At 37.6% G+C, this 57,671-nt stretch carries 45 protein-coding genes (2 of these 45 running past the window's edge); 32 read left to right on the forward strand and 13 right to left on the reverse strand.

Annotation, left to right across the window (positions count from 1 at the left end; genetic code table 11):
• Positions 1 to 456, reverse strand: partial view of an alpha/beta fold hydrolase gene (locus tag AB8M93_RS02785; protein ID WP_373056106.1) — the 5' portion only. It extends 429 nt beyond the left edge of the window; the window shows 456 of its 885 coding nt (coding positions 1–456); it begins with the start codon at positions 454 to 456; its stop codon lies off the left edge, out of view.
• A gap of 142 nt (positions 457 to 598) precedes the next feature.
• On the opposite strand from AB8M93_RS02785, the gene AB8M93_RS02790 reads away from it, so the two are divergent.
• Positions 599 to 1,153: a hypothetical protein gene (locus AB8M93_RS02790; RefSeq protein ID WP_373056107.1), complete on the forward strand. Its 555-nt coding sequence runs from the start codon at positions 599 to 601 to the stop codon at positions 1,151 to 1,153.
• A 59-nt stretch (positions 1,154 to 1,212) separates the two neighbouring features.
• On the opposite strand, the gene AB8M93_RS02795 is transcribed toward AB8M93_RS02790, so the two are convergent.
• The 4 genes from AB8M93_RS02795 to uvrA all read right to left on the reverse strand — a co-directional run bounded on the left by AB8M93_RS02795 (position 1,213) and on the right by uvrA (position 10,250).
• Complete coding sequence (locus AB8M93_RS02795; protein ID WP_373056108.1) at positions 1,213 to 3,615, reverse strand: alpha-ketoacid dehydrogenase subunit alpha/beta; 2,403 nt, start codon at positions 3,613 to 3,615, stop codon at positions 1,213 to 1,215.
• A gap of 204 nt (positions 3,616 to 3,819) precedes the next feature.
• The gene (locus tag AB8M93_RS02800; RefSeq protein WP_373056109.1) at positions 3,820 to 6,633 is read right to left on the reverse strand and encodes a gluzincin family metallopeptidase; all 2,814 of its coding nucleotides are present in this window, start codon (positions 6,631 to 6,633) and stop codon (positions 3,820 to 3,822) included.
• Positions 6,634 to 6,712: 79 nt separating this feature from the next.
• Entirely contained in the window at positions 6,713 to 7,402 is a 690-nt protein-coding gene (locus AB8M93_RS02805; protein WP_373056110.1) for an LOG family protein, read from the reverse strand.
• A gap of 16 nt (positions 7,403 to 7,418) precedes the next feature.
• Positions 7,419 to 10,250, reverse strand: coding sequence for an excinuclease ABC subunit UvrA (gene uvrA, locus AB8M93_RS02810; protein ID WP_373056111.1), 2,832 nt, complete (start codon positions 10,248 to 10,250; stop codon positions 7,419 to 7,421).
• A 328-nt stretch (positions 10,251 to 10,578) separates the two neighbouring features.
• Here uvrA and AB8M93_RS02815 point away from each other — a divergent pair, with 328 nt between their 5' ends.
• The 6 genes from AB8M93_RS02815 (at position 10,579) to AB8M93_RS02840 (ending at position 20,736) form a co-directional block, all read left to right on the forward strand.
• Positions 10,579 to 12,102: a hypothetical protein gene (locus AB8M93_RS02815; RefSeq protein ID WP_373056112.1), complete on the forward strand. Its 1,524-nt coding sequence runs from the start codon at positions 10,579 to 10,581 to the stop codon at positions 12,100 to 12,102.
• A 600-nt stretch (positions 12,103 to 12,702) separates the two neighbouring features.
• On the forward strand, positions 12,703 to 13,716 hold the full coding sequence (locus tag AB8M93_RS02820) for a LuxR C-terminal-related transcriptional regulator (protein ID WP_373056113.1): 1,014 nt from the start codon (positions 12,703 to 12,705) through the stop codon (positions 13,714 to 13,716).
• A gap of 222 nt (positions 13,717 to 13,938) precedes the next feature.
• Positions 13,939 to 15,750, forward strand: a complete 1,812-nt coding sequence (locus AB8M93_RS02825) for a hypothetical protein (RefSeq protein ID WP_373056114.1) — start codon at positions 13,939 to 13,941, stop codon at positions 15,748 to 15,750.
• A gap of 150 nt (positions 15,751 to 15,900) precedes the next feature.
• Positions 15,901 to 17,409 carry a hypothetical protein gene (locus tag AB8M93_RS02830; RefSeq protein ID WP_373056115.1) on the forward strand — a complete coding sequence of 503 codons (1,509 nt, stop codon included), beginning with the start codon at positions 15,901 to 15,903 and terminating at the stop codon, positions 17,407 to 17,409.
• Positions 17,410 to 17,536: 127 nt separating this feature from the next.
• The gene (locus tag AB8M93_RS02835; protein ID WP_373056116.1) at positions 17,537 to 19,084 is read left to right on the forward strand and encodes a hypothetical protein; all 1,548 of its coding nucleotides are present in this window, start codon (positions 17,537 to 17,539) and stop codon (positions 19,082 to 19,084) included.
• Between the two features lie 599 nt (positions 19,085 to 19,683).
• Positions 19,684 to 20,736 carry a M12 family metallopeptidase gene (locus AB8M93_RS02840; RefSeq protein WP_373056117.1) on the forward strand — a complete coding sequence of 351 codons (1,053 nt, stop codon included), beginning with the start codon at positions 19,684 to 19,686 and terminating at the stop codon, positions 20,734 to 20,736.
• Positions 20,737 to 20,939: 203 nt separating this feature from the next.
• On the opposite strand, the gene AB8M93_RS02845 is transcribed toward AB8M93_RS02840, so the two are convergent.
• On the reverse strand, positions 20,940 to 21,530 hold the full coding sequence (locus tag AB8M93_RS02845; RefSeq protein ID WP_373056118.1) for an acyl carrier protein phosphodiesterase: 591 nt from the start codon (positions 21,528 to 21,530) through the stop codon (positions 20,940 to 20,942).
• Positions 21,531 to 21,647: 117 nt separating this feature from the next.
• Between AB8M93_RS02845 and glmM the strand changes: the two genes are divergently transcribed.
• On the forward strand, positions 21,648 to 23,033 hold the full coding sequence (gene glmM, locus AB8M93_RS02850; RefSeq protein WP_373056119.1) for a phosphoglucosamine mutase: 1,386 nt from the start codon (positions 21,648 to 21,650) through the stop codon (positions 23,031 to 23,033).
• 8 nt (positions 23,034 to 23,041) lie between these two features.
• On the opposite strand, the gene AB8M93_RS02855 is transcribed toward glmM, so the two are convergent.
• On the reverse strand, positions 23,042 to 23,947 hold the full coding sequence (locus AB8M93_RS02855; RefSeq protein ID WP_373056120.1) for a lysophospholipid acyltransferase family protein: 906 nt from the start codon (positions 23,945 to 23,947) through the stop codon (positions 23,042 to 23,044).
• 52 nt (positions 23,948 to 23,999) lie between these two features.
• Here AB8M93_RS02855 and AB8M93_RS02860 point away from each other — a divergent pair, with 52 nt between their 5' ends.
• Positions 24,000 to 24,647, forward strand: a complete 648-nt coding sequence (locus AB8M93_RS02860) for a rhomboid family intramembrane serine protease (RefSeq protein WP_373056121.1) — start codon at positions 24,000 to 24,002, stop codon at positions 24,645 to 24,647.
• Between the two features lie 51 nt (positions 24,648 to 24,698).
• The gene (locus AB8M93_RS02865; RefSeq protein ID WP_373056122.1) at positions 24,699 to 25,370 is read left to right on the forward strand and encodes an SIMPL domain-containing protein; all 672 of its coding nucleotides are present in this window, start codon (positions 24,699 to 24,701) and stop codon (positions 25,368 to 25,370) included.
• Positions 25,371 to 25,439: 69 nt separating this feature from the next.
• Here the strand turns inward: AB8M93_RS02865 and AB8M93_RS02870 are convergent, their stop codons facing one another.
• The gene (locus AB8M93_RS02870) at positions 25,440 to 26,555 is read right to left on the reverse strand and encodes a redoxin domain-containing protein (protein ID WP_373056123.1); all 1,116 of its coding nucleotides are present in this window, start codon (positions 26,553 to 26,555) and stop codon (positions 25,440 to 25,442) included.
• Between the two features lie 147 nt (positions 26,556 to 26,702).
• On the opposite strand from AB8M93_RS02870, the gene AB8M93_RS02875 reads away from it, so the two are divergent.
• On the forward strand, positions 26,703 to 29,069 hold the full coding sequence (locus tag AB8M93_RS02875; protein WP_373056124.1) for a GAF domain-containing protein: 2,367 nt from the start codon (positions 26,703 to 26,705) through the stop codon (positions 29,067 to 29,069).
• Here AB8M93_RS02875 and AB8M93_RS02880 read toward each other — a convergent pair.
• Complete coding sequence (locus AB8M93_RS02880) at positions 29,061 to 30,245, reverse strand: Pycsar system effector family protein (RefSeq protein ID WP_373056125.1); 1,185 nt, start codon at positions 30,243 to 30,245, stop codon at positions 29,061 to 29,063. The genes AB8M93_RS02875 and AB8M93_RS02880 overlap by 9 nt on opposite strands.
• A 54-nt stretch (positions 30,246 to 30,299) precedes the next feature.
• On the opposite strand from AB8M93_RS02880, the gene AB8M93_RS02885 reads away from it, so the two are divergent.
• Positions 30,300 to 34,013 (forward strand): metallophosphoesterase, encoded by a 3,714-nt coding sequence (locus tag AB8M93_RS02885; RefSeq protein ID WP_373056126.1) that lies wholly within the window; start codon positions 30,300 to 30,302, stop codon positions 34,011 to 34,013.
• A 365-nt stretch (positions 34,014 to 34,378) separates the two neighbouring features.
• Here the strand turns inward: AB8M93_RS02885 and AB8M93_RS02890 are convergent, their stop codons facing one another.
• The 4 genes from AB8M93_RS02890 to AB8M93_RS02905 form a co-directional block, all read right to left on the reverse strand.
• Positions 34,379 to 35,269 carry a mechanosensitive ion channel family protein gene (locus AB8M93_RS02890; protein ID WP_373056127.1) on the reverse strand — a complete coding sequence of 297 codons (891 nt, stop codon included), beginning with the start codon at positions 35,267 to 35,269 and terminating at the stop codon, positions 34,379 to 34,381.
• A 16-nt stretch (positions 35,270 to 35,285) separates the two neighbouring features.
• Complete coding sequence (locus AB8M93_RS02895; RefSeq protein ID WP_373056128.1) at positions 35,286 to 35,777, reverse strand: Dps family protein; 492 nt, start codon at positions 35,775 to 35,777, stop codon at positions 35,286 to 35,288.
• Positions 35,778 to 35,855: 78 nt separating this feature from the next.
• Positions 35,856 to 36,176, reverse strand: coding sequence for a phosphoribosylpyrophosphate synthetase (locus tag AB8M93_RS02900; protein WP_373056129.1), 321 nt, complete (start codon positions 36,174 to 36,176; stop codon positions 35,856 to 35,858).
• Between the two features lie 89 nt (positions 36,177 to 36,265).
• Positions 36,266 to 36,409: a hypothetical protein gene (locus AB8M93_RS02905; protein ID WP_373056130.1), complete on the reverse strand. Its 144-nt coding sequence runs from the start codon at positions 36,407 to 36,409 to the stop codon at positions 36,266 to 36,268.
• Positions 36,410 to 36,599: 190 nt separating this feature from the next.
• On the opposite strand from AB8M93_RS02905, the gene AB8M93_RS02910 reads away from it, so the two are divergent.
• From AB8M93_RS02910 to AB8M93_RS03005, 20 genes are all read left to right on the forward strand, one after another.
• Positions 36,600 to 37,607: a LacI family DNA-binding transcriptional regulator gene (locus AB8M93_RS02910; protein ID WP_373056131.1), complete on the forward strand. Its 1,008-nt coding sequence runs from the start codon at positions 36,600 to 36,602 to the stop codon at positions 37,605 to 37,607.
• Positions 37,608 to 37,720: 113 nt separating this feature from the next.
• Positions 37,721 to 38,719, forward strand: coding sequence for an SDR family oxidoreductase (locus AB8M93_RS02915; RefSeq protein ID WP_373056132.1), 999 nt, complete (start codon positions 37,721 to 37,723; stop codon positions 38,717 to 38,719).
• Positions 38,720 to 38,752: 33 nt separating this feature from the next.
• On the forward strand, positions 38,753 to 40,036 hold the full coding sequence (locus AB8M93_RS02920) for a nucleotide sugar dehydrogenase (RefSeq protein WP_373056133.1): 1,284 nt from the start codon (positions 38,753 to 38,755) through the stop codon (positions 40,034 to 40,036).
• A gap of 21 nt (positions 40,037 to 40,057) precedes the next feature.
• Complete coding sequence (locus AB8M93_RS02925; RefSeq protein ID WP_373056134.1) at positions 40,058 to 41,452, forward strand: nucleotide sugar dehydrogenase; 1,395 nt, start codon at positions 40,058 to 40,060, stop codon at positions 41,450 to 41,452.
• A gap of 102 nt (positions 41,453 to 41,554) precedes the next feature.
• Positions 41,555 to 42,589, forward strand: coding sequence for an NAD-dependent epimerase (locus tag AB8M93_RS02930; protein WP_373056135.1), 1,035 nt, complete (start codon positions 41,555 to 41,557; stop codon positions 42,587 to 42,589).
• Positions 42,586 to 43,737 carry a glycosyltransferase family 4 protein gene (locus tag AB8M93_RS02935; protein ID WP_373056136.1) on the forward strand — a complete coding sequence of 384 codons (1,152 nt, stop codon included), beginning with the start codon at positions 42,586 to 42,588 and terminating at the stop codon, positions 43,735 to 43,737. The genes AB8M93_RS02930 and AB8M93_RS02935 overlap by 4 nt, the downstream gene beginning before the upstream one ends.
• A gap of 57 nt (positions 43,738 to 43,794) precedes the next feature.
• The gene (locus AB8M93_RS02940) at positions 43,795 to 45,183 is read left to right on the forward strand and encodes a capsular polysaccharide export protein, LipB/KpsS family (protein ID WP_373056137.1); all 1,389 of its coding nucleotides are present in this window, start codon (positions 43,795 to 43,797) and stop codon (positions 45,181 to 45,183) included.
• Position 45,184: 1 nt separating this feature from the next.
• Positions 45,185 to 46,195, forward strand: a complete 1,011-nt coding sequence (pseB, locus tag AB8M93_RS02945; RefSeq protein ID WP_373056138.1) for a UDP-N-acetylglucosamine 4,6-dehydratase (inverting) — start codon at positions 45,185 to 45,187, stop codon at positions 46,193 to 46,195.
• 3 nt (positions 46,196 to 46,198) lie between these two features.
• Positions 46,199 to 47,410, forward strand: a complete 1,212-nt coding sequence (gene pseC, locus AB8M93_RS02950) for a UDP-4-amino-4,6-dideoxy-N-acetyl-beta-L-altrosamine transaminase (protein ID WP_373056139.1) — start codon at positions 46,199 to 46,201, stop codon at positions 47,408 to 47,410.
• The gene (gene pseF / locus AB8M93_RS02955) at positions 47,403 to 48,098 is read left to right on the forward strand and encodes a pseudaminic acid cytidylyltransferase (RefSeq protein ID WP_373056140.1); all 696 of its coding nucleotides are present in this window, start codon (positions 47,403 to 47,405) and stop codon (positions 48,096 to 48,098) included. The genes pseC and pseF overlap by 8 nt, the downstream gene beginning before the upstream one ends.
• Entirely contained in the window at positions 48,073 to 48,630 is a 558-nt protein-coding gene (locus tag AB8M93_RS02960; protein WP_373056141.1) for a GNAT family N-acetyltransferase, read from the forward strand. The genes pseF and AB8M93_RS02960 overlap by 26 nt, the downstream gene beginning before the upstream one ends.
• Positions 48,631 to 48,767: 137 nt before the next feature.
• Complete coding sequence (locus AB8M93_RS02965) at positions 48,768 to 49,532, forward strand: AAC(3) family N-acetyltransferase (protein WP_373056142.1); 765 nt, start codon at positions 48,768 to 48,770, stop codon at positions 49,530 to 49,532.
• Positions 49,522 to 50,817 (forward strand): DUF4910 domain-containing protein, encoded by a 1,296-nt coding sequence (locus tag AB8M93_RS02970; RefSeq protein WP_373056143.1) that lies wholly within the window; start codon positions 49,522 to 49,524, stop codon positions 50,815 to 50,817. The genes AB8M93_RS02965 and AB8M93_RS02970 overlap by 11 nt, the downstream gene beginning before the upstream one ends.
• 170 nt (positions 50,818 to 50,987) lie before the next feature.
• Positions 50,988 to 51,575: a GNAT family N-acetyltransferase gene (locus AB8M93_RS02975; protein ID WP_373056144.1), complete on the forward strand. Its 588-nt coding sequence runs from the start codon at positions 50,988 to 50,990 to the stop codon at positions 51,573 to 51,575.
• A complete protein-coding gene (locus AB8M93_RS02980) occupies positions 51,572 to 52,042 on the forward strand; it encodes a GNAT family N-acetyltransferase (protein WP_373056145.1) in 471 nt (156 codons plus the stop codon). Before AB8M93_RS02975 ends, AB8M93_RS02980 begins: the two co-directional genes overlap by 4 nt.
• A complete protein-coding gene (gene pseI, locus AB8M93_RS02985; RefSeq protein WP_373056146.1) occupies positions 52,026 to 53,051 on the forward strand; it encodes a pseudaminic acid synthase in 1,026 nt (341 codons plus the stop codon). The genes AB8M93_RS02980 and pseI overlap by 17 nt, the downstream gene beginning before the upstream one ends.
• Positions 53,052 to 53,115: 64 nt before the next feature.
• On the forward strand, positions 53,116 to 54,582 hold the full coding sequence (locus AB8M93_RS02990; RefSeq protein ID WP_373056147.1) for a lipopolysaccharide biosynthesis protein: 1,467 nt from the start codon (positions 53,116 to 53,118) through the stop codon (positions 54,580 to 54,582).
• Positions 54,583 to 54,768: 186 nt separating this feature from the next.
• Positions 54,769 to 55,557, forward strand: a complete 789-nt coding sequence (locus AB8M93_RS02995) for a polysaccharide deacetylase family protein (RefSeq protein ID WP_373056148.1) — start codon at positions 54,769 to 54,771, stop codon at positions 55,555 to 55,557.
• A 128-nt stretch (positions 55,558 to 55,685) separates the two neighbouring features.
• Complete coding sequence (locus AB8M93_RS03000; protein WP_373056149.1) at positions 55,686 to 56,582, forward strand: GNAT family N-acetyltransferase; 897 nt, start codon at positions 55,686 to 55,688, stop codon at positions 56,580 to 56,582.
• 214 nt (positions 56,583 to 56,796) lie between these two features.
• Positions 56,797 to 57,671: the 5' portion of a glycosyltransferase gene (locus AB8M93_RS03005; RefSeq protein ID WP_373056150.1), read on the forward strand. Its footprint extends 208 nt past the window's final position; the window shows 875 of its 1,083 coding nt (coding positions 1–875); its start codon is at positions 56,797 to 56,799; its stop codon lies off the right edge, out of view.

The raw sequence follows: 57,671 nt of genomic DNA on the forward strand, positions 1-57,671 counted from the left end.
GCGCATAGGCAGAGGTTTTTTAAAATTTACCACGTCCACCCAGGTATTAAGGATGCTAAGGGAAAGCACTTTTTCCATATTTTTTGCTGCCATCGCAAAACCTACGGGGCCGCCAATATCATGTACTACAAGATGAAATTTGGTAATTTGGAGTTCCTGTACTGCTTTGGAAAGAAAAGCTGCAAAGCTTTCAAAATTGTATTCAAAATTTTCAGGCCGGGCAGAAAGTCCCAGGCCAGGCAGGTCTATGGAAACCGCCCGATAATTTTTTTCAGCAAGGGATTTAAGGACTTTTCGGTATAAAAAAGAAGAAGTGGGAACACCATGAACACAAACTACCGCTTCGCCTTTACCAAAATCCAAAGCAAAGGTGCGTATTCCTTCAACTTCAAAATATTTGCCGGACAGCTCGTGCTCCTTAACAACTTCTTCTACAGTTTTCTGATCCTTAGCCATTACTTTTATTTTTAACTATTTGATAAAGGGGATGTTGTATTTGCTGTTAAAGATACTTTGTACAACTTTCCACGCAACCATCTTCTTAAAGCTACATCTTATAAAAACAAATAATCCTCACATATTAATTAATATTAATAATATGAAAAAAATTACCCTTTTTTCGGGCATCCTGGCCTGCATTTTTCTTTTTGCATGTTCCGAGCCTGATGTCCAGGCAACGAATATCTCTGGCGAAAGCGGGATTACCTACAAAAATAGTAAAAGTTCATGGCAGGGATTAAAGACAGCTAAGGGAGAAAATTACCGGTACAGGATTGAGTTTACTTCGTGGACAGGCTATAGCCAGGAAACCGAAATAACTGTTATAAAAGGAGAAATTGAGAAAAGGGAATTTCACGCCTTCCAACAGAATTTTACAGATGAGCAGTTGGTATATGAAGAGCTGGAAAGTTATGTGGAAACGGGGGAAGAACTGGGTACCCATGAAAAAGGAGCGGCTTTGCGGACTATAGATGAACTCTATGAAACCTGTATTTCTGAACTTTTAGTAGTGAATCAGTCTTCAAATACACTTTATTTTGATACGGATGAAAATGGCATTATCTCGGAATGCGGATATGTTCCTAAGGGATGTGTGGATGATTGCTTTGCAGGTTTTAAATTAAAGAAATTCAACTGGATAACGTCCTTATAATGCAAAAGCCCTGAATTGCTGTTTCAGGGCTTTTTTTTATTTTAAATATATAAACTGGATCACCTTAGTTTTGGAAATTTCCCGGGATTGCTTTCATGCATAATAGCATATACTTTTTCAAAGATATCTTCTGCAGAAGGTTTGGAGAAATAATCGCCGTCTGACCCGTAAGCAGGGCGATGTTCCTTTGCCGTTAACGTTTGGGGTTTACTATCCAGGTATCTGTAGGCATTCTGCTCTTCCAGCACTTTTTGTAAAATGTAAGCTGAAGCGCTTCCGGGCACATCTTCATCTATCACCAGTAAACGGTTGGTTTTCTCAACACTATTTACAATATCATGATTTAAATCGAAGGGCAGTAGCGACTGTACATCAATAACTTCAGGATTAATGCCAAATTTTTCCAGCTCTTTGGCAGTTTGTTCAACAATGCGCAGTGTGGAACCGTAAGAAACCAGGGTAATATCTTCTCCTTCTTTAACCGTTTCTGTAACGCCCACAGGTGTTTTAAATTCTCCCAGATTAACCGGTAGTTTTTCTTTTAACCTGTAGCCGTTCAGGCATTCAATAACCAGCGCCGGAGTATCCATATCAAGCAGGGTATTATAAAAACCTGCTGCTTTGGTCATATTTCGGGGTACAAGAATGTACATTCCCCTTAGCAGGTTGAGCAATCCACCTAATTGGGAACCACTATGCCATATCCCCTCCAGCCTATGGCCACGCGTTCTTACAATTAGCGGAGCCTTTTGTTTCCCTTTGGTGCGGTAATGGAGTGTTGCAAGATCATCACTCATGGTTTGCAGTGCATACATCACATAATCCAGGTACTGGATTTCTGCAATTGGGCGCAGGCCGCGCATTGCCATTCCAATACCCTGGCCAAGAATTGTGGCTTCCCTTATTCCGGTATCGGCTACACGCAGTTCCCCGAATTTTGCCTGCAAGCCTTCCAATCCCTGGTTTACATCCCCAATTTCTCCCGTATCTTCGCCAAAGATGAGGGTTTCAGGACGCCTAGAGAAAATCGCATCAAAATTGTCTCTAAGAATGATTCTAGCATCCACTTCAGGAGCATCAGGGGCATACTCTGGAGCAGTCTCCTGTGAACCTGCATTATTTTGCTGATAAAGATGACTGCTATATTCCTGGCTGGTTCCTTCAGCATAATTTTCCAGCCACTTTAAAAGCTCCTGTTTTTCTGGTGATTCTTCTCCTAAAAGATACCGCAGTGCTTTTCTTGCGGTAGAAATAACATCCTTCTTAAGTGCTTCTCTGGTAGAAGCCAGTTCATTTTTAAGTTTTATTATGAAATTCTTATTTGAACTTTTCCCTGCAGCTTTGGTAAGAAGCTTTATCAGTTCTTTCTGTTTTTCACGGGTAGGCTGAAGGTATTTGTTCCAGGCCTCTTTTTTTCCTTCTCTAACTTCTTTTTTAATATTCTTTTCCAGTTGTTCGAGTTCTTCTGAAGAGGCAAAATTATTTTCGATAATCCATTCTCTGAATTTCGCATTACAGTCGTACTCCCGTTCCCATTCCAGCCGTTCTTCATTTTTATAACGTTCATGAGAACCGGAAGTGGAATGCCCCTGGGGCTGAGTAAGCTCCACTACATGAATTAAGACTGGACAATGCTCCCTACGCGCAATCTTAGCGGCATTCTCGTAAGCTTCCACAAGGGCTACATAATCCCATCCGTTTACCACAATTATCTCTATTCCTTTTTGATCTTCATTTCGTTGAAAACCTTTAAGGATTTCAGAAATACTTTCCTTGGTGGTTTGATGGCGGGCATGTACAGAGATTCCATATTCATCATCCCAAACGCTCATTACCAGCGGGACCTGCATTACACCGGCAGCATTCATGGTTTCCCAAAAGTGGCCTTCACTTGTACTGGCATTGCCTATGGTTCCCCAGGCAATTTCATTTCCATTATCTGAAAATTTTTCGGAATCAATTCCTTCTACCTTTCTATAGATTTTAGAGGCCTGGGCCAGGCCAAGTAATCGCGGCATTTGGCCTGCTGTGGGGGAAATATCTGCACTGGAATTTTTCTGCTGCATCAAATTTTTCCAGGAGCCGTCTTCATTAAGATTATGGGTTGTAAAATGTCCGCCCATCTGCCTTCCTGCAGACATAGGTTCATTTTCCAGATTGGTATCGGCATAAAGTCCTGCAAAAAACTGTTGGATTGTAAGTTCATTTATGGCCATCATGAAGGTTTGATCACGATAGTAGCCCGACCTAAAATCACCATTTTTAAAGGCTTTAGCCATGGCTAACTGCGGCAGCTCTTTTCCATCTCCAAAAATTCCAAATTTAGCTTTCCCGGTGAGCACTTCCCTTCTTCCAAGGATACTGCATTCCCTGCTGGTAACAGCTATTTTGTAATCCTTAAGGACTTCTGCCTTAAAATCTTCAAAGGATATGGAATCTTTTGTTTGTGTTTCGCTGTGCATGAACTTGTTTTTGAATAATTACAAATGTAGCGAAAACAATGATTATATACAATTCATAAATTCTCCATAATTTTATGTTTTCTGTATCTGAAACGCATAAATATTAATTAAAAAAAAATTAACTTCTATGTAACTTGAATATTATTGAGAATTATTCAATAGTCATAAAAAAGTAGAAGGAGAGAAAAAAGAAGACATTACGGTTTAGTACCACCTCCTGGTAAAAAGCTTTATGAGGGTGTTGATATCCAGGGAAACGATAAACCGGATTTTCTGATCATAATTGGGTTGGGCAATTTCCCATCCCAAATTTGAATATATAGGAAAGAAAACTTCAAAATAATCTGCAACAAGACTTACTCTTATTCCGGAGTCGTACATAAATTGCGGTTGTGTGAATTTGTTTTTTATCAATCCAACATCGCCGTAAGCATATATCCAGTTCCAGATATTGGTACTTCCGTTTAGGGTGGTGATCCATTGGTTGGCAAATGCGGGTTTCAATTGAGATTTAAAACCGCCTTCTGCCACAATAATTTGCTGGCTGAAAAGTCCGCTGCCCTGGCTTCTTCCGTAGTAATTGTAATCGAAAAGGTAATCTGTAGGGCGGTCTAAAGCAAAACTGAAATAATCTGTTTTCTGAACATCGTTATAAAGAAAAGTTCCCGCAAAGAGGCGAAGGTTTACCTGCCTGTTATTCTTGAATAATTTACGATATTCCAGGCTAAGTGAAATTTTACTGAATTTCTCTGCCAACTGGTAATCTACAGAACCGGAATAATAATTAACAATATTGGGATTCCGGTAAGTGTATTTCACGTTGAAAACATTATAATCTGGCTGGTCTACGGGATCGAGAGGATTTACATCACGCTGTACTCCAACATTTCTAATTGTGAGATACTGCCTTTCATTGCTTCTCAGGTATTCATTCCTGAAGGCGAAAACCATAAAAGGAGTGTATTTTTCGTAAAACAGGTTATAGCCATAGGAGAAGCGGGTACCGCCTATACCGTAACTTACTGCGTATAGCTTTTGATTATCATACTGGGTGGTATAAGACACAGAAGCTGATCCTACCACTGTCTCACTTTTGAACGCATATTTGGGAGAGATCTTGAAACTTAAATTTTTATCGAGAAAGGTTTTATTGTAGAGTTTGGGGCCAATCGAAACGCCGTCATACAAGTTAAAATCAAATTCAGGCATAAAGAACAACTGGCTGTATCTGGGATCTTCAACATCCTGCAACAACCTGAATTGTATGGGCTTATCCAGTAATTTGGTCACTCCTTCATAATTGTTCCTCTGGTTTACCTCCGGGATTTTTTGTTCATAATTAAGGGCTAGCCGCTTTATATCCTTCCGCGGAATTTTCACCTCTTTTGATTTATTAAATCCGTCTACCCAGGTTTTGTAGACAATTTCCTCATCATTAAGCCCATAAAGCGATACGGGCATACTGGTATTGCGTTTATCTTTTACAGTGACCACCAGGGAGTCGCCCTCGCGCCTTACCTTCCCAATGGTGAAATCAATCTTCTTGTTGGTGTTTACATAGTCTTCAAAAAACCAGCTAATGTCCTTAGAAGCGTTTTGCTGCAGGATATTTTTAAAGATCTCCTGTGTGGTAGGCTGTAATTTATATTTTTGATAAAATGCATGAATAGATTTTTCTACAGCATCACTGCCTAAATAGTCTTCTACATATTCCAGTCCTATTCCCGCTTTGTAAGCATTTGCAATATTTTTATTAAACTTTATAAGGGAATCCTGTCTTGTATTTAAAGCCTGGTCCAGGTTCATCCTGGCCATATTCATGTACATTAACTGATATTGATCGTTAAATTCAAGATCTGCAGCATGAAACCACCTAATTCCAAAGACGTCGCTAAGGCTGCCAATAAGCTTCATTTTAGGATAATACGTATCTACATAATCCATCATAAGTGAAACAAGAATGGCATCTTTAACCCATTGATCCCTTCGCGGATCCAGGAGCAGAGTATTCTGTAAATAATTATAGGTAATGGTTTTGAATTGTTTCAGGTCATACTGAAAACCATCTGGGAAGGGGCGAATAAATCCAGGTAACTGGTTGAGCCCGTAAATAGGGCTATTTTGGTAATCTTCCCGGGTAACAAAAATATTATTATGAGGGTATTCTCCCAGTTGGGTGTCCAGGTACTTGAGAATTCGCTTAAGGATAATGGCCTTTATTTCCGGTTGAAGATCGTCATCCTCCAAATCTGTAATCACTTCATGAGAATAGGCATAAAGATCTTCGAATACAAAAGATTTGGTAAGGTAGAGTTTAGATTCTACCCGGTCTTCTCCCACCATTCGAACGAATTTCCTGCCATTTTCAGAAGAAATATCCAGCGTATTTAAACCGGAAGCAGCATAATAGGAGGAAGGGATTTCCAGGTTGAGTTCTATACTGGCCGGAGGAGTATAATCCAACCCAAGGTTTTGATGGCTATATAGGCGCCAGCCATCTTCCTTATAAACTGCAGGGGTGATATACCAATAGCGCATTTTATAATTCCCCTGGGAGTCTTTGCCATATCTTGTAAAGCGGTCTGAAGGCACTTTGATGGCATACTCCAGATGTATGGGAAAAGTTTCACCGGGGGCAATTTTTTTCTTCGGACTTACCTTTATAATATCAATTCTTTCCGGTATCCTCATCCAACCAATAGAATCTCCTTCCTTATTCAAAATCTTATCGATGACCGTACCGCCACGTTCCTCTGCACTGGCAAAATGAAATTTACGTACAAATTCTTCAGAAAAACGCATGCCCAGATAACTGCTTTTACTGCTGAAGGCGTTTATCCAGTCATTAAGATAAATTTCAGACAAGGTATCCCTGCTTTCATTCTTGTAAAAAATCTCCTGAGTGATATAAATACTGTCTGTTTCCTCATCCAGCCGGGCCTCTACAGAAATGCTATTTTGCCCGTAACCAAAAGCGGTAATGGCAAGGAAAAGGCAGGAAAAGAGATGTTTTTTCAAGTTAATAATGCAGGTTTAAATAAGGTGTATTGAGGGCTAAAGATAGTTAATGTTTAATAAGAGCGACCATAATTCTAAACTAGAAATTAGGGCTAAGATTGTATTCCGCATAAAATTTATCCAGCACTTCAATTACTTCATCTGGTGTATCTACTACCTGAACAAGGTCTATATCTGCAACGCTTATATTTTTAAAGCTGTCACAAAGGGTGGTTTTGATCCATTCCACCAGTCCGCTCCAAAAATCGGAGCCTACAAGAATAATGGGAAACTTATCTATTTTATGTGTTTGTATAAGGGTAATTGCCTCAAAAAGTTCATCTAAAGTTCCAAATCCCCCGGGCATTACCACGAAACCCTGGGAATATTTAACAAACATTACTTTACGAACAAAAAAGTAATCAAAATCCAGGCTTTTATCGCTATCTATATAGGGATTGTCGTGTTGCTCAAAAGGAAGTTCAATATTAAGTCCTACAGAAGTTCCTCCGGCAAGATGGGCACCTTTATTTCCTGCTTCCATAATTCCGGGGCCACCACCGGTTATAACTCCATAACCATGGTCCACAATTTTGGCTGCAATCTTCTCAGTAAGTTTATAATATTTCTGATCTGGTTTTGTTCTGGCAGATCCAAAAATAGAAACACAGGGGCCAATCTGGCTTAATTTTTCATAGCCATTTACAAATTCACCCATTATCTTAAATATGGCCCAGGAATCATTGGTTTTAATTTCGTTCCAGGCTTTGTTTCCTTGTCTAGGTCTCATTATATGTTTTATAATTTTAATGTAATTCCTTTTTCAGGAATTTAGCAGTATAACTTTTCTTATGTTTAGCAACTTCTTCCGGGGTACCCGTCGTAACAACTTCCCCACCATTTTTACCGCCTTCGTAACCAATGTCTATAATATGATCTGCCATTTTTATCACATCCATATTATGTTCAATAATAAGGACGGTATTTCCCTTGTTGGTAAGCTTATTCAGGACCTCCATTAGCACCCTAATATCTTCAAAATGAAGCCCTGTGGTAGGCTCGTCAAGAATGTAAAAAGTATTACCGGTATCGCGCTTGGAAAGTTCTGTAGCCAGTTTAATCCTTTGCGCCTCACCTCCAGAAAGGGTGGTGCTTTGCTGCCCAAGAGTGATATAACCTAAGCCTACATCCTGAATAGTTTTTAGTTTTCGGTAAATTTTCGGGATGGGTTCAAAAAATTGCGTGGCTTCATTAATGGTCATTTCCAGCACATCAGCAATAGATTTGCCTTTATACCTTATTTCCAGCGTCTCCCGGTTAAAACGTTTTCCCTGGCAGGTTTCACATTCCACATAAACGTCTGGAAGGAAATTCATTTCTATTACCCGTAACCCCCCGCCTTTGCAGGTTTCACAGCGTCCGCCTTTGACATTAAAACTAAAGCGTCCCGGTTTATAGCCGCGAATTTGTGCTTCAGGAGTTTTGGTAAAAAGGCTCCTAATTTCTGAAAAGACCCCGGTGTAAGTGGCGGGGTTAGAACGCGGGGTACGCCCAATAGGGGATTGATTAATGTCTATTACTTTATCTATATGCTCCAGGCCCTTAATGCTTTTGTAAGGTTTGGGAACCTTTACGCCGTTAAAGTAATGGGCGTTCATAATAGGATAAAGCGTCTCATTAATAAGGGTAGATTTACCACTTCCGGAAACACCGGTAACCGCAATCATTTTTCCCAAAGGAATTTGAACCGAAATATTTTTTAGATTATTTCCGGTTGCACCTTTCAACTCAATAGTTTTGCCATTGCCTTTCCGCCGTTTTTCGGGAACTGCGATTTCTTTTTGGCCATTTAAATATAAGGCGGTAAGTGTTTTATGTTTTTTTAATTCTGAAGGAGGGCCTTCACTTATAATTTCTCCTCCATGTTTGCCTGCTTTTGGCCCAATATCTATCACATGGTCTGCCCGCTCTATCATATCTTTATCATGCTCAACAACTATAACCGTATTGCCAATATCCCTTAGGGAAACCAGGGAATTAATAAGTTTTTCATTATCCCGCTGATGTAGTCCTATGCTTGGCTCATCAAGAATATAAAGCACCCCAACAAGCTGGGAACCAATCTGAGTGGCTAATCTTATTCTTTGCGCTTCTCCTCCGGAAAGGGATTTGGAGCCGCGGTTAAGGGATAGATAAGTGAGGCCAACATCAGTCAAAAATTGTAAACGCGTCTTTATTTCTTTTATCACCTCTGTGGCGATAAGTTTTTGTTTATCTGAAAGGTAATTTTCCAGGTCTTCAAACCAAACGGCAAGGTCTGCAATATCCTTTTGGGCAAGCGCTGCAATATTCTGATCGTTAATTTTAAAGTATAAGGATTCTTTTTTAAGCCTGCCTCCTTCACACTCAGGGCAAATAATCTTATCCATATATTCCTTGGCCCAGCGGCGCAGGGAAGTGGAATCGTTATTATTATAGGTGTTTTCAATAAAAGTCGCCACCCCTTCAAAATCAATTTTATATTCCCGGGTAATGCCGAGGGCTCTGGATTCTTTTGAAAATTTTTCTTTTCCGCCGTAAAGGATCATTTGCATGGCCTCATCGGGTATACTGGAAACAGGATCTGTAAGTTTAAAGTCAAATCGTTCTGCTATTAACTCCAGTTGAGAGAAAACCCAGTTTTTCTTTTGAGGCCCATGAGGGGCAAGACCGCCGTTTTTAATAGACTTGCTCTCATCTGGAATAATTTTCCCTATGTTCACTTTGTGTAAGGTGCCAATCCCATTACAGCTGGGACAGGCCCCTTTTGGGGAATTAAAGCTAAAGGTATTGGGCTCTGGATTTGGATAAGAAATTCCGGTGGTAGGGCACATAAGATTCCTGCTGAAGTACCTTAATTCCCCGGTTTCATGATCCAGGATCATTAGCGTATCATCTCCATGATACATGGCTGTTCTTATACTTTCATCCAGACGTTTTTGTCCATCGGTTTGGTTATTTATCTGCAGCCTGTCAATAACAATTTCAATATCATGGGTTTTGTACCGGTCCAGCTTCATGCCTTTCACAATATCTCTTACTTCACCATCTACCCTAACTTTTACGAAACCCTGTTTGGAAATTTGTTCAAAAAGCTCCCGGTAATGGCCTTTTCTGGACCTGATGACGGGTGCCAGAATGTTTACCCTATTCCCGTTAAATTTTTTAATAATGAGGTTTTTGATCTGGGAATCGGTATAACTTACCATTTTTTCCCCAGTATTGTAACTGTAGGCATCTGCAGCCCGCGCAAAAAGGAGCCTTAGAAAATCGTAAATTTCAGTAATAGTACCCACGGTACTCCGCGGATTCTTGCTGGTGGTTTTTTGCTCTATGGCAATAACAGGGGAAAGGCCTTCAATTTTGTCTACATCTGGCCGCTCAAGGCCACCAAGGAACTGCCTGGCATAAGCTGAAAAAGTTTCAATATATCTTCTCTGTCCTTCAGCATAAATAGTATCAAAAGCAAGGGATGACTTTCCTGAACCTGATAAACCAGTAATCACAACTAATTTTTCCCGGGGGATGCTAACATCAATATTCTTTAAATTGTGGACTCTCGCCCCCAATACTTCTATTTTTTCTTCGCTTTGCGCCATAAATTTCATCAAGGGGGCAAAGGTACTTAAAGTGTTGCTAATTAAAAAGGAAGGTTTATTCCCTGAACGTTAATTTAGAACTAAAATCCTCTTCCGGAAAAGCCTGTTTGGTAAATAGATGATAACCAATAGAATTTACGGGATTTCCCCTATACGCCAGTTCTTTAATAACATCTAATTTTATTGAGGAACAGGAGCATAATCTTAGCTTACATTTCTATGCTGTGTTTCCAAGATTTGGCCCCCTTTTTACTTCAATGGATGCTGTCTTCTTATGGCTGAACCCTGGCCGGATATGGTCCGGGCCTAACATAAATTTCTTTTACTTATGAAATACCTGAAGAACCTCCGATTCCTTACCCTATTACTTGCTGTACTATTAACCGGCTGCAGTAAGGAAGATAATGAAACGGTAGAGGAAATCTCTGGTAAGGCCGCCATTTCATTTAAAACCCTTTTACAAAATGTTTCTAGCAACAGGTTAAGAAGCAGGCAGGTCATTTCAGGTGTTCCCGAATGCTCTTCAGGTGAGCCAGCAACTGCAGTAGTGGTTCTTTCTCTTGATGGGGTTAATATGGATCCTGTAAGTGTTAACATCCTTTCAGATGATTTAGACGGAGACGGGAATGAAGACTATTACTCAGATTATTCAGGAGAATTGGAACTGGATCCCGGAGTCTACATGTTAGAGGAGTTTATAGTGTATGATGCCCAGGGAGAAATTCTATGGGTAGCACCAAGAACAGGAGAAAACACAGGTGGCTTTGAAGAGTTTATAGAACATCCTCTTCCAATAAACATAGACCTTACGGAGGGAGTTAAAAAATATATAGAGGTGGAGGTAATATGTTATGACGAACGCATGGGGAACAATTATGGATATACATTTTTTGAACTTGTGCCAGACAGGGTATACGATCTTTGTTTTTTTGCGCAATATTGCTTCAACAATGTAGTGTATGCGGCAAATTATAACCTGGAATTATATTATGTAAGAGATGGAGAGGAAGATATTCAGCTTTATCCTCAAGGTGATGAACCCCTATCCCCAACCACTGGTCTGGATGAAGAAGGAGAATATTATGCAGATCCCCTCTGTGTCAATATACCGGCACCACAATATGGGGAAGCAGATGATGAAGGTTATTTGTTTTTCCGGCTCACCTTAACAGACTGGACTGAAAATTACGGGGATATTCCCGATGGAGCAATTGTAAGGGAAGGATATATTACCTGGGATCTAATTGAAATTTTGAGGGATACTGATGATAATCCTGAGACAGAAGATGAGGATATGAGGTTTCTGCAGTTCTATCTCAATTGCAGCAATCCAGGAGGAGGAGATTGCATCCCAACCCCTCAGGATGAAAATGGGGATTGTATCCCAGACAATTTAAACCAGTATGGTTACTTATTTTATGATCTTGAACCAACGGAAATTATAGACTTCTGCATTTTTGGAAATTTTTGCACCCCTAACGGAAGACACTATGTAGCGTCCTACAGCATTGATGTATGGAAATATGAAAATGGGCAGGTTACCACGCAGCTCTACAAAGACCTTTTAGCTGAAGTCACAGAGACAGGGGGGGAATATTCTGCTGAACCCTTATGCGTTGTTTTGCCAGATGGGGAAGGGGAAGATGAGTATTACTTTGAAATCACCATACATGAAACTGGTGAATATGATGTGGTAGAAGAAGTAATACGCAGTGGAACAATTACAGACACTCAGGTAAGGACACTGTTCTCAGGTGAGAATAATGTTGATTATTATCATTTTTTCTATGGAGGATGCGATATGGAAGATGAGCCGGTATTATTGAATACGATTACTTCTTCTGTAGGATAAAGTGCGAAACCTTACAAGATAACATTGTAGCTCTCTCAGGGCTTTTCTAAAAATATAGAAGGAATCCATCTTCCAGTCTTTTAAACTTTCTTTTTCTATTTATATAGCTATATTTTCTATAAAATTTTATCAAAGCATACATCTTTTTCAGGAATGAACACCTCATTTTAACTTTTATTTAAGGCAGGTGATTTTAAGAATCTAATACAGTTTTTCCTGTCTCCTAATTTTCTCACCCTGGCTGTGCCCTAAAATCCTAAAAAGGAGGCTTTTTTATAATAAAAGTTGAATATATGCCAGAAGAGACAAAAAACCAAAAGTTATAGTATTGTTAAGGAAAAAAGAAAAGTTCTGAAAAAAGGTTTCAGAGCTGTTAAAATCTGATTCTTAGCAGGCATTAATAATACTTTATGTAAGTATAATATTACGTTATTTTTTACATATATTTCTGATAATCATATATATTTGGTACTATAATTAAAAAGTATTTATTTTTCCTCCCCGCTTTTTAAGATATTCCTACTAATATCTTTTTTTCGCCCCTTTCTTAAAATTAAGTTTAACCATTAGCATTTTGGTGCACTAAAACGTCTAAGAAAGATGAATGAGAAAAAACATTTACTTTTAATTTCCACCAGACAAGATTTGATCCGCGAGATCAGGGAATATTTAAGCCTTCATTTCGAAATTTGTGAGGCATCTTCGGTTCACGCGGGGTATGGTGTGGCAACCAGCTTATTACCAGATGTTATTATTATTGACAAAACATCTTTATCCTCACCAAGTGATATAAAGAACATCTCAAATTACAAGTCTACTCATTTCTTAAGTAAGAGCTGGCTTTTTCTTTATGTAGAAGAAAAGGATAAACAGGAAATGGAATGTGAATATATAGGTATGGTAGATGAGGTAATTTCCAATGGCGCTCCGGTTAGTGCCTTATGTGAGAAAATAATTAATCGAACTTACATCAAGTCTTCGTTATCTAATTACTGGAAAGACTGCTTTCTGGGTATGTTCAATTTAATGGCAAAACCTGTGGTATTATTAGAAGGCAATACTATTCTGGCTATGAATGATGCTTTCAAAAAGACCTTTAAAGTAGGCGTTACAGAAAGTATGAAGCTAACAGATTTTGTAAATGTAGAGAATAAAGCAAAGGTGCAGGCCAGCCTGAGGAACTTCTCGAGGGGAAAACACCTTAAGGCGGTTACAAAAACCAGTTTGTTACTACAGAATAACAAGATTAGAAAGGCAAAAATAAGCTTTTCCAAACTCAGTAAATATACAGAGGATCAATTTATCATGATGATAGATTTTTCAGGGGAAGAGATTTTTCTTAATGAAGAAGTGGGGACGGCTTCTTCAAAAGTAGAAGAAAGCTTTACATGTAACAGTACCCATTCTGACTTCAGCTTTACAAAAAGGGAAAAAGAAATTATAGAGCTCTTATGTAAAGGCTATAAAACAAAGGAGATTTCTTCCACCTTATTTATTTCTCCTAAAACGATAGAGAAGCACCGTTCTAATATTATTAAGAGAACAAAATCTGACACTATCCTGGAAAGTATAATCTATGCAATCAATCATAACCTTGTAGAAATAAATGCCTGAAGCAACTAAAAAAAAGATAAAGTACCAAATTAGGGGTTTTCCCCTATAGTGTAAAGGTAGTATTACAGCTACATTTACACTAGAGATAAGAAAGAGTCACCCCACTTCCAGGATCTTATTAGACCAAAAATTTAATCCCAACAATAATACAGGGCCTGGCCCTTAATGGGATTAGTATGTATAAAATTAACCATTCGAAATATTCATTAAAACACTAAAATTATGAGGAAAATAAGCTTACCTCTTTTAGCAATGGCGTTTGTCGCATTTCTTTTCACCTCCTGTAGTACGGAGGAGACAGGCGCTTCAGGAGAAGAATCGCAAAAGGCTACCCTCTCCTTTGGAGCTACTCTTAACAATCTGTTAAACAGTAGAATGCAGAACAAGCAGCAGTTTTCAGATCTTCCGGAATGTTCTGATGCGGCACCTTCCACCGTAATGGTAGTGCTGTCTGTGAACGGTGTAGATATGGCCCCTGTAACATTAGATATCTTATCTGATGACCTGGATGATGATGGAACCACGGATTACTATACAGATTATTCTGAAGATCTGGAATTGGAAGCTGGAACTTATATGCTCGAACAGTTTATTGTTTATGATGCTTCAGATAATGTGATCTGGATAGCTCCCAGGGATGCGGAAGGATCTGGGCTTTTTGAAGGATATGTTACCAACCCGCTTCCAATGACCATTAATCTAGGAGCAGGGGTCAAAAAGTATGTTGATGTTGAAGTATTGTGTTTTGATGACAGGGAAGTAAACCAGTATGGTTATTTATTTTTTGATTTAATACCACGAGAACTTAAGGAATTCTGTGTATTTGCGAATTACTGCACAGACAATGGCAGGCATTACACCGCTAATTATAGTCTTGAAGTTTGGTACGTGAGAGATGGGGAAGGTGATATTAAATTATATCCAAGAGGGAATGAGAGTTCTCCTGTTACAGGAGTAGATGATAATGGAGACTATTTTGCCGAGCCGCTTTGTGTGGTAATCCCAACTCCTCAATTTGGAGAAGAAGCAGATGAAGATTACCTGTACTATAAACTAACCCTTCTGGATTGGCCGGATAATTATGGAGATATAGAGGACGGGGCACTGGTAGAAGATGGTTACCTAACCTGGGAAGATATTGAGGATCTTTTAGATACAGATGATAATCCAGACACAGAAGACTCTGATATTGATTACCTCCACATCTTTTTTAACTGTAATGAAACCCCGGGAGGAGATTGCCCTGCAGGTCCCGGAGATATAGACGGCGATTGTGTTCCTGATGGCGAGGACATGTGTCCCGGATACAATGATAAAATAGACTCTGATGGAGATGGAATTCCTGATGGCTGTGATGCCTGCCCTTATGTTGCTGTAAATGATGATGCAGATGGGGATTGCGTTCCAAACAACGATGATATTTGTCCGGGATCAGACGATCACCTGGATGCAGACGAAGATGGTGTGCCAGATGGATGCGACATTTGTGCAGAAGGAGATGATTCCCTGGACACAGATAATGATGATGTTCCGGATGCTTGTGATACCTGCCCCGGCGGAGATGACAATGTTGATGAAAACAATAATGGTATTCCTGATGCCTGTGATTATGTAACACCAGGCAATGACTGCGAGACCGCTTTCATGTTGGGTAATAATACTTTCATAAGTCTGGGATTAACAAATAGCAGATGGGGATGGACAGAACATTTTACAGGTGCCGATGGCTCTTATACGTATCCGCTTTACGCTGGTGCAGGCCAGAATGATTACCAAAATAAAGGCTACCAGGCTGGTAATATTATTATTACCGTTACCGGTACAAATGTAGAAGTGGAGTTTGATCTGTTCACCGGCATTACGATTAATGAAACACACATCTATTTTAGTGATTCTTCAGCGCCAAACACTATTTCACCTGGCCAGTATGGCAATACAGATGAAGATCCAAATGCTACAGGGGAAACCTATAATTTCACTTACAGTGGAGATGGAAACTTCTGGATTATAGTTCACGCAGGCAGTTGTCAATAAAAAGCAGGAACTCATCCTGAAGCGTTCAGGTAGAGTTCCTTCTTTATGTTCTGCCATTTATTGAGAATTAAGAGACCCGGAGCAGTAAGCCCGGAGATTCAAATATTTATTAACCATTTTAAATAATCTATTAACCTAATTTTTTTAATTATGAAACACTTTAGAATTACTTTAATGTCAATTGCCATGATGGCACTTCTTTTCAGCTCCTGTAGCAAAGAAGAAAGCGGAGTTGATGAAAATCCTTCGCAAAAGGCAACTCTATCCTTTGGGGCAACTTTAAATGATATGTTGAACAGAAGAGCGCAGACAAAACAGCATTTTTCTGATCTCCCTGAATGTTCAGACGCCGCACCAGCAACTGTAATGGTGGTACTCTCCTCTGGAGGTACAGAAATGGATCCTATAACACTAAATGTGTTGTCTGACGATCTTGACGATGACGGTACAATGGAATATTATACCGATTATTCAGACGATTTGGAACTAACTCCAGGTACTTATGAGTTGGAAGAATTTATAGTTTATGATGCTTCCAACAATATCATCTGGATTGCTCCTATAGATGATGACAATAGCGGAGAATTTGATGGTTATGTTGCAGATGCCCTGCCAATTACTATCAATTTGGGCGCAGGAGTCAAAAAATATGTTGATGTAGAGGTTTTATGTTATGATCAACGTATGGTAAACCAATATGGTTATTTGTTCTTTGACTTTGAAGGAAAAGAAATAATAGATTTCTGTATTTTCGGAAACTTCTGTACTCCTAATGGAAGACACTACGTGGCATCTTACAGTGTAGATGTTTGGAATTATGTAGATGGCCAACCTACAGAGCAACTTTATAATGATGTTACTGCAGAAGTTGTTTTAGATGAAAACGGAGATTACATGGCTGAACCTGTATGTTTGCAACTACCTGACGGAGAAGGTGATGATGAGTACTATTTTGAAATCACCATTCTAGAAAGTGATGAGTATTCTACTACTGAAAGAGTTGTTCGTGCAGGAACTATTACAGATACAGAGGTAAGATCATTCTTTGACGGAGACGATAATCTTGATTATTATCATTTCTTCTACGGAGGTTGTAACCAACCAGACAATCCACCAGTATTTCCAGATCCACAGGATGAAGCTAAAAATTACAAAGCTTGTCTAAAAGATCTAAATGATTCCGGAGCAATTGCTTTCTCATACGTGAGACTTGAAGGAAACACCCTTTATACTTCAGTTTTAGCTTATAACATGGAACCTGGAGAAATGCATCCACAACATATCCACGGTTTTACAGAAGGATCTGAAGCTGCAGAAATGGCTGCATCTTGCCCGGATATCTCTGATGATGCTATTGCCAACGGTGGAAATAACAATGGTTTCATAGAAATTGGGGAAGGAGCATCAGATTATGGTCCGGTACAACTGGCTCTTAATACTAGTGGTTCAAACTTCCCAATGGCTTCTTCAAGTGGCATGTATTTCTATGAGCATACTTTTACCCTTAGTAATGCTGATCTGGAAAAAGTAACCCCACTAGACAAGAAAGTAGTGGTATTGCATGGTATGGATGCAGATCTTGATGGACCTGGTAATGCAGATGATGATGATTATGAAGCAACACTTCCTGTTGCCTGCGGTGCATATATGATGCAGTAATTCTAAGAAATTAAAAATTCTTTTAGAAGTGAATTTGGACAATGGGCACCCCGTATTACAGGGTGCTCATTATCTCAATTTAAACTCTTTTATACCATTCTATTTTTATTAACCAAAATTTTAAATTATGAAAAGTTTTAAACTGATGGTTGCCTATATCGCGGCAGTCACTATGCTGTTCACTTCCTGTAGTAAGGAAGAAACAGATTCCCCAGTAGTAAACGGCGAAACAGCTACCCTTTCCTTTGGGGCTACGCTAAACAACCTTCTGAACAACCGGGCGCAAACCAAACAACATTTTTCAGACCTTCCCGAATGTTCTGATGCTGCTCCGGCCACTGTTAGAGTAGTGCTTTCTGAAGGAGGAGTGGAAATGGATCCTGTTATTTTAAATGTCCTTTCAGATGACCTGGATAATGATGGAAACATGGACTATTATACAGATTATTCAGAAGATCTGGAATTAACTCCGGGAACATATGAACTGGAAGAATTTATTGTTTATGATGCTTCCAGCAACATTATATGGATAGCTCCTATTGATGCAGATGACAGCGGAGATTTTGATGGTTATGTCATGGATCCTCTTCCAATGACTATTGAACTTGGGCCAGGAGTCAAAAAGTATGTAGACGTGGAAGTGCTTTGTTATGATAACCGTATGGTTAACCAGTATGGATATTTATTTTTTGATATTATAAGCAAAGAGCTTTATGACCTTTGCTTCTTCGTGAATTACTGTACTGAAAATGGAAGGCACTACACTGCAAATTACAGTCTTAACTTGTGGTATGTTGGAAACAACAATAGTATTGCCCTTTATGAAGATTCTGAGCTTTCAGAAGAAATGTTAGGAGTAAACCAGTATGGAGATTATTATGCAAATCCTATGTGTCTTGTAGTTCCTGCACCTTCTTTTAATGAAGCTGCTGATGAGGATTACCTGTATTACGAAATCACTATTTTGGATTGGGATGGAAATTACGGAGATGTAGAAGATGGTGCTATAACCAAGTCTGGTTATTTATCCTGGGAAGATGTAGAAGGATTATTTGATGCAGATAATAGCGACTATACAGACTACTGGCATGTATTTGTTGGATGCGGACAGGATGACGATGGAGGCAATGGCAACGGTAATGGTGGCAACGAATGTGATACCACAGATCCTACTGCAGATTGTGATGATGATGGAATCTTAAACGAATGTGACCCAGACGCAGCCGGATGGGCACAATGGGATTGCGATAATGATGGTGTTCCAAATGGAGAAGATGATTGTGAAAATACCGCAGAAGGGGTAGATGTAGATGAAAACGGATGTCCTGTTGAGGAAGAAGAAGGTTGTCTTGGAGAACCTGGCACAGGATGTATTACAGCATCCTTTTCCGGAACAGTAAATGATGCTTTTCCGGTACCTTTCTTTTACGATGGAACAGAAGTTGGTACGATGACTTTTACCATTGATGCAGAAGGCAATTTAACAGTAGGCGTAATCTTTCTCGTTACAGAAGGATGGGGTATGGATGGTTTAGAAGTTAGCGTAGGTGAAAATACTGCCGTATGCTTTGATACAAGCCTACAGGCAACTTCCTACCAGGAAGTTGTGGATGGAGATTTTAGCTATTCTCTGGATATTTCCCTAAGAGCTAATCTTTGCCAGATTGTACAATAAGGAATTAAAAATATTCTTCTTTATAGGAAGAAGAATATTTAGATGAGAAATGATCATTTAAGAAAATCTCACAGGTATCAAATCCTGTGAGATTTTTAAACAATGAACATATCATGTAATCCTGAATTTTAAAAAGAACTTCAACCTCTTCATAATTATTATTACCGGGGGGTGACTAATTTTTGAAAAGGTTGATTTTCTTTACCATCTCAGTTTTTAATAATTGGATGGTATAGAAGAGGCCGTCCGGAGTTTATCCGGGCGGCTTTTTTGTTAAAATTAACAAAAAATTTTATTCCTATAAGTTTCTGTTTTATGTTGATGAAAAATGTGGAAATGCAATTTTTCATGCTGCTCTAATTTTTTGCCGATGTTCCTTTAAATAAGCAGGTTTTGATACAGTCTATTACAGGAAGAAACAAGATTTAAAATTGTCTCCATTTGTAAGTAATTTTTTCTTCTGTAGGATTTGTAGGAAATTAACTGTTAATAAATTAGAGAAAAACTGGCCCCGTTTTTTATGGTATGAAGCTTGTAAATCCCTATTCAAATTTTTATTAATCGGGACTAGGTGTTCCCCAAAAACAAAAACCCTACTTATGAGAAAATCTAAGTTTCTTTATTTGCTACCAGTGCTAGGAATTTTAGCCTGTAGTGAAGACCAGCTTTCTGAAATTCCTGAAACAGAGAGCTTACCCCAGGAAAATGAAATTAACCAAAATTTAACAGAAGTAGCATATCCCGATACAAAAGGAATTGTATCGGATATTTTTTATGCAGGGCAGAAACTGCCTGTAGCTCAAATTAATGGCGACTATGTCTATCAGGGAGATATCCTTCTTCCAAAAAGTAAGATAAGTACTCAGTACGAAAACCTGATTTTAGAAGAGGGAGAAGCTCCCACTAATAAAAGTACAGGAAGGACTTCCGGTATGTGGCCGGAGAATACCGTTTATTATGCCATTGATTCTAATCTTCCTGATAAAGAGAGAGTATATGATGCCATTAAGCATTGGGAAACCAACACTTCACTCACTTTTATTGAAAGATCAGGAGAATCAAATTACATTTATTTTACCCCTGGCTCAGGTTGCTCTTCTTATATTGGGCAGGTAGGCGGAAGGCAGAATATTACTTTAGCTTCCGGTTGTACTACAGGAAACACTATTCATGAAATTGGCCATGCAGTTGGCCTATGGCATGAACAAAGCCGTGTAGACAGGAACAATCATATTACAATAAAATATGAAAATGTTCAAAACGGAATGGAATATAATTTTGAAACCTATGCAGAAGGTGGTTATGACGGGGAAGAATTTACTTCTAATCTTGACTTTAATTCTATCATGATGTATAGCTCTTACTCTTTTTCCAGCAACGGTCAGCCTACAATTGTGAAGAAAGATGGAAGTACCTTTTCTGTACAAAGAGTTGAACTTTCTAATGGTGACCTGCAGGGAATAGAAAGCATGTATCCTCCTGTAGATGCAAAACCAGACCCTGAAGAACCTGCGGCGCCAACCTATATTAATGGCGAGTATTATACCTTGTATGGTCTTACAGTATTACGTTATTATGACTCCTGGTATTACGGTTCTAAATTTGGATGGAGAAAAGTAAAATTAATTGATGGGAAATGGTATTGGGCTTAATAGTCTAAGGTTGTAATTAAGAACATCGGCAAAAAGCCGGCCTATTTGGGCCGGCTTTTTATGTTTCCAGGTTCTCTTAAAATTGTGCAAACCTCCACAGTAGTTGTGCAATATTTCCACACATTTCTTTAAGAATATTTTAACCATGCCAGAGAGATAGAATTTAACATTAATAAGTAAAATTTTTTTACCCCGGATTAATACTATTCATCCAGTTCCTTTAATTTATTCCCCGTAAAAAGAATTAAATCTTCAAAGAAAAGTTTAAACTCTTCAAGGAATTCTGAATAATACTGTTTTAATTCGTTAACCGCTTCCTGCATGTTAGACTTTCCTTTCGTGCGGTTATTCATCTGAAAAAGAATTTTCTCAATTCCGGTAAGGCTGGAATAATTTAAAAGCCAATTATCTTTTATCATATAAGGAAGAAAATTTTGAACCCTTGCGGGCAGCAATTGATGGTTCTTTTTTAGAAGTCGGTAAAAATCCTCTACATAAAATTTTAAAGGAATATTGGAATAACTATCCCAGTTCGCAGCCAGAAAATGGTCGTATAAGATATCTACGATCACTGCACTATAGTGTCCGTATTTTTCAAAAAGCCTATGCGTGCTTTGCTTTACAACCGGGTGCGTATCCGTATAATAATCTATTGCCCTATGTAAGATAATACCTTTTTGAACTTCGGCTGGAAAAGAAAGATAACTGTTGCCCTTTACAGAATCAGCTATAAAATTGCCTATTTTCAGCTGCTCCTTATTGCCTGATAGATAAATATGTGCTAAAAAGTTCATTTGGGAATATACTAAATTAAAAATGTTGCTGTTTAATTTTTGTTAAGATTTGGGAGTAGGCAACTCAAGCTTTTATATTTGCCATTGTAAAAAATATATGCCAAACTCACCACTATCATGAGCTTAATAAAATCTATTTCTGGAATAAGAGGAACAATAGGAGGAAAAACATCTGAAAATCTCACCCCACTTGATACAGTAAAATTTGCCGCCGCCTATGGCACCTGGCTAAAGGAGACGGTAACTAATAAGAAAGTAAAGGTGGTAGTTGGCAGGGATGCCAGAATTTCTGGTAAAATGATCCAGGAATTAACGATGAATACCCTTATAGCTTTGGGAATTGATGTTATTGACGTTGGCCTTTCCACTACACCAACAGTAGAGGTAGCGGTACCTATGGAAGAGGCTGATGGAGGTATTATTCTTACCGCCAGCCATAATCCCAAGCAATGGAATGCGCTTAAATTATTAAATAATCATGGAGAATTTTTAAGTGGAGAGGAGGGTTCTAAAATTCTAAAGATTGCCGAGATGGAATCCTTTCATTTTGCAGAAGTGGATGCTTTGGGCCAACTAAGCAAGAAGAACGATTATATAGACCTACATATTGAACAAGTACTTCGGCTTTCTTTAGTTGATGTGGAGAAAGTCAAGGCAGCTCGCTTTAAGGTGGTGGTAGATGGTGTTAATTCTACAGGAGGGATCGCCATTCCAAAATTACTCAGAGCCATGGGAGTGGAAGTAGTAAAATTATATTGCGAGCCAGATGGAAACTTTCCTCATAACCCCGAACCTCTCAAGGAGCACCTGGGAGCCATATGTGCCCTTGTAAAAGAAGAAAAAGCCGATCTTGGCATCGTGGTGGATCCTGATGTGGATCGTTTGGCATTTATCGACGAAAAGGGTGAAATGTTCGGTGAAGAGTATACGCTGGTTGCTTGCGCAGATTATGTTCTAAGCAAGAAAAAAGGTGCTACGGTAAGCAATCTTTCCTCTTCAAGAGCACTTAAAGATATTACTGTAAAACATGAAGGCACTTATAAAGCGAGTGCCGTTGGAGAGGTGAACGTGGTTAAGTTGATGAAAGATACTAATGCAATAATAGGTGGAGAGGGAAATGGAGGCATTATCTATCCTGAAGCCCATTACGGCAGGGACAGCTTTGTAGGTGTAGCTCTTTTTCTTACCTATCTTGCTGAAAAGAGTCTTAAGGTATCTAAGCTCAGGCAGGAATATCCTGCATATTTTATGAGCAAAAATAAGATTGAACTTACACCGGGGTTAGATGTGGATGGTATTTTAAAATCGGTTCAAAAACGACATGAAAATGAGGAGATTTCTACGGTTGATGGTGTGAAAATCGATTTCCCCGAAAATTGGGTACACCTAAGAAAATCAAATACAGAACCTATTATTAGAATCTATACTGAAGCTAAAACCCAGCAGGAAGCCAATGATCTTGCTCAAAAGATGATTAAAGAAATAGAGGATATCATTGCCTGATATCTGGATTAGTCAATAATTCTTGCTCCTTTTGGAATGGTAGTATTTCTATGCTTCCAACGTTTGTGGGTCCATAAATAAAATTCAGGTTTCTTCCGTATTTGTTGCTCGAGCAGGTCCAGGTATTTTCTGGTGATTATATGGGGAGCTTCCTCTTGCGCAGCATCGGTAAGGTTTATAAGCCTGGCAACATAATGCCCGCGGGAAACTTTTTCAACATGAAGATAAATAACAGCCATATTAAATTCCCTGGCCAGTTTTTCTGAACCTGTAAAGACAGGAACTTTAATATCCATAAAGTTTGCCCAGTACTTGGATTTTGCCATTTTTGGAGATTGATCTGCAATCATTGCATAGATACCACGCTGGTTCTCTTTTTCATGTTTGGTTATGGTGAGGGTTGCTATGGAAGTGGGAATAAGTTCTCCGTTAAATTTGCTTCTAATTCCTTTTACAAGGTCATCAAAATATGGATTTTTAATCTTTTTATAAACCCCGTAAGCCTTTATTTTTATTCCGTAGAGCTGTAGGGCAATCATCCATTCGTAGCTCGCATAATGCCCGCACATTAGTACAATGCTCTTGTTTTTCTCCTGAAGGCGCAATACTTCTTCAGGATTGGTAAACACAAACCTTTTTTTTAATTCTTTGTTAGAAATAGATAAGCTTTTAATCATTTCCAGGAACATATCGCACATGTGGGAATAAAACTTTTTCCTTATCTGAAAACGTTCCTCCTCGGTTTTTTCAGGAAAGACCAGCTTTAAATTTTCGGCAACCACTTTTTTCCGGTAGCCAATCATGTAATACACCAGAAAATAAACCCCGTCTGATACGGCATAGAAAAGTCTGAAAGGCAGAATAGAAATAATCCATAAAACAGGATAAACCATCCAGAAAACAACGGCATGCATAAAAAAAATTTCAGCAAATATATGGTATATTTGGCACTAAACTTAAACAGGTATGGGAGAATTAAATCTGGTGACCATAATAGTTATTGCAGCAAATGTGATTATTTCTTTTAAAGGCTTTAATGATAATGCGTTTTTTGAAAAATATAAATTTAATGTTGGCGATATCCAGAGGGGTGCAAAATACCAGATCCTTACTTCCGGTTTTCTTCATGTAAACACCGGCCATCTTTTAGTAAATATGCTTACCCTTTATTTTTTTGCCAATGTGGTGATTTATGACATAGGTACTACCGGTTTTATTATCGTTTATCTTGCCAGTTTAATTTTGGGAAATCTGCTTTCTTACTTTTTTCATAAAAATGAACCTTTTTATAGGGCCGTTGGAGCCAGTGGTGCGGTTATGGGAATTCTTTACAGTGCTATCTTACTTTATCCTGATATGACCCTGGGATTGTTCTTTGTAATTCCCATGCCGGCGTACATTTTTGGTATAGGATACTTGCTATATACCATATATGGAATGAAGCGCCAGCTTGGTAATATTGGACATGATGCTCATTTTGGAGGTGCAGTGGGAGGATATCTTCTAACATTAATGCTTGCCCCCTGGGTTTTTGAAACTCATTTGTTAATGGTAATCTTACTTGCAATTCCTATTGTAATCTTATTTGTATTGCAGAAAATGGGAAAAATATAATCTGGTATTCTTATTGCTTAGCTAAATTAAAAAGTAATTATGGTAAAAAAAATGATGCTTCTGTTAGCAATTTTTATTGCTACAGGAATAGGTTCACAGGCACAAACTTCTAATGTACAGGCTGTAAATGTCACTGGAAAAGGAACGGTAAACGTGGTGCCGGATAAGGTTGTTATTAAATCCCGAATAGAGCATGAAGGGGAAAGTGCAGTTGCCGTAAAAAAGCAGAATGATTTAGCGGTGAACCAGGTGATTAAATTCTTAAAGAACAGTGGTGTGCCGGAGAAGAACATCCATACAGATTATATAAATCTGAATAAAAACTATAATTATAACGATAAGACTTATACTTATGCAGCCAACCAGGCCATTTCAATTACCCTGGAAGATATTAATGATTATGAAAGCATCATGTCCGGTTTACTTGAAAATGGCTTGAACCGAATTGACGGAGTGGAATTTAAATCTTCTGAATATGATAGATATGAAGCTCAGGCAAGGAAGAAAGCAGTTTTAGATGGACGGCAAAAAGCTGAAGAACTGGTGGAGCCGTTGGGCCAAAAAATTGGACAAGCAATTTATATTAATGAAATGACCACACGTAACGTGCAGCCGCTTTATAAAATGCAGGCTATGGACGCAAGTGAAGAAAGTGCTGAAACTATAGCTCCAGGTGAAATGGAAATTACCGTGGAGGTAAACCTGGGCTTCGAACTCCTTTAGACTGCTGATCTTTAAAAAAATAAAAGCGCCGTAATCCGGCGCTTTTATTTTTTGTGGAATATAACTTTTTTAATTCAAAAGCTCTTCTACTTTAGCTTCCAGCTCATCGCCGCGTAAATCCCTTGCGACAATTTCTCCGTTTTCATTAAGGATAAAAGTAGCCGGAATAGAACGAATATTGTAGAGCTGAGCTACAGGGTCCTGCCAGAACTGCAAATTAGAGACATGCTGCCATTCCAGCCCGTCTTCTTCAATTGCTTCCAGCCATTTATCTTTCTGGCCTGGACGGTCAAGCGAAACTCCAATTATATTTAATCCCTGGTCATGGTATTTATTGTAAATTTTTACCACATTCGGGTTTTCGGCACGGCAGGGTTTACACCAGGCAGCCCAAAAATCAATAATGGTAACTTCTCCCATGGCATCTTTCAGCGAAAGTTTTTCTCCTTCAGGGGTAGGCGCGCTAAAGTTTGGAGCTTTACTGCCAATGGCAACTGCATCCTGCTTTGCAAGAGTTTCCTTTAGTTCTTTTCCAATGGCTGTATTCTGCAAATTTTCAGGAATTTGGCCATACATTTCTTTTATTTCCTTAACAGGATATGCTTTCATTCTAAGCATATCCATAAGGATCATAAGAGAAACATAGGAATCTTTGTTTTCCTGAAAAATCTTCTTCTTTGTCACTCCGTCATTGTCCCTTATTTCTTCTTCTGCAGCCTGCAGGCTTTCCAGTTTTGCAGTATCCTGGGCACTATAAGCTTCCCGCATTTGATTTCGGCCAGCCATTACTTTCCTGTTCGTTTCTTTCAGGTGGTCCATATACTGGGAAAGTGCACGGTTTTCTTTTCCGCCGGTAATTCTGGAGCTTCTAAGGCTGTCTTTATAGGCTTCAATATTAATTTCTTCATTTTCAGCAATATAAATAATGTTGCCGTTAAGACCTTCAATAGAAATAAATGCCATTTTTGGACCTTCGTTTTCTTCCAGATCGGCTTCAAATTTCCCGTTTTCAACCTGAACAGTGTCTATTACTTCCGGTCTACTGGTTTCATCGCTAATTTCAGAAATATAAACATTGGTTCCGTTTTCTACGCCTTCTATACTTCCGTTGAGAAAATAACCTTTGTCTTGTTCACAGGCAGTTGCCACTACGGCTAAAACTGCCAATATTATTATTTTTCGCATAAATTCATTTTTATTTCCTGCAAAAGTAAAGAACAGTTTTCGCTCTGTTTAGCATTTTGTGGAAAATCTTGTTAATATTTGTTAATTTACACTCAGGAAATATTAGAGGAAATTAAGAACAGGTAATTTTGAACTATATTTTAACCTATGAAAGAACAGTTGAGCGATTTTCCCCTGGACATAAAGATAAGTTTTCATAAAGTAATCGAGCAATATAAGAGTGAACTTGAAAATGAGCGCAGTGATATTGCCAAAGAGTATATGCAAAATGTACTCGATTATGTTTCTACGTTTCCCGAGCTTACCGAAGGAATTGAAGATGCTGCAGATCTTGATAAATTCAGGGAGCCAATAAAGGTGTTACTGCATGATTTGTTTCCCAGTGTGCTTACCAATAACGAAATAAAAGCAGCTTCCATTCCTTATCATAATATTTTATTTAATGCATCCAAAAGATTAAAGAAAATTCTTGAATTAGCAGGAAAGGATTTTATTTTGAAGACACGGGATGTAAATGAGGATACTTATTACATTAATGCCTGCATCAATATCCTAAAAACCTATTATGGGTATGATATAGACTTTTCTAAACCGCTATATTATGATATTCCTGATGAAAAGGGGGTGGTAAGGCATTTCCGGATTGCCTTAAACGGAGACTTTGTACAGATTTTCCCCAAAGATAACGCGCCGGAAATTACACAGGAGGATGTAGACTTGCTTATTCAGAATATTGGGGATATTGATTTATGGAAGAAAAAATTCCCTCCGCAGAGTTATACCTTCAAGGGTTTTACCATTGTAAACCTTACCGATGTTACTGTAGATGATGCTATTTCCAAGCTTAAAACCACGTTGCTTTATAATGAAAATTCACAGAAGGAGGAGCTGTTAAACCTTCAGCAGATCTTCAGGTCTATTTATAAAATTCCAGATCTTAAAGTAGGCTTTACTGTTTACAACACTTCAGAAAAGAAATTTGAAAGAATGGAATCTGAAGACAGCATGAGTTTTATGCTTAGTGATGCTGAAGCCTTGCATCCTGAAGATCTTGGAGGTGAAGCTTACGAGAAACTTATAGAAGAAAGCAGCTATTTTACGGTGGCGAGTATGGATTCTTACCTTAAAAAAGCCGAAAATACAACGCTTGCGAAAAATTTGAAAGCAAACGGCATTAAGAGCTGTATCCTGGCACCGGTGGCTAAAAACCGAAGGTTAATGGGAATTCTGGAACTGGTTTCTGAAAGAAAAAATGAACTCCATAGCATAAATGCCATTAAGCTTGACGATATTCTTCCTTATATAGTAACGGCTACAGAGCGTAATCGTACCGATTTTGAGAACAGGGTAAAGGCCATTATCCAAAGCGAATGCACATCTATTCACCCCAGTGTTCTATGGGTTTTTGAGAAGGAAGCCAAGAAGTTCATCAGGGATATGGATGATGATGGCCTGGCTTCTTTTAAGGATATTACCTTTAAAGATATCTATCCTCTGTATGGCCAAATTGATATTGTAGCGTCCTCAGAAGCAAGAAATGAAGCCATACAAAAAGACCTTTTGCATCAATTGGACCTTATTCTGGAAATTATGGATGATGCCCTTAGTATGGAAGAATTGCCTATTTATGAACAGGTGAAATACAGGATTTCCGATTTTAAGTCGGACCTGGAGACCAGCCTTAATGCTTCCAGTGAACAGAAAGTTTTTAACCTTCTGCAGAAAGAGGTGAATCCAATCATGTCCCATTTAAAAAAGCAATCTACTACGTTAAAGCGAAAAGTGATAGAGTACCAGAACAAGCTAAATCCTGAAACGGGAATTGTTTACGAAGAGCGCAAAAAGTATGATGATACTGTACAGCGTATTAACCGCACCATGTCCCGTTATATAGACAGAAAACAGGTACAGGCGCAAAAAATTTATCCGCATTATTTTGAGCGCTATAAAACCGATGGAGTAGACCACAATATTTACATTGGTGCCTCTATGGCCAATAATAAGCCATTCAACAAGGTATATCTTTATAATCTAAGGCTATGGCAATTAAGTACCATGTGCGAGATGGAAAACAGGTTCTATGAGCTTCAGGAAGAAACTCCAATAAAACTTGATGCGGCTTCGCTTATTTTGGTATACAGCAGTACCATGTCTATCCGGTACCGAATGGACGAGAAAAAATTTGATGTAGACGGGACGTACAATGCCCGTTACGAAATAATTAAGAAGCGTATCGATAAAGCATTTATTAAAAATACAGAGGAGCGGGTTACCCAAAAGGGAAAAATAGCCATCGTGTATTCGCAGCGTAGTGATGAGCGGGAATACCTTAGATACATCAAATACCTGCAAGCAAAAAATTATCTTGGTAAGGAAATAGAACTTCTGGAGTTACAGGATGTTCAGGGGGTAATAGGTTTAAAAGCTATTCGCGTGGAAGTACTTTACACCATCCAGGACCAGGATAACGAAGAAAAAACCATTACCTACGAAGAAATGGAAGAATTACATTAAATAAAATCCTATTACAAAGCTTATCACAGAAATAATGATGCCCACCATAAAAACGGTATAGGTTAACCTGAGCAGGAGATACTTACGGTGCAAGACCTTACCCAGTAAATGCAAATCCAGCATCAGGGATTCATATACATAGTCTTTATCTTTTATCATCTCCTTCATTCCCCACTTAAACTGCTCAAAAGGCATTTTGTGAAAATTTCCGAAGAAAAGAAGGTTAACTTTCCTGTTTTCTACCTGCTCCCTTGTAAATTCCCCGCTGGTAATATTAGGGCGGGTGGATAATATGGAAAGGATGATGGAGGCTACGCTAAAAAATATCAGTACCATACTGGGAATAAGCAGGTGCTTGTTGGATGCCGCGTCTAGTTTTGGAATAAGATTGGCCAGGGCCAGGGAAATAATAATCGCGTTTACTGAAAGTAAAATGTTGGCCTTAGTATCTGCAATATCACTTAATTTAATGTGATTCCTAAGTGTGACCCTAAACATGGATTGAATACTTCGCTCCGGATTATCATTTTTAAATCGTGCTTTTAACCTTGCCTTATTCTCTTCTTTTTTAAGTTTTTTCTGTGCCTTATTGCGGTCTTCGATTAACTCCAGCAGGTTTTCTTCTTTTTTTGGTTTCCATTCCTTCAGCGCATGATCTGTGTAATATTGGTGTTTCTCGGTGAAAAATTTAATGTTTTCCTGCAACCATTCCATATGAGTGAATTTCCTAATATTATGCAGTTCGAGCTCCTGTCTTAAAAATTCACTGGTATCTGTAAAATAATCTTTGGCCACATGTGAAGAATCGGCATCTCGTATAATCTTTTCAGCTTCAGACTCCGGCTGTACACTAAATTTAGTAGCCTTTATTAAGGTACATACCTTTTGGATAAGTTCTTCAGTGGCGTTATTCTCTTTAAGAAAACAGGAGGCAATTTTTATACTTTCCTCTTCATGCCCTTTATAGGTTTTAGTATATCCTGTGTCATGAAGCCAGGCTGCCAGGAGTAGGGCCTCTTCTTCTTTAACATTAATTTCAGAACTAGCAATCAATTCTTTAGTACTTTTAACCACACGCTGCGTATGCTTATAATCGTGGTATATGTAGGTGTTTGGAAGTTCTTCTCTAAATAAATTTTGTACAAATTTTTCTGCTTTCTCAATGAGATTATTCATATACCAATTGCTTATTTTCCTGCCAAATTACAAAAAAAATCGACTTCAGCGTTTATGATAAAAGTTAACCTACTGTACGTAATAGTGGTGGTATCTCTCCTTTGCTCCTGTTCCTCTGCAGGGCCTAAATATAGGGAGGGGGAGCCACAAGAGGATTTTGGATATCCTCAGGATAAAAAAATAGAAAAATCGTTTTACCTTCTAGGCGATGGTGGCTATTCTCCAATAGGGGGAAGTTCTGAAGGATTAATTGCTTTTAAACGTTTTCTGGATTCGGTTAATCAACCTCAAAACTATTCCATCTTCCTGGGAGACAATATTTATCCCGTTGGGATGCCTGCGGAAGATGATCCGGACAGGGAAAATGCCGAATATCGCCTTGAAGCCCAATTGGATGCTATTGAAGATTATGATGGGAATGTGATATTTATTCCCGGCAATCACGACTGGTACAGCAAGGGAATAGACGGGCTGGAAAGAGAGGCAAAATATCTGAAGGAAAATTTTGATGATCGGTTGAAGTGGTCACCAAATACCGGCTGCGGGCTTGAAGTTTTGGATATTAGCGAGAATATTGAAATGATTGTTATAGATTCCCAATGGTATCTTGAAGATTGGGATGACAATCCTAAAATTAATGATGACTGTAATATAAAAACCCGGGAGGCAATGCTTCTTGAGGTAGAGTCTGAAATTAGCAAGAATAAGGATAAGACCATTATTATTGCCATTCATCATCCCTTGCTTACCAATGGAGTGCATGGCGGCCAGTATAGCCTCACCAGCCAGATTTATCCTTCGCAAAAGAAAATCCCGGTTCCGGTTTTGGGATCACTAGCTACCTTAATGCGTACCACAGGCGGGGTTTCCATACAGGATGCCCAAAATGAACGCTACAAGGCAATGGTACAGCGCTTAACCACCCTCGCACAACAGGCAGATAGGCTTATTTTTATTTCCGGGCATGAACATTCCCTGCAGTATATAGAAGATAATAATATTAAACAGGTTGTTGCAGGTTCGGGCTCTAAAGCTTCCTATGTAACCTTGAGCAACACTGGTCTCTTTGCTTACCAGGGCCAGGGATTTGCGGTATTGGATGTTTTTGAAGATGGTTCTTCCTGGATTAGTTTCTACGGAAATGTGGACAACAAGCCGAAACTTTTTTACCAAAAGGAAATCTTTCAGGTACCGGAATATTATAATGCTTCTTTACTACCTGGAAGTTTCCCGGAAAGTATTACCACTTCAGTCTATCCTAAAGAAGAAACAGATAAAGGAGCAACTTTCAGAACCTTGTGGGGAGAGCGTTACAGGGAGCTTTATGGAAAGAATATCAAATTTAAGGTTGCCGATCTGGATACCCTTTATGGCGGTTTAGAACCTGTAAGGGCCGGAGGGGGGCACCAAACGATGTCCCTAAGAGTAAAAGACAGCCTGGGCAGGGAATATAATTTTAGAAGAATTAGAAAAGAAGCCATACAATTTCTTCAAACCGTGGCATATAAAGATCGCCCTATAGAAAGTGAACTGGATAATACCGTGGCAGAGAATCTGGTCAAAGATTTCTATACCGCTGCACATCCTTACGCGTTTATGGCAATTCCCGTTCTTTCTGAAGCTGCCGGAGTGGCACATACCAATCCACAATTGTTTTATCTGCCAAAGCAAAAAAAGCTGGGTAAATACAATTCACAGCATGGAGATGAAGTATACATGCTGGTAGAGCGGCCTGAAGAAAACTGGCTGGGCTATAAAAACTTCTGGAGCCCTAATCACGATATTGTAAGCACGGCCGATATGTTTGAAAGGCTAAGGAGAGATGAAAAATATTCTTTAGATGAACCGGCCTATGTGAGAGCACGGGTTTTCGATATGCTAATTGGAGATTGGGACAGGCATCAGGACCAGTGGAGATGGGCAGAAATAGAAAAGGAAGATGGCAGCCGCGTTTTCAAACCTATTCCACGAGATCGGGACCAGGTGTTTTCAAATTTTGACGGCGCCTTTTTTGGTACCCTGCGGGCTTTGGCGGGATTTGCCAATCAATTTGCTGTTTATGGAGCCGATATTAATAATGTACAATGGTTTAATATAACGGCTACAGGTCTGGACAGGTCCCTTCTTCAGAATACAGGCAGGGAAGCATGGCTGGAACAGGCAAAATACATTAAAGAACATGTTACAGACGAAGTAATAGAAGAGGCCTTTTCTAATCTCCCTCCGGAAACACAGGGTGAGACAACCAAGGAACTTATAGAAAAAGTTAAAGGCAGAAGGGACAATATTGTAGATATTGCTGAACGTTATTATGAACAGTTCGCTAAACTGGCAATTATAACGGGAACAGATAAAGATGATTTTGTAGACGTAATCCGGATGCCTGAAGGGAAGACAAGGGTGACCGTTTACAGAAATAAAGATGGGGAGCGGGCAGATATCCTGAGTGATAAAATCTACGATAAAAAAGAAACCAAGGATATCTGGATTTATGCGCTTGATGATGACGATGAAATCACTGTTGAAGGAGAGGGAGATAACTATATCTATGTACGTATTATTGGAGGACAGAATAATGACATTTATACCATCAGGAACAAGGAAAAACTGAAGATTTACGACCACAAATCCAAACCCAATACTATTAAGGAAGGTGCTAATGCCAAATTCAGGTTTACCGATGTTTACGACATTAACACCTACGATAAGGATAAAAAGAATTATAAGTCTGCCAGTATAATTCCCGCGTTTGGTTATAATCCGGACCAGGGTTTTAAAATAGGAATGGAAACGGTTTACTCTATCTACGGCTTTAAAAGAAATCCATTTACTTCTAGTCATACCTTAGGTGGGGGCATTTATTTTGCCACAGGGGGATTCGACCTTTATTATGAAGGGGAATTTGCCAATATTATCGGGAATTACAACTTGCAGGTTGGAGCACATTTTACCAGTCCTAATTATGCTACTAATTTCTTTGGCTTTGGAAATGAGACCATAAATTATGAAGACGAACGTGACATGGATTACAACAGGGTTAGAATAAGCAGGATAGGTACAGACTTTGGCTTTGTAAACAGCACGCCTTTTGGAAGTTATTTTGCCTGGATGGCCAATTTTGAAGCTGTAGAAGTAGATGCCACACCAGATCGTTTTGTTACCGAAAATTACCAGGAAGATGCCAATTTTTTTGACAGGAAATATTTTGGAGGACTGGATGCCATGTATAAATATGAAAGTTATGATAATAGGTTAAACCCTACCCGCGGAATGCGTTTTGTGCTTAATCTTGGCGGGAAAATAAATACGGCGGAAACCGATCAATATTTCGGATATTTTAAGCCTTACCTTGGTTTCTTTAATGCCCTTACCAGAAACCGAAAGTTAGTTCTTAAAACACATGTCCAGGTGCATATGAATATTGGAGATGATTATGAATTTTATCAGGCCGCCCAACTGGGTGGAGATAGCGGGTTAAGGGGTTACCGCCAGGAAAGATTTACCGGAAAAACAGCCTTTGCCACAGGCGGGGATTTGCGTTATGGTTTTGATCAGTTTAAAACCGGCTTTCTGCCGTTTCAAATTGGTGTTTTTGGAGGTTATGACCTGGGGAGAGTATGGAATGATTTTGAAGACAGTTCATTGTGGCATGACAGCTACGGCGGCGGCGTATGGATAAACAGTGCCGATGCTGTGAATGGTACCTTCAGCCTGTTTTCCGGATCTGAGGGAGCGAGGTTTTCATTTGGTTTAGATTTCAGGTTTTGATGAAAAAGTGAAGGAGTAGAAGGAGTAGAAGGAGTAAAGGTAATATTCCAACCAACTCTATTTTCAGAAAATATCAAATGCAAAAGCCCGGAATTTCCGGGCTTATTTAGTTTACTAGTATCCATTTTATTGTCTAATAAAGCATTTACAAAATCTCGAATTTTATATCAATGGAGATAAAAATTTGAAGCTGCTATTGCCTTTAGGGCTTGCTTTTATATTCTGTGATTTGCATTATTTCCAGAATGGGATAACTAAAAAATTGTGACGTTCATCAGTTCGTTACGATCAAATCTTTCATCTTATTTCTTGCAGCGAGGTGGTCGTGGATTTACCCGAAGACTACTGTTTCAGTATAAAAAATTTCAGTCTTCTTTTTCCGGCTTTTGGATAGATAATTTGTTCGTGAAATCGATGGTCCTTATAGGGAATGGAATATTGATATCATGCGCATCATAAGCTTTCTTAATTTCAATAACCGCTTTATTTTTAGCCATCAGAATATCCCTGTTCTTAGATACATTGGTCCAAAAACGCACCACAAAATTTATAGAACTGTCTCCAAATTCTTCATACATGAATTCCACCTCTTCATTTCCCTGTTGGGGGAAAGTGTTTGCTATTGTTTTTTTAGTAAGGTCCTGTACAAATTCCAGGTTAGAGTTATAGGCCACGCCACAATTCAGCATAACTCTTGAGCGTACTGTCCTGCTAAAATTTTTGAATGGCTCTTCCACAATTTTTCCATTGGGAATAATTACATAATTGTTGTCAGACTGTTTAATAACAATGTTTCTCAGGTTGATCTCTTTTACTTCCCCGGCAAATCCATTGGTCTCTACCCAGTCTCCAATTTGTAACTGAGGCAGGAAACTTAATATTACTCCTGAAAATGTATTGTTTAGCGTCCCCTGAAGCGCGAGGCCAATGGCCAGGCCAACCACTCCCGCACCCGCAAGTACAGAAGTTAGTATTTTATCAAGGTTTAGAAGGCCAAGGGCAATAAAAAATCCTACAAGAATAATAATGGCTTTTAGAACTTTTACAGACATTTCTCTTATAGATGCCTGTTTTACTTTATGCCTTAATAATCCGTTAATTAAGCGGCCTACATATTTTGCAATTAAAATGAAGACGAGAAAAACCAGAATTGCCAAAATAAAATTGGGCAAATTGAGGATAATACTATCTGCCCAATTGCCCAATTTTGTCCCGATTTTACTCAGGGATTCATTTATGCTGAAGTTTTCAAACATTTGGAAAAAATTACTTTTATATGGCCCTATGGGTTTCGGTGGTTTTCATTTTCCAGGCATCCAGCATCCAGCTGGTTTTTTCCAGCTCCCTAATATAAGCTCCAATAAGGTCTATAGTTCCTTCATCACCTCCGTTTTCAGCAACTTTTACAGTTTTTCTCATTTGTGTAAGCAAAACTCCATGGTCTTCCAGCAATTGCTCAATCATCTCAAGATCTGAAAGCTCGCTTTTTGATTCCTTAATATTGGAAAGTTCAAGATACTCACTAAGGTTACTTGTTGGCTGGTGCCGTAAAGTTAAAATTCTTTCTGCAATCTCGTCAACCTTCAGTTTTGCATCATCATAAAGCTCTTCAAACTTTTCGTGTAAATCAAAGAAATTCTTCCCGATTACATTCCAATGGAAATTTCTTAATTTCTGATAATACAAATGATAATCGGCTAAAAGAATATTTAATTCTTCTACAGTCTTTTCTGTTTTATTACTATCTAAACCTAAATAACTCATAGTTTTTATTTATTGATTTAAAAATTTCAATTCAAAATTACAATTCTCGTTCCTGTACAAAAAGATGAAATTATAGAATTAATTTATTGGCCGATTTTTTTTAAGATCAAGTTTCTTAATAAGCTCTGCAGAGGTCTGTCCTGAAGAATAGTCATACCCGTCTACCAAAACCCCTTTTTTTCCCGAAGAAGTACTTATTGCATATAGTATCGCTTCATCACCGGGATTAGATGGGCCTTCAAACCTGTAAACTTCATCTACCACGAAATCCTGTGATAGAAACTCTTCCTTTTCAGCGTCAGACTTTAATTTTTTATCCAGTAAATTAAAGTCTTCTTCATATCCTTCTTCAAGTCTCAACATGTTAAGTGTTTGAGATAAAGTGCCTTTTCGTTTCATAGTTGGTTTTATTTGAACATTCATGTCAAAATACGCTTGTGGCGCCTGTCTTGCAAATGAAGAAGCTGATTTAGTATAACTTTAACTTGTTATTCTTCTTCCTCTTTTTTGCCCTGGCTAAACAGGCCAAAGGGAACTACAAAAAGCAGGAAAAAATACCAACCGGTTAACAATCCAACAATTGTGATTATAGCCGCTATAATATAGAACCAGTATGACTTTAAAAACTTCATGAAATATTAGGTTTTGGAGGTGGAAATTATTAAAAAGTAAACTAGAACTCTAATATAATCAAGAAGAAGCTTCGAAGAATACAGGGCTAATTTTAAATTTAGTTTATCATTATGAAATTAGGACAACAGAATCCGCAAAAAATTGCTGAAATAGTATAAATTTGTTGAATTATTTCTTGCACTCATTTATATGAAGAACAAAATAACTCTAAAGGAGCTGGCAAAACTATTAAATGTCTCTGTTTCCACGGTTTCCAAAGCGCTGAATGACAGTTCGGAAATAAGTCCCAAAACTATAGAAAGAGTTAAGGAACTGGCCGCCTTGCATAATTACAGGCCAAACCCTGTAGCGGTAAATTTAAAGAGCAGTAAAAGCGGAACTATAGGAGTGGTTATTCCCAATATCTCCAATAACTTTTTTGCAAAAGTACTTTCTGGAATTGAAGCCAAGGCGCAAAAAGAAGGCCTGCAGGTGATTACATATATTTCTAACGAATCTCTGGAGAGAGAGAAGCAGATCACAGATATGCTTACTTCAGGTTTTGTAGACGGAGTTTTAATTGCAATTTCTGAAGCCACTCACCGGGCAAGAAATTATGACCATATTTTTGGGATTTTGGAATATGAAATCCCGGTGGTACTTTATGATCGCATTAATATTGATGTTCCGGTTGATAAAGTGGGCATAGATGACGAAAAAAGTTTTGCAGAAGCAACTAGACTCCTTATTTCCAAAGGTATCAAAAAAATTGGACTGGCCTCAGGCATTCATCACCTGGGAGTAGGTAAATTGCGCATTAAAGGCTATGAAAGTGCTTTAACAGAGGGAATGGAAAGTATCATTGCGGCATCTTCCAGAAAGCAGGTACTTATTGATGGTATATATAATATGCTTGTAAATAAAAGAGTGGAAGCCGTACTTTGTACCGATTTTGAAAGTGCTATGCGCGTGTACCGGATGGCTTATGAAAACAACCTGCGCATTCCTGAAGATCTTAAAATAATTGGTTTTTTGCCTGAAAATGTAGCACGTTTTCTTACTCCTTCTATAAGTTATATTGAACAGTTTCCGGAAGAAGTAGGGAAAAATGCGATGCAGATGCTTATTAACCGTCTTAACAGCAAATTACTTTCAGATAAGAGTACTTCAAAAATTATAAATACGGAATTAGTACACCTGGAGTCCACCGCGTTTTAAACATTTGGTAGATTCTCCCTGATCTTTTTGCATTTCTTTAAGATACAGAAGTCTTTCGCTTGAAAAGTAAATTATATCTTTGGCGATTATAATTGTTAAAATCATTATTTTTAATGCGTGAAGATCAGTTTTCCATGCTGAAGTCCAGAAGGATTTTAGTAACCGGCGGAGCGGGTTTTATTGGTTCTAATTTATGCGAGCATTTGCTTAAATTGGGGGTGATGGTGAGCTGTCTTGACAATTTTTCTACGGGACACCGGCATAATCTTGAAAAATTTATTGATAATCCTAACTTTGCCTTAATAGAAGGAGATATTCGTGATCCTGAAATCTGCAAAAAGGTTTGTGAGGATAAAGAATATATTTTGCATGAAGCAGCCCTGGGGTCTGTTCCACGTTCTTTAAAAGATCCTGTAACAAGCAATGAAGTGAATGTTTCAGGTTTTTTAAATATGCTAGTTGCCGCAAAGGATGCAGGAGTTAAACGTTTTGTGTATGCGGCGAGTTCTTCTACTTATGGAGATTCAAAAGATCTTCCTAAAATAGAGGATAAAATAGGAAAGCCTTTATCACCTTATGCGATTACTAAATATGTTAATGAGCTATATGCCGATATTTTTCATGATGCTTACAATCTGGATACTATAGGCTTACGTTATTTCAACGTATTTGGAAGAAAACAGGATCCAAATGGTGCCTACGCTGCGGTTATTCCAAAATTTGTCATGCAGTTTATGAAGCATGAAAGCCCGGTAATAAATGGAGACGGAACTTATTCCAGGGACTTTACTTATATTGATAATGTTATCCAGATGAATTTACTTGCTCTAACTGTGGAAAATCCTGAAGCGGTAAATCAAATTTATAACACGGCAGTAGGAGACCGGACGAATTTGGTAGAGCTAACCCAATATTTGAAAAATTTCCTATCTGAATATGATAAGGAGATAGAAAAGATTGAAGTCCAGCACGGGCCCAACCGCCCCGGTGATATTCCTCACTCCCTGGCATCTGTTGATAAAGCAAGAAAACTTCTTGGCTATAAACCAGAATTTACTATTGAGAAAGGCTTGAAAGAAGCCGTAGCCTGGTACTGGCATAATTTAAGATAGAGGAGTAAAGCCTCTGGCTAAACTATATTAAGAATGGATAAGGATATAAAAATTGCGGTAATAGGCCTGGGGTATGTTGGACTCCCACTTGCCAGGCTTTTTGCAGAAAAATATCCTGTAGTAGGTTTTGATATCAACCAAAAAAGAGTAAGCGAGTTAATGCAGGGGATAGATGTCACTCTGGAAATTGAAAGGAAGTTACTTCTATCCGTTTTAAAAACTGAGCCCTCAGGAAATAATGGCCTGTTTTGTTCAGCAGAATTGGAACAGATAAAAGATTGTAATTATTATATAGTTACCGTTCCCACCCCTGTAGATAAAAATAACCGCCCAGATTTAACTCCGCTATATCAAAGCAGTGAGACTGTAGGAAATGTGCTGAAAAAAGGGGACGTAGTCGTGTATGAATCTACGGTTTATCCAGGCGTTACTGAAGAAGAGTGCGTTCCTGTTCTTGAAAAGCACAGCAGATTAAAATTTAACGAGGATTTTTTTGTGGGTTATTCTCCGGAAAGGATTAATCCGGGTGATAAGGAACATACCGTAGAGAAGATACTTAAAGTTACAGCGGGATCAACTCCTGAAATAGGAGAGAAAGTAAATCAATTATATGCATCGGTTATAACGGCAGGTACACATTTGGCACCTACCATTAAAGTTGCTGAAGCTGCCAAGGTAATTGAGAATTCCCAAAGAGATATTAATATTGCCTTTGTGAATGAACTGGCAAAGATCTTTAACATGATGGGGATTGATACTCAGGATGTACTTGAAGCAGCTGGCACAAAATGGAATTTCCTGCCATTTAAACCGGGACTGGTGGGAGGACATTGTATAGGGGTAGATCCGTACTATCTTGCGCAGAAAGCTCAGGAAATTGGCTACCATCCAGAGATTATCCTTGCCGGTAGGCGCATGAACGACTCTATGGGGCAATATGTAGCCGGGGAAGTTGTGAAATTAATGCTTCAAAATGATCAGAAGGTAAAAGGCTCCCAGGTTTTGGTACTAGGAGTAACATTTAAAGAAAATTGTCCAGATGTGAGGAATACAAAAGTAATAGAGGTTATTCGTAATCTAAAGGAATACGGAATAAATATTACTGTGTATGATCCTTTGGCAAATCCTGAAGAAGTAATGCATGAGTACGGTTTAAAAACAACCAAACAGTTGCCTGATAAGAAGTTTGGAGCCATAGTACTTGCCGTGGCTCATAAAGAATTTCTTTCACTTAATCTGGATGTCCTTAAAGAAGATTATGCCGTGGTATATGACGTAAAAGGAGTTCTCGGCAATAAATGCGATAAAAAACTATAACAAAACAAAAAATCATAAAAATTGAAAATTAAGAATATTTGTTGTATTGGTGCAGGATACGTTGGAGGTCCTACAATGGCAGTGATTGCCCAAAAGTGCCCTGATATAGAGGTGACCGTAGTCGATATTAATGAAAAAAGAATTGCAGCCTGGAATGATGAAGATGTGGAGAATATTCCGGTTTATGAACCTGGATTGTCTGAAGTGGTAAAAGGGGCCAGAGGTAAAAATCTATTCTTTTCTACAGCAGTGGATGCTGCTATTGATAAGGCAGATATGATCTTTATTTCTGTAAATACGCCTACAAAAACTTATGGTATTGGTAAGGGGATGGCGGCAGATCTAAAATGGATTGAGCTTTGTGCAAGACAAATAGCCAGAGTAGCAAAAAATGATAAAATAGTTGTCGAGAAATCTACCCTTCCTGTACGTACCGCGGCGGCGCTTAAGGATATTTTGGATAACACCGGTAATGGTGTAAAATACCAGATTTTATCTAACCCGGAATTTCTAGCAGAAGGAACCGCTATACAGGATTTACAAAATCCGGACAGGGTACTTATAGGAGGAGATATGGACACACCAGAAGGGAAAGAAGCAATGGAAGCTTTGGTGAATATTTATGCTTCCTGGGTTTCAAGGCAAAATATTTTAACAACTAATGTCTGGTCTTCAGAACTTTCAAAGTTAACCGCTAATGCTTTTCTGGCACAACGGGTTTCCAGCATAAATGCCATGTCAGAATTATGTGAGAAAACCGGCGCCGATGTTAATGAAGTAGCAAAGGCAGTAGGGATGGATTCCAGGATTGGTCCAAAATTTTTAAAATCTTCTGTAGGTTTTGGGGGTTCATGTTTCCAAAAGGATATATTGAACCTGGTTTACATAGCAAAATCTTTTGGACTTGAAGAGGTTGCAGATTACTGGGAGCAGGTGATTCTAATGAATGACCATCAAAAAAGGAGGTTTGCGGCTAATATCGTAAAAACTTTATATAATACGGTATCGGGTAAAAAAATTGCTGTCCTGGGATGGGCCTTTAAAAAAGACACTAATGATACCAGAGAGTCTGCAGCAATTTATGTGACAGATTATCTTCTTAATGAACACGCTGAAATTGTGATTTATGATCCAAAGGTAAAAGAAGAGCAGGTGTATGCAGACCTTGATTATTTAAATACCAGGTCTTCTGAAGAGAACCGCTCTAAGGTAGAAGTTGTTAAAGATGCTTACGCTGCCTGTGAGGACGCGCATGCTGTAGCGATCCTGACGGAGTGGGATGAATTTGAAAAATTGGACTGGCAGAAAATTTATGATGAAATGTTAAAACCAGCTTTTCTTTTTGATGGGCGAAGATTATTGGAAAGAAAGACTAAAGAAGAGATTGGTTTTGATTTCTATGCAATAGGTTCCTGAAATAAATTATTTTGAAAAAATTAGAAGCCTAAAAGGCTTTCTTAATAAAAATAAAACAGTAACAACCTTTGCTGGTTGCTTACTTCATAAACTTAAGGTAAAATGAAAATTTTAGTAACGGGTGCCGCAGGCTTTATAGGATTTCACTTAGCCTATGTATTGCTAAAGCATGGCCATGAGGTAACCGGGCTTGATAATATTAATGACTACTATGATGTAGATCTGAAATTTGACAGGTTAGAAGAATTAGGTATAAAAAGAAATAGTGCGAGAAATTATGGGGAAAATTGCACGAGTCTCACCTTTAGCAATTTTAAATTTATAAAGCTTAACTTAGAAGACAGGCAGGCTCTTCCGGCTTTGTTTAAAGCTGAAAATTTTGATGTTGTTTGTAATCTGGCCGCGCAAGCAGGAGTCCGGTATAGTATAGAAAATCCCGAAGCCTATATCGATAGCAACTTACTGGGTTTTGCAAATATATTGGAGTGCTGTAGAAACTTTAATATAAAGCGCCTGGTTTTTGCAAGCAGTTCCAGTGTCTATGGCCAAAACTCAAAGGTTCCTTTTTCTACTGAAGACAGGGTAGATAAACCCATAAGTCTTTATGCGGCAACTAAAAAGAGCAATGAACTAATGGCTTATACGTATAGTCATCTTTACGGCTTTGAAACAATAGGCCTAAGGTTTTTTACCGTATATGGGCCCTGGGGGAGGCCAGATATGGCTATGTTTCTCTTTACAGATGCTATAGTTAAGAATAAACCTATCAAAGTATTTAATCATGGGGATCTTGAAAGGGATTTTACCTATATAGATGATATTGTAAAAGGTATTAATAAAGTGGTTGAATCAGAATTAAAGGAAGAAGGGGTAAAGTACTCACTTTATAATATCGGAAATAGTAAACCGGTAAAACTTCTTGATTTTATTAATGAGATTGAAAAGCAGCTGGAAGTACCGGCAAAAAAAGAAATGCTGCCCATGCAGCCTGGAGATGTAAACAGGACCTGGGCAGATGTGGAAGCCTTAAGTACAGATTTTAATTACCAGCCAGAAACAGGAATAAAAGAAGGGGTAGAGAAATTTGTAAATTGGTATAAAAGCTACTACTTAAGCGGAAAATCCAACTCAAAATGAAAAAGGTATTATTTTTAATAGATACTGTACAAACCGGAGGAGCAGAGAAAAGCCTGAGTCTTATTGCAGAATATTTTACAGAGTATGAGCCGGTTTTTGTTCAAATTTATGTAGGATCTAACAGACGGCCTTCAGCAATTACCAATAGCAATATAAGAGTCATTTATCTAAATATTGAAGGGAAATACAATTTTGGAGAAGCTGTTAAAGCGCTGGTACCGGTTTATGAAAGAGAGAAACCCGATGTAGTACATTCTACCTTGTTTAAAGCAGATATAATTTCCAGAAGGCTAAAGAAAAAATACCCCGGCATACCTCTTATTAACAGCTTTGTAAATAATTCCTATGGCAAAATACGCTATAAAAATCTGCCGTTGAAACAAAAAGCCACCTTAAAACTGGTAGAATTATATGATAGATATACGGCTAAAAGCGTAGATTTTTTTATTTCTAATTCTCAAGCCATTAAAGAAACCAATACTAAAGCCTTGCATATAGACCCTAATGAGGTTAAGGTGATTTTTAGAGGAAGGGAAATACCCGAAAATGATTTTTCTGAAGATGTACTGCAAAATCTTAAACGTGAACTTCAGGTGGAAAATAAAACCGTCCTTATTAATGTTGGGCGGCAGATGGAGCGGAAGGGTCAGTTTGATCTTATCGAGTCTTTACCCAAGGTTTTTAAGAAAAATCCCAATTGCGTCCTTATCCTTGCAGGGGAAGGCCCAATAAGACCTATGCTGGAAAAAAGAACCAAAGAATTAGGTCTGGAAAAAAGCATTTTAATTTTGGGACACAGGAAAGATGTGCTTGAATTACTGGCTATCTCAAACATTTTTGTTTTCCCCTCTTATTATGAAGGCTTACCAGGGGCATTACTTGAGGCAATGATTGCTGGAAAACTAATTGTATGTTCTGATATTCCTGAAAATAAAGAATGCACAAATCAGGAGTCGGCATTATTTTTTGAAGTAGGTAACCGGGAAGCATTATCTAATCAACTGGATTATGCAATAAAATATGAGGAAAATCTACAGCATCTTAAAGAGCAAGCCAAAGAGCAGGCAAAACAAAAATTTGACGTGAAGCAAATCGCCGTGAAATATGAGGAAGTTTATAACAATTTAAAAGATACATTTTCATCTTAAATTATACTATCGTAATTAGTAATCTAAAAATCCCATAAATACCAGAAACAGCATTAAATGAATAAGCCAATAAATATTTACATTCTTAATACACCGCATGACAATTGGGAGGATTATCTAATTAAAGATTTTAAAAAAAAGGGGATATTAAATCATGCGATAGTCCAGAAAACGGTTACTGCAAGCAAAAAAAAGTTTTTAAACCTAGGGTCAAAAGGGCTTGAAGGGACCTATCAACATGTTCCTATAGAAATATACAATAAAGTTTATGAGCATTTGCCGGTTTTTATTGACATGTATTCCAGGGTAAACCTTCATAACTCGGTAAATTATAACGAGTTTAACTACCATCAGTTTCTGGACCATTTTAACTTAATGGTTAATTATTACTATGGGCTATTAGTTGAAAATAACATAGACCTCTTAATTCAGAACAATTCCCCTCATGCCGGATATGATTATATTCCGCATATTCTGGCAAAAGAGATGGGCATTAAAACCTTATACCTTGCTCAAACCACTTTTCCAAACAGATTCTTTTATTATTGGGAATTTAGGGATTTTGGTAACTTTAATACTACAGAAAAACTTTTTGAACCTAAGGATAGTATTGAAATAGAACCTAAATTTGAAAAGGATCTACCTTACATGAAAGTAAATCGTAGAGATGGGTTCAAACTTTCAAACGTAAAAGACCTGGATTCTTTAAATAAAGAATTGTCCAAGTATTTTCATGGTTTTCAGTTAATTAAAGAATTACTTAAGAAAAATTACAGAAGACAGGCTTATTACCGCTACAAACTAAAGCAGGATTACGAGCTCAACAGGAAAAAACTTTCAAATGAGGTCGATTTAAAAAAACCTTTCGTCTATTTTGCCTTGCATTTGCAACCGGAGAAAACTACTTCCTCTTATGGTGGTAAATATTCAGATCAGGCTCTGGCGCTGGAACATCTATCCTCAATTTTACCAAAAGATTGGGAAATTTACGTAAAGGAAAACCCAAAACAATCCTATTTTATGCGAAATCCTGAATTCTTTAAAAGGTTAGAGAGAATTCCTAATTTAACATTTGTAGCCCCAACCTATAATACTTATGCACTTATAAAAAATTCTAAAATTTGTGCAACCATTTCCGGAACGGTTGGGTGGGAATCCATTACAGGCGGGAAACCCGTTCTTATATTTGGATGGGGAGCCTGGTATAAATCCTTACCTGGGGTTTATAGCTTCTCTCCCAATCTTGATCTGGAAAAGATAAGTTCTGAAGAAGTTGTGTTTGAAGAATTGCAGAGAAGGTTTGATGAACTTTATGCAAAAATGGCTCCTGGAATAACTTTAAATGAAAATTATCCTAAGTATTATAAAGATTATAATGTGAAGGAAAATGATGTTCAGGTGGCACAAAGTTTAGAAAAAATTATAAGATCAAAATTTGAAAAATAGTATGTTAACAAATAAAAGTTTATTGATTACCGGAGGAACCGGCTCGTTGGGGAAAGCTCTTACAAGACACATTTTAAAGAATTATCCTGAAGTAAAAAGACTGGTTATATTTTCCAGGGATGAACAAAAACAATTTCAAATGGCTCAGGAATTCCCTCCTGAACAATATCCGCAAATACGGTTTTTTATTGGAGATGTTAGGGATAGGGAAAGATTAATTCGCGCTTTTAAAGGTGTTGATTTTGTAATACATGCTGCGGCAATGAAACATGTTCATTTGGCAGAATATAATCCGGATGAATGTATAAAAACGAATGTTGGAGGAGCACAAAATGTTGTTCATGCCTGCCTTGAAACCGGGGTTGAACGTGTGGTTGCACTTTCTACAGATAAGGCTTGTGCGCCAATTAACCTATATGGAGCAACCAAACTAACTTCAGACAAACTATTTATAGCAGCTAATAATATTAAAGGCTGGAATCCTATTAGGTTTTCGGTAGTACGGTACGGGAACGTTATGGGTTCCAATGGTTCGGTAATTCCTTTTTTTATGAAAAAGAAAGAAGAGGGTATTTTACCTATTACAGATCCTGGTATGACGCGATTTAATATTTCCCTCCAGGGAGGAGTAGATATGGTAATGCATGCTCTGGAAAATGCGTGGGGAGGAGAGATTTTTGTCCCTAAAATTCCATCATACAAAATAACAGATGTAGCTGAAGCTATAGGCCCAGAGTGTGAAAAGCCGGTAGTAGGAATTAGGCCTGGTGAAAAAATTCATGAAGAAATGATCACTTCTTCAGATTCTTATTATACCTATGACCTTGGTAAATATTATACCATATTACCTGCTACGCATAAATGGAAACTAGAAGATTTTATTGAAAAATTCAATGCGAAAAAGGTAAAGGAAGGTTTCCAGTACAATTCCGGAGAAAATGATGAATGGGAAACCGTTGAGGATCTCAGGAATTTGATTAAAGAACATATAGATTCAAACTTTGAAGCGTAATTTATGAATAACCCAATCCCATACGGCCGCCAGAATATTACAGAAGAAGATCTTAATGATGTAATTGAAACCTTAAAATCAGATTATCTTACGCAAGGGCCCAAAATTGCAGAATTTGAAGATGCTTTTGCCAATTATATCAATAGTAAATATGCTGTTGCTGTTGCCAATGGTACTGCTGCTTTACACTTGTGCGCTCTGGCGCTAAATGTGAAGGAGGGTGACAAAGTAATAACCACGCCCATAACTTTTGCTGCTTCTGCTAATTGTGTGCGCTATTGTGGGGGAGAAGTTGTTTTTGCAGATATTGATCCAGATACTTATCTGTTAGATATTAATAAAGTAAAAGCGCTTCTGGAAGCTGCACCTAAAGGAACCTATAAAGGAATTATTCCCGTAGACTTTGCAGGAAGAGCCGTAAATATGGAGGATTTCCACGCCCTTGCCGAGCAGTATGACCTGTGGATTATTGAGGACGCCTGCCATGCTCCGGGAGGGTATTTTAGGGATGCTAATGGTAAGAAGCAGTTATGTGGAAATGGAAATTTTGCCAACCTGGCCATATTTTCCTTTCATCCCGTGAAACACATCGCGAGCGGGGAAGGGGGAATGATTACTACCAATGATAAAGACCTGTATGAAAGATTGCTTGAATTAAGAACACACGGTATTGTAAAGGATGATTCTAAATACCAAAATTCAGCCTCATTTGCAATAGGTTTAAATGAAGAAGCATCGGATTCCGCATCTTTAAATTATCCAAACTGGTATATGGAGATGCAGGAACTAGGATTTAATTATAGAATCACAGATTTTCAGGCGGCTCTGGGAAGTAGTCAGCTAAAAAGAGCAGAGGAAGGACTTGCCAGGCGGAGAGAAATTGCAAATACCTATTTCCAGGCCTTTAAAAATTCAGAATTTGTAACGGGACAATCAGGAATTATAGAAGGCCATGCCTATCATTTATATATTCTTGAAGTAGAAAATCGTCTGGGGCTTTATAATTATCTCAGGGAAAATAAAATACTTGCTCAAATTCATTATATTCCTTGTCATTTAATGCCATACTACCAGTCATTTGGATGGAAAGTAGGAGATTTGCCTGCTGCCGAAGAATACTATAAAGCTTGTATAAGCTTACCAATGTTTCCAACCTTAACTCCGGAGGAGCAGGATTTTGTTATAAACAAAATAAAGGACTTTTATAATGCCTAAAAACATTTGTATAATTCCCGCACGTGGAGGCAGTAAAAGGATACCCCGTAAGAATATAAAGGAGTTTTTAGGCAAACCTATAATTGCGTATTCCATAGAAGCCGCTCTTAATTCTGGACTATTCGAGGAGGTAATGGTTTCTACAGAGGATAAAGAAATTGCTGAAATTGCAAAAAAGCATGGTGCTAGAGTTCCATTTTTGAGAAGCAGCAAAAATGCAGATGACTATGCCACAACCATTGATGTGCTAAAAGAAGTGGTCCAGCAGTATGAAGAAAATGGTAAGATATTTAATAACATATGTTGTATCTATCCTACAGCTCCCTTTACCACAGAGAAACTGCTAAAAGAAGCTTTTCAGCAATTAGAAGAAGAAAACCGGGATGCAGTTTTTCCCGTGATCCCATTCAGTTATCCCATACAGCGCGCTCTGAAGATTCAGAATAGAAAAGTTTCCTTTTTCTACCCTCAATTTGAAAACACACGCTCTCAGGATCTCGAAAAATCCTTTCATGATGCAGGACAGTTCTATTTTTTTAAAAAAGCTGAATTTCTTAAAAATAATACCATTTTTACTAAGAATACTGGGGGAGTAGTAATCAGCGATTTAGAAGCACAGGATATAGATAACATTAGCGATTGGAAAATAGCAGAAATTAAGTATGAGCTCTTACAAAATTCTAAATAACCAAAGTTTCTCTTCAGGGAAATATTCTATCGTGCCAATTCGCTCCGGAGACCGCTACGAGATTATGAAATGGAGAAATGAGCAAATTTATCATTTGAGACAAAATAGGCCTCTTACCCAAAAGGATCAGGATGTTTATTTTGATACGGTAGTCGCACAATTATTTGAAAATGATAAACCGGCCCAGGTGCTGTTTTCTTATTTAGAGGATAACATTTGTATTGGTTATGGCGGAATGGTACATATTAATTGGAAGGATAAGCATGCGGAGGTTTCATTTATTATGAAGACAGAACTGGAACAAAAGGGATTTAAAAAGCACTGGGGAATTTTTCTGGAATTATTAGAGAAAGTAGCTTTTAGAGAGTTGGATTTACATAAACTTCATACCTACGCATTTAATTTAAGGCCTAAAATTTATGAAGTTTTAGAAGCAGCTGGTTTTAAAAAAGAGGCGGTGTTAAAAGAACATTGCTTAATTCATGAGAATTACATAGATGTTATAATTCATTCTAAATTCAATAAACATTGAAGCCTTTTCTAAGATTTAAAGAAAACATTTGATTATGTTTTGTATTAAAACTGGTTACTTAGAAAATGACTCTGTTTGGAAAAGGTAATTACTAAAAGAAATTTATTTTTTATTGATCCGGTAAAATTTCGGAAGCTATGAATAAAGATTTAGAAAAACGAGAAATGGAGCAATATTTAAAACAATTAAATATACCGGAAAATGAAATTTTATTCCTGCATGTAAGGTTGAAGGGAATAATGGATAAGTTTTCTTATCGGGAATTATCTCAACAAATCGTAACAGTTTTGAATAATCTGTACAAGCCTAAAACCATTTTAGTCCCTACTTTCACCTACAGTTACACAAAAACTGGAGTTTATAACCAAACAAGTTCTCCTTCTGAAGTGGGAAGGTTTGGTGAAGAGATAAGGGAGCAATATCCCACTACTCACAGAACTATTAATCCCGTTTTTAATGTCATAGATACAAATAATTATTTCCAGCAGTTCCATTTAAAAGAAGAGACTGCCTTTGGCGAAGATTCAATCCTGCACATGTTACATGACCTGGGTCACGTGGTAATTAATATTAATGTAGATAAATTTATTAGTACTTATCTTCATTATCTGGAATTTGCTTACAAGGTCCCATACCGGTACATTAAAAATTTTCCAGGAGAAGTAATATCCTCTAATACAGTTAAAAAGGATATTGTGTATCAATACTTCGTCAGAGATTTAGAAAAAGATACCACCTGGGATCGGGAAAAAATTAAGAAAACACTTCAGGAGGAAGGAGTACTTAAGGTTTTTAACTTTGAACACTTTGAAGTGATGTGGACTCATTCCAAACAGATGGAAAATATATTAGGTTCTAAATTAGAAACAGATAAAAACTTTTTACTTAAGAATGGAGAGTAATATTGGACAGGTAATGTATGGGTGGGCAACAGACCTATTCCCTGTAAATAGAAGTCTTACCGGAGAAGGCGTGAGGGAAACCCTCAATTATTTCAAATCTATTATTCCAGAATTGGAAATTAAGAGTGTTCCCAGTGGGTATAAGGCCTTTGATTGGACCGTACCTGATGAATGGGAAATTGAAGAGGCATACATTAAAAATCAAGAAGGAGAAAGGATAATTGATTTTAAAGAAAACAACCTGCATGTGGTTGGATATTCAGAACCTGTGGATAAGCGATTGGATCTTAAAGAATTAAATGAATATTTGTATTCTTTACCGGAACAGCCAGACGCTATTCCTTATGTTACTTCCTATTATAAAAAAAGATGGGGTTTTTGTTTACCCGAAACGCAAAGAAAGGAGCTAAAACCCGGGCAATACCATGTAGTAATTAAATCCCGCTTTAAGCAAGGTGTCTTAAATTACGCTGAAATCGTTTTACCTGGTAAATCTAAAGAAGAAATATTTTTATCTTCATATGTGTGCCATCCTTCAATGGCCAATAATGAACTTTCAGGACCAGTGGTAACTATAGCCCTTGCTCAATGGCTTAAAACGCTTAATCAGAGAGAATATACTTACAGGATTGTTCTTGTTCCGGAAACTATTGGTTCCATAGTTTACATAAGTAAAAATCTTAAAGAGCTTAAAAATAACGTTTTTGCGGGATTTAATATCACCTGTATTGGTGATAACAGGTGTTTTTCTTATCTCCCTTCCCGGAAGGGAAGTACGTTGTCTGATGAGGTTGCCCTGCACGTATTACAGCATACAGCTCCAGGGTTTAGGAAATACAGCTGGCTGGACCGCGGCAGTGATGAGAGACAATATTGTGCTCCCGGAGTAGATTTGCCTTTAGCCACAATTATGCGAAGCAAATATGGAGAATATCCTGAATATCATACTTCTTTGGATAATTTAAATTTAATTTCTCCTGAAGGTTTACAGGGAGGATTTAATGCCTTAAAAAAAGCATTAAGCATAATAGAGAATAATAAAATATTAAAAAGCACTGTTTTTTGCGAACCTCAATTAGGAAAAAGGGGGCTGTATCCTACAATTAGTGTAAAAGGATCTGCTAATGAAGCGCGAAAAATGATGAATTTTATAAGTTATTGTGACGGGCAGCACAGTCTCCTTCAGATAGCTCAAAAAATAGGAGAACCTGTGTGGGAACTATATGAAATTATGGAGAAGTTATTAGAAAATGAAGTATTAGAGGTAGTAAATCAAGACAAATAAATAAGAAAACAGAAGAAGAAAAAATTAAGGACTTATAATAATTACATAGGAATTGATACTAACTGCGGGAGTTAAGGGAATAAGATGATTTTGAGTTTGCAAAATCAAAAAGTTTAAAAGGCATTTTTAATTCTCTTAATTTTATCCTTATAAATTTAAATTTTAAAATTATGAAAGCATACCACGGAGACAGAGTTTACCTAAAGGAAGTCACAGAGGCCGATATTACTGAAGATGTTATGAAATGGTTTAAAGATGAGGAGTTAATGAAATATTATACAAATTCCAAACAAGCCATTACCAGAGAAAAATTACTTAATTCTATTGAAGAAGGTAAAGTAAAAGGAAATCTTTTTACTTTCGGGATATATAGCGCTGAGGAAGATCTTTTAATTGGCACCATTAAATTGGGACCTATACATCAGGTTCATAAAACTTCAGATTTGGTAATTCTTATTGGGGACAGAAATTTTCTTGGTAAAGGCTTATCTGTAGATGCTATTAAACTTGGTAACCAGCTTGCTTTTGAAGAATTTGACATCAGGAAATTATATGGTGGGATGTATGAATCTAATATTCCTTCTATTAAAGCATATACACGCGCCGGTTGGTTGGTGGAAGGTAGGCTTAAAGGTTTTTACTGGGTAGAGAACAGGAATGAGGACAGGATATTAGTGGGATGCTTTAACCCAAAATATTTTTCCCAGAATGAAATTGATGAGGTAGCTTCTTCCCAGGATAGGTTTTATAAGTGGTGAAAAAGCAATTAAGAAAGGTGGTTTATGAGGATTTGGAGTTGCTCTATCTATGGAGAAATCATGCTCACACCCGTGAAAATTCCTTTGATAAGAGCGTTATTTCTTTATCCAGCCACAAAAGCTGGTTTGATAAAATGATTAACAGTAACCTTATAACCACATATATTTTAGAAGTAGATCATATCCCTGCCGGAACCATTCGGTTTGATGTGGAAAATGAAGGAGTTGCCAAAATAAATTATCTGGTAGATCCATTACAACAAGGAAAAGGGCTTGGTACTGCACTATTAAAATTGGGGGTGCATAAATTTTTTGCCGAAAATGCTGAAATTAAGAAAGTTTATGGTCTTGTATTTAGGCAGAACAAGGCTTCTGTAAGAATATTTGAGAAGCTATCATTTAAAAATGTTTCTGATAATACATCAGAATTGAAATTTGAAAAATTAAAAAATGAGAATAGGAAATAAAAATATTGGTGGAGATGAACCGGTTTTTATAATTGCTGAACTATCTGCTAATCATAATGGAAGCCTGGAAACCGCTCTTAAAACTATAAAAGCAGCAAAAAGAGCCGGAGCAGATTGTATAAAACTCCAAACCTATACTGCAGATACCATTACCCTTAATTCTAAAAAGGATGATTTTTTAATTAAAGGTACAATCTGGGAAGGCAAGAACCTTTACAACCTTTATGAGGAAGCTTATACCCCCTGGGAATGGCAAAAAGAATTATTTGATGCGGCAGAAAAGGAAGGCTTGATTATTTTTTCTTCCCCTTTTGATAAAACTGCTGTAGATTTTCTTGAAGACTTAAATGCTCCAGCATATAAAATAGCTTCTTTTGAAATTACAGATATCCCGTTAATTGAATATGTAGCCTCAAAAGGAAAGCCGGTAATTATCTCTACCGGAATAGCAGAAAAAGAAGATATAGAACTGGCACTTGATGCCTGTAATCGCATGGAAAATAAGGATGTTGCGCTATTAAAATGTACCTCATCTTATCCCGCTCCTATTGAAGAAGCCAACATGAAAATGATAAAAGAATTTTCAGAGCGCTATAATGTTATTTCTGGTTTATCAGATCACACCATGGGCAATACAGTTCCAGTAGTAGCAACATGCTTTGGAGCAAAAATTATAGAAAAACATTTTATTCTGGATAAATCCATAGGTGGTCCAGATGCCTCTTTTTCTATGGATGAAGACGAATTTGCAGCCATGGTAAAAGCGGTAAGGGAAGCCGAAAAAGCAATTGGAAAAATTGATTATAGCCTAACCGAAAAGCAGAAAAAAGGAAAGGATTTTGCACGCTCCATATATGTGGCAGAAGATATTAAGGCAGGAGAAACCTATACGGAAGAGAATATACGCTCTGTACGGCCTGGATTTGGGATGCATCCAAAATATTTAAAAGATTATTTGGGTAAAAAAGCTGGAAAAGATTGGGAAAAAGGAGATCGGTTCCTTGGGTAAAAGGCTGTTCTCTTAGATTCTTTAATTTTTCAAGCTGCTAATAGCTTGCCACTAGAATTAACTTATGTCTTTACAAAAAAAGGCCTTTTCAGGTATTAGCTGGACTTTTATTGAACAATTTGGGAGTAAGGCAATAAACTTTACTGTCCAGATTGTGCTGGCAAGATTAATTGCTCCTGAAGAGTTTGGTCTTCTAGGAATGATCTTAATTTTTAGTGCCGTGGGGAATTCGCTTACAGATTCTGGTATGAGCCAGTCGCTTATAAGGTCTGAAAAGCCGGACGAAGATGATTTTTCTACTGTTTTTACCATAAATCTTGCACTTTCTTTATTCCTGTACCTGGTATTCTATATTGCAGCTCCACTTATTTCCAGCTTTTACGATCAACCAAGATTAACAGACCTAATTCGTGTTTATAGCATCACAATAGTGATTAACAGTTTGTTTATCATACAAAAAACAAGGTTAACCTACGAACTGAATTTTAAGTATCAAATGAAGGCCCAGTTGCCGGCGCTTTTATTAGCAGGTCTTACAGGAATTGTAATGGCTTATATGGATTTTGGAGTTTGGGCGCTGGTGTATATGGAAATAGTATTGGGATTATCTTTAACTATAATCTACTTTTTCCAGACACGCTGGTTACCAAAGATGAAACTTTACCGGCATAAATTAAAAGAACATTTTTATTTTGGCTACAAACTGGCCATTTCAGGAATTATTGGGCGTATTGTAAAAAACATTTTTCCCTTGATTATTGGCCGGTATTTCTCGGCAGCAATGGTAGGATATTATACAAGAGCCGTTACCATGAAAGATTTTCCTATTGTAACTTTTTCAAATACTCTGGATAAGGTTTTGTACCCGGTATTTTCAAAAATTAAAAAAGATGAAAACCTGAAACAGGCGTATCAAAAAACACAGGTTCTTGCATTATTGATCTTAACCACAATAATGCTCCTCCTTATTTTAACTGCACATCCTTTATTTGCTTTTTTACTAGGAGATAAATGGCTGCCCGCGGTTCCCTATTTTCAATTGTTATGTATAACAGGCATATTTTATCCCATTAATAAGTACAATTCTAATATTTTAAAGGTTAAGGGTAGAACAGATTTATACTTAAAAATGGCAGTTATAGTTAATGTTACTCTTGTTATAGGAATTCTGTTAACCATGAAAATAGGAATAATTCCTTTAATCCTCGCGCAAATAGCCAATAGTATTATAGCAGTACTCATTAACATTTATTATGCGAACAAGTTCATTGATTATCCTCTGCAAGAGCAAGTTGGGGATATACTAAAAACCTCCTTTCCGGGATTAATAGCTTTTTCAGCAGTTTTTAGTTTAATGTATTTTACTCCTATATTCGAAAATCTAATTGATGTAGTTGAACTGATAGTAACCGGAGGCTTATTTCTTTTTATACTTGTCGCTATACATTTCTTTTTTAAGACGTGGTCTATGCAGGAAATGATAAAACTTTTAAAAGCCACACCTCTTGGAAAACCTCTTAAAAGAAAGTAAGCTAATTATCTTTAAAGGGTTCACATAAAGTGTAGAAAACCAGCAAAACGATGAATGTTTTAATAGGGTTTTAACCTTGTACCTCATAAGTTATAATAACTTTGAAGAATTGTAGCTTTCTTGGCGACCTCCTACAGATAGCTCAAACTTGAAGAGGAGTACTTATGAATCAAAATCAGGAGACAATTGGTTATTACCTATCATAAATTCTTTAATACCCTAAATTTTGAAAGGCAAATTCAATATTTAATTTTCAAATTTGATTTAGAAAATAAAGAAAAATGGAAAGCAGGGGAGAAGAAAAAGCTAATAATTACGGCAGATGACGGGGATCCCAGTTTCTACTATAAAGCTTTTCCTGTTTTAAAAAAATATAATATTCCTGCTATCCTTTTTGTTGTCACAGATTTAATTAACACCAATACGCCCTTCTGGTGGGATGAGATAGAATATTATCTTGGTAAGGAGGAGGGCAATAAAAAAGTATGGGAGGTTAAAACCTGGCCTAATAAACAGAGAGAAATCTTTTTAGTTAACTTAAGAAAGAATTCGGATAAACCGGCTTTAAAATATCCTCAACTAACTACTGCTCATTTAAAGGAAATGCAAGATGGAGGAATAACAATAGCAAATCATTCCCATACACATCCTATGTTTGACCATTGCTCCCCGGAAGAACTGGAAAATGAAATGGAACGATCTACCACAATTTTAAAAGAACTTGGGTTTTCCCCTGAAGTTTTTGCTTATCCCAATGGTAATTTCTCCTTTGAATCTGAAATTATTCTAAAAAAATATGGAATTAAAACGGCTTTTCTTTTTGATCATAAAATTAATAGCAATATAAACCCACTCCGGGTTTCCCGGTTGACCGTGGATGATACCACTCCATTTTGGAAATTTAAATTTATAATTAGTGGATGGCATAGCCGCATCCTGCCTATAACAAAGGCAGTGGCGAAGATGAGAAAATAAACCAGCTTACAGGATTGCAAATAGCTTAAATGCTACTGTTAGGGAAAGGTAATTTATCTCCTTTAAAATATATAATAAAAAGAAACCAAGAAAGAAATAGTTAAAATGGAAAATAATTTTCAGGAAAAATGGAGGCCAGGAAAAAACTTGATTTAACTTTTAGGGAGATCGATTATTCGAAGGATTTGACTGAAGTAGTAGCTTTAATTCAAATAGCTCTGGACCCTGGTTTCTCTGTTCAGCATTTTAAATGGAAACATTTGGAAAATCCTTTTGGCAGATCCTTCGGGATTTTGGCCTTGGATGGGAAGAAAATTGTAGGGTTAAGAATGTTTATGTTCTGGAGTTTTTATAGTGCTTACAAAAAAAAACGAATTCGCGGCATAAGGCCGGTAGACACGGTTACACATCCAGAATATCGGGGACACGGTATTTTTAAGAAACTTACCCTAGATGGTTTAGAGAAATGTAAAGAGAATTATGATTTTGTTTTTAACACTCCAAATGAGATCAGTTTTCCTATATATTCTAAATTGGGTTGGCAAAAAATGGAGCAGGTCCAAGACATAAAAATTGCACTTATAAACCCTTTTAATGCCTCCTGCCATTATCTGGATATAAAACCAGAATTTCTAACGGAAAAAGAAGATTTCTATCCTTTGGATACCTTACATACTTATACATCTTTAAAATACCTTAAATGGCGATATAAAAGTAATAAATACTCCATTGCTTATTTTCCTGCTCAGAATATCTATATAGCCTATGGTACAAGCTCTCAATATCTTGTTATTTATGAAATTTTAGGCAATCCCAAATTTGCTGAAAGTAAAATGCTTTACACTTTAGCAAGGAAGAAGGGAAAGGTCTTAATATACTATTACGATAATGAAATCCTGGCCAAATTTCATCTTCCGGTGACAATTAAGAGGAAAAAACCTGTTATTGTGATGAGGAATCATGAAAAATTAAATGCATCTAAAGGATTTAAATTTTCACTGGCAGATTTGGAGGCCGTTTTTTAATCAGATAATCAAGCTATATTCTTTAACCAAAGATAGATGCACTCTGCTGTTTAAAAAAATTTATATAAAAAGCCTGCCTTCTTCTGCTAGCAATTATAATTTGAAGAGCAAGCTTCATTTATGCTGAGAGTATGAAATTTTATATAGCGTACAGAAAAGTTTATTTTAGCCGTTTTATAAAAAATCGAAAGGGAAAGTAAAATTAATTAAGCTATTGAAAATATTACAACTTATAAATAAGCACCAAAACAGAGGAGCAGAAACTTTTGCGTGTCAGTTGGCTGGACATCTTATAGCTTTAGGACATCAGGTTAAAATGGTTGCTGTTTTTAACGGAGAAGCTAATTTACCTTTTAAAGGAGAAATTATCTGTTTAAATGCATCTCCGGGCAAGCGTTTTCTGGATCTAAAAGCTTGGAAAAATCTTGCTGAGGTAATAAGCACTTTTCAGCCAGATATTATTCAGGCAAATGCAGGCGATACTTTAAAATATGCCATTTTTTCAAGAATAATCTTTGGTTGGAAGGCTCCCGTACTTTTTCGTAATGCGAGCGAGGTGGGACGGTACCTCACTTCCTATTTTCAGAAAAAATATAATGGGTTTTTATACAAAAAATTAGACGCTGTTGCTTCTGTATCAGCGGCTTCAGAAAAGGATCTTTTACAACACTTTCCTTTTCTAAAAGGAAAAACAGAGGTTATACCTATTGGTTTGGAAGAAATAAAAGAAATTTCTCCTGTGCATTTACAGCCAGGATCAGGAAAGCACATCGTTCACGTAGGGGGCTTTAGTTTTGAGAAAAATCATAGAGGCTTGTTGCGAATTTTTTCCAAAGTATTAGAGAAAAATCAACAGGCCTATCTTCATCTTGTTGGCGACGGCCCTTTGAAAGAAGAAGTTGAGACTGAAGTAAAAAAGATGGGTTTAAGTCCTCGAGTGCGGTTTTATGGTTTCGTAAACAACCCGCTGTCCTTCATAAATGTTGCAGATGTCCTTGTTTTACCAAGCATTATAGAGGGGCTTCCGGGGGTTATTCTGGAAGCCATGTTCTGTAAAACTCCGGTGGTTGCTTACAATGTGGGGGGGAT

This window comes from Autumnicola aciditolerans (genome assembly GCF_041679265.1).
GTDB lineage: Bacteria > Bacteroidota > Bacteroidia > Flavobacteriales > Flavobacteriaceae > Autumnicola.

Coding starts and splice junctions, on each gene's coding strand:
- AB8M93_RS02790 (WP_373056107.1), top strand. CDS start 599: ATGAAAAAAATTACCCTTTTTTCGGGCATCCTGGCCTGCATTTTTCTT.
- AB8M93_RS02795 (WP_373056108.1), bottom strand. CDS start 3,615: ATGCACAGCGAAACACAAACAAAAGATTCCATATCCTTTGAAGATTTT.
- AB8M93_RS02805 (WP_373056110.1), bottom strand. CDS start 7,402: ATGAGACCTAGACAAGGAAACAAAGCCTGGAACGAAATTAAAACCAAT.
- uvrA (WP_373056111.1), bottom strand. CDS start 10,250: ATGGCGCAAAGCGAAGAAAAAATAGAAGTATTGGGGGCGAGAGTCCAC.
- AB8M93_RS02815 (WP_373056112.1), top strand. CDS start 10,579: ATGAAATACCTGAAGAACCTCCGATTCCTTACCCTATTACTTGCTGTA.
- AB8M93_RS02820 (WP_373056113.1), top strand. CDS start 12,703: ATGAATGAGAAAAAACATTTACTTTTAATTTCCACCAGACAAGATTTG.
- AB8M93_RS02825 (WP_373056114.1), top strand. CDS start 13,939: ATGAGGAAAATAAGCTTACCTCTTTTAGCAATGGCGTTTGTCGCATTT.
- AB8M93_RS02830 (WP_373056115.1), top strand. CDS start 15,901: ATGAAACACTTTAGAATTACTTTAATGTCAATTGCCATGATGGCACTT.
- AB8M93_RS02835 (WP_373056116.1), top strand. CDS start 17,537: ATGAAAAGTTTTAAACTGATGGTTGCCTATATCGCGGCAGTCACTATG.
- AB8M93_RS02840 (WP_373056117.1), top strand. CDS start 19,684: ATGAGAAAATCTAAGTTTCTTTATTTGCTACCAGTGCTAGGAATTTTA.
- AB8M93_RS02845 (WP_373056118.1), bottom strand. CDS start 21,530: ATGAACTTTTTAGCACATATTTATCTATCAGGCAATAAGGAGCAGCTG.
- glmM (WP_373056119.1), top strand. CDS start 21,648: ATGAGCTTAATAAAATCTATTTCTGGAATAAGAGGAACAATAGGAGGA.
- AB8M93_RS02855 (WP_373056120.1), bottom strand. CDS start 23,947: ATGCATGCCGTTGTTTTCTGGATGGTTTATCCTGTTTTATGGATTATT.
- AB8M93_RS02860 (WP_373056121.1), top strand. CDS start 24,000: ATGGGAGAATTAAATCTGGTGACCATAATAGTTATTGCAGCAAATGTG.
- AB8M93_RS02865 (WP_373056122.1), top strand. CDS start 24,699: ATGATGCTTCTGTTAGCAATTTTTATTGCTACAGGAATAGGTTCACAG.
- AB8M93_RS02870 (WP_373056123.1), bottom strand. CDS start 26,555: ATGCGAAAAATAATAATATTGGCAGTTTTAGCCGTAGTGGCAACTGCC.
- AB8M93_RS02875 (WP_373056124.1), top strand. CDS start 26,703: ATGAAAGAACAGTTGAGCGATTTTCCCCTGGACATAAAGATAAGTTTT.
- AB8M93_RS02880 (WP_373056125.1), bottom strand. CDS start 30,245: ATGAATAATCTCATTGAGAAAGCAGAAAAATTTGTACAAAATTTATTT.
- AB8M93_RS02885 (WP_373056126.1), top strand. CDS start 30,300: ATGATAAAAGTTAACCTACTGTACGTAATAGTGGTGGTATCTCTCCTT.
- AB8M93_RS02890 (WP_373056127.1), bottom strand. CDS start 35,269: ATGTTTGAAAACTTCAGCATAAATGAATCCCTGAGTAAAATCGGGACA.
- AB8M93_RS02895 (WP_373056128.1), bottom strand. CDS start 35,777: ATGAGTTATTTAGGTTTAGATAGTAATAAAACAGAAAAGACTGTAGAA.
- AB8M93_RS02900 (WP_373056129.1), bottom strand. CDS start 36,176: ATGAAACGAAAAGGCACTTTATCTCAAACACTTAACATGTTGAGACTT.
- AB8M93_RS02905 (WP_373056130.1), bottom strand. CDS start 36,409: ATGAAGTTTTTAAAGTCATACTGGTTCTATATTATAGCGGCTATAATC.
- AB8M93_RS02910 (WP_373056131.1), top strand. CDS start 36,600: ATGAAGAACAAAATAACTCTAAAGGAGCTGGCAAAACTATTAAATGTC.
- AB8M93_RS02915 (WP_373056132.1), top strand. CDS start 37,721: ATGCGTGAAGATCAGTTTTCCATGCTGAAGTCCAGAAGGATTTTAGTA.
- AB8M93_RS02920 (WP_373056133.1), top strand. CDS start 38,753: ATGGATAAGGATATAAAAATTGCGGTAATAGGCCTGGGGTATGTTGGA.
- AB8M93_RS02930 (WP_373056135.1), top strand. CDS start 41,555: ATGAAAATTTTAGTAACGGGTGCCGCAGGCTTTATAGGATTTCACTTA.
- AB8M93_RS02935 (WP_373056136.1), top strand. CDS start 42,586: ATGAAAAAGGTATTATTTTTAATAGATACTGTACAAACCGGAGGAGCA.
- AB8M93_RS02940 (WP_373056137.1), top strand. CDS start 43,795: ATGAATAAGCCAATAAATATTTACATTCTTAATACACCGCATGACAAT.
- pseB (WP_373056138.1), top strand. CDS start 45,185: ATGTTAACAAATAAAAGTTTATTGATTACCGGAGGAACCGGCTCGTTG.
- pseC (WP_373056139.1), top strand. CDS start 46,199: ATGAATAACCCAATCCCATACGGCCGCCAGAATATTACAGAAGAAGAT.
- pseF (WP_373056140.1), top strand. CDS start 47,403: ATGCCTAAAAACATTTGTATAATTCCCGCACGTGGAGGCAGTAAAAGG.
- AB8M93_RS02960 (WP_373056141.1), top strand. CDS start 48,073: ATGAGCTCTTACAAAATTCTAAATAACCAAAGTTTCTCTTCAGGGAAA.
- AB8M93_RS02965 (WP_373056142.1), top strand. CDS start 48,768: ATGAATAAAGATTTAGAAAAACGAGAAATGGAGCAATATTTAAAACAA.
- AB8M93_RS02970 (WP_373056143.1), top strand. CDS start 49,522: ATGGAGAGTAATATTGGACAGGTAATGTATGGGTGGGCAACAGACCTA.
- AB8M93_RS02975 (WP_373056144.1), top strand. CDS start 50,988: ATGAAAGCATACCACGGAGACAGAGTTTACCTAAAGGAAGTCACAGAG.
- pseI (WP_373056146.1), top strand. CDS start 52,026: ATGAGAATAGGAAATAAAAATATTGGTGGAGATGAACCGGTTTTTATA.
- AB8M93_RS02990 (WP_373056147.1), top strand. CDS start 53,116: ATGTCTTTACAAAAAAAGGCCTTTTCAGGTATTAGCTGGACTTTTATT.
- AB8M93_RS03000 (WP_373056149.1), top strand. CDS start 55,686: ATGGAGGCCAGGAAAAAACTTGATTTAACTTTTAGGGAGATCGATTAT.